A 51,927-nucleotide genomic window follows, 5' to 3' on the forward strand; every position below is an offset into this window, starting at 1 on the left:
CCCATTGATAGCTTGACCGTTGCTTTATCGCTAAAGTAGTCTTTTTTGAAATCGAATTCCATCTTGTTGTCTCTATGCTTAAAAATATGGACAGGAGTATAATACCAATCACTTCTTAAATGTAATTGATATATTAGCAATCACACCATTAATACCAATCATAGTAAGTAACTGATCTATTTTACTTGTTAAAACACCTTATTTTTTCGTTGTAAGTTTCGTATAGGGAACAACCATTTACATCAACTTACGCCTCAAACTAAGCCATTTTTCCGGCGCAAAATTTAGATCAGTTATTTAATACAATTGGTATAATTAATATCTAACGTGATTGATATAATTAACTCTCGAAAATTAAAAAGCCCAATGTTAGTGATAACATTGGGCTTTTTGTTAGCTATTTAATAACTTAATCAGTTATTTAGTTATTTAGTTATTTAGTTATTTAGCTATTTAGTATGAATGATGTAGGCTTTTTCATAGTCTGCTCGAATCTCTGAAAGTAGTCTATCCGCTTTACGTTGGCTGCTTAATGGGCCAACTCTTAGGTAATATAGGTCACCTTTTTGCTCAAAGTAGGTCATCACATGATATTTGTGAGTGGCTTTTTGAGTGAGTTGCTCTGCTTTTTCGGGGCTTGAGGTCACCAAGTATTGAATACTGTAATTGCCATCCACTGCTTCACTTTGTTCTTCATAAAGTGTGGAAGTGTCAGTTTCTTCAGGGAAGTGCAGTAGTTTAATCTCAACCTGTCCTGTGCCCGCTTTAATAATATCTAGTTTATCAGCCGCAGCATAAGAAAGGTCGATGATACGACCTTCATGGAAAGGACCACGGTCATTCACACGGACGATGATCTGTTTATTATTTTCTAAGTTAGTGACTTGCACATAACTGGGCAATGGTAAGTTTTTATGTGCCGCACTCATGGAGAACATATTGTAGCGTTCGCCGTTAGAGGTTAGGTGACCATGAAACTTATTACCGTACCAAGAGGCACCACCACGTTGTGTCAATTTGGTAATATCACGCCATACTTCATAATCAACACCACGTACCGTGTAATCTTTATTACCACCACGCGAATAGGGTTCATAACGTGGCACTGCATCTTCAACATTGTCTAGCGGTGGGATCTCTGCAGGAGCATGATCTTGGCTATATTGGTAACGACCATTAGCAGTATCTTGGTTGTTAGTATTGTCCGTTTTTGCTGTTTCATTGCTACTACATGCTGCTAAAAATAGGGCAACAAAACATAAGGTGATCAGGTGTTTTATCATATAACTACCGTTTAATATTAAATCGTTTATGCGTATGGATTGACATTAAAATACCAAATCCTGCAAGTAAAGTTACAATCGAGGTACCCCCAAAGCTCACTATCGGCAATGGGACACCTACAACAGGTAATAAACCACTTACCATGCCTATATTTACAAAAACATAAACAAAGAAGGTCAGTGTGATACTTCCTGCGATCAGTTTAGTGAAAGCATCCTGTGCTTGATTTGCAATGATCAAACCACGTGTTATCAGGAAGATATAAATGCTTAACAGGAGTAGGACACCAACAAATCCAAATTCTTCTGAAAAAACTGAAAAAATAAAATCGGTATGGCGTTCAGGCAAAAATTCCAGTTGTGATTGTGTGCCATGCATCCAACCTTTACCCCACAGTCCACCGGAGCCGATGGCTATTTTCGATTGGATAATATGGTAACCCGCACCTAGAGGATCAGCCTCTGGATTTAATAGCGTTAATACTCGCCCTCGTTGATAATCGAGCATCAAGAAAAACCATAAAATAGGAATAAAAGCTAATACCGCTGCTACGGCTAGGCCGATATATATCCAAGAAACACCCGATAAAAACAACACAAATATCCCTGAAGAGGCTACTAGAATAGAGGTGCCTAAGTCAGGTTGTTTAGCGATTAATAAGGTTGGGATAACCACTATAAGTAATGCAATAAAGGCTTGTCTAAAGCGTGTTGGCATGGTGAACTGACTAATATAATAGGCGACCATTAACGGCATGATCAGCTTCATTACTTCTGAGGGTTGGAACTTAGTAAAGCCTAAGTCTAACCAACGTTGTGCACCTTTACCGGTATGACCAATGACTAATACTGCAATTAATAGTAGCACACTGACCAGGAAGATTGCGGGTGTCCAGCGTTGGTACCATTCAGGCGGTATTTGTGCGATAAAAATCATCGCCGCAAGGGCTATCGCTAAGCGAGTAACCTGACGATATAGCATATCCAAGCCACCCACAGAATATAATACAGTTAAGCTGATGCTCATTAAGGCAAACAGACCCAATAGTAAATAAGGGTCGATATGCAAACGGTAAAAAATGCTTTTTTGAGCTTGAGTACTAACCATATTTACTGATCCGCTGAAGAGGTGGTTGGTATAGGTGACACTTGTTCTTTCTCTTTAAAGTATTCATCAAATAGTGCACGGGCAATAGGGGCCGCGTTGGTACTACCGCCACCGGCATTCTCTAATACTACGGTTGCTACAATTTCAGGTGACTCAAAAGGGGCAAAGGCAATAAACATGGCGTTATCACGATGACGTTCACTGATTTTATCTGCATCATAAACTTCATCTTCTTTAATGTTAATGACCTGTGCAGTACCCGATTTACCAGCCACTGTATAATCTGCATCGCCAAAACTACGGTAAGCGGTACCACGACGTTTACTGGTTACACCTTGCATCGCTTCTAATGCTATCTCCCAGTAGCGTTCACTAGCCAATGTTACTTTCTTACTGGTATCGTATTTAGGTGTCACTGTTTCATCAGCTGAAATAATAGACTGCAAAATATGCGGTTTAATATTATCACCACGACGCGCTAACATAGCAGTTGCTTTAGTTAACTGAATAGGCGTTACTGTCCAGTAACCTTGACCAATACCAATCGAGATAGTGTCACCATCATACCAAGGTTGATTAAAACGAGAGCGTTTCCAATCACGAGATGGCATGATCGCTTTAGTCTCTTCTGCGAGATCTAATCCACTGTATTCACCAAAACCAAATAAACGCATAAAGGGCTCAATACGATCAATACCTAGTTTATAAGAAGTATCGTAGAAGAAAGTATCACAACTTTGCTCGATAGCATGAAATACATCAACTAAACCATGACCCCAACGTTTCCAGTCACGGAAGCGGCGTTTTGAGTTAGGTACTATCCACCAACCTGGATCGTAAACTTGAGTTTCTTCGGTGATCACTTTTTCATCTAAGGCTAATAGTGCCATTTGTGGTTTGATCGTTGAAGCTGGCGGGTAACGACCCTGTGTTGCTCGGTTGATCAATGGACGATCTCGAGATTCTAATAAAGCTTGATATTGTTTTTGACTGATCCCAGTTACAAATAAGTTAGGATCGTAGCTTGGTGCAGAAACAAGGCTTAAGATTGATCCATTTCTTGCATCCATTAAAATAATGCTACCGCGGTTATCACCAAGTAACTCTTGGGCTTTTAGCTGTAAATTAATATCAATATTAAGCTTTATATCTTTACCAGGTGTGGGTGCGGTAAAGCTCAAAGTACGGATAACCTTACCCCAGCTATCTACCTCTACTTGGCGTTGTCCTGGTTGACCATGCAATATATCTTCGTAATATTTCTCAATACCTAGCTTACCAATGTAGTGAGTACCTTGGTATCGTGCTCGTTCACCCTTTGCTTCAATTTTTTCTAAATCGCGGTTATTGATTTTAGCAATGTAACCCAATACATGAGTAAAGGCGTTACCAAACGGATAGTAACGTTTTAAACTCGCTTGGATCGAAAAGCCTTTGAAAAGATGTTGGTTAACCGTAAATAGTGCCACTTCTTCGGGTGTCAGTTGGTCACGTATGGTGATTGCTTTGAAGGAGCGAGAGTAGCGGTTATTTTTATTAAATTTCTCGATTTCGTCATCGGTTAAGGAGAGGAGTTTGGTTAAACGCTTAATATCATTTTTCAAGTCATTGGCTTTATTCGCGATAACTTGCAGACTATATACCGGACGGTTCTCAGCTAAAATAACGCCATTTCGATCATAGATTAAACCTCGGTTTGGTGGGACGGTCTGTACGCTGATTCGGTTGGCATTGGAGCGTGTTTTATAAGTATCAAAGGAGTTTATTTGCAGGTAATACAGGTTGGTAAATAAAATGCCTACGGCAAATAAGATCCCTAAGAAAACCACAATGGTTCTGCGCATGAAGAGGGCAGATTCAGCACTGTGGTTACGGATGCTATTACGTTTTCTTTTCACCATCTACTCTCTGTGGTAAGGGTGATTAATTGTTAGGGTAAATGCGCGGTACAAGCTTTCTGCAACAATAATACGAACCAAGGGATGCGGTAATGTTAATGCAGAAAGTGACCAACGTTGTTCAGATAATTTGATGCATTCAGGCGCTAATCCTTCAGGGCCACCGATTAACAAACTAATGTTACGCCCATCGTGTTGCCATTTGGTCATTTCACTGGCTAATTGCTCTGTGGTCCAAGATTTCCCAGTCACTTCCAGCGTGACAATTTTGTTACCTTTTGGGATCGCTTCTAAGGTTAGTTCACCCTCTTTTTTTAAAATGCGTTTAATGTCTGCATTTTTACCACGTTTACCTGCGTTAATTTCCACTAGCTCAAGTTGCATCTCTTTCGGGAAGCGTCGTGCGTATTCAAGGTAACCTTTTTCAACCCAGTCGGGCATTTTGGTGCCCACTGCAATTAGCTGAATTTTCATTATGCCGTTTCAGTCCATAACTTTTCTAATTGGTAGAATTGACGAGTTTCGTCTTGCATTACATGCACGACAACATTACTCATATCAATCAGTACCCACTCACTGCCTTCAAGGCCTTCAACGCCTAGTGGCACTTCGCCGGCGTTTTTAGCTGCCAATGCAGTTTGCTCTGCAATTGAACGTACATGACGTTTTGAAGTACCCGTACAGATAATTAATGTATCAGTCACATCAGAGATATCAGCCACATCGATGGTTACGATATCTTTTGCTTTCATGTCTTCAAGTTGGTCAATGAGAAATGCTTTTAATTGGTCGTCTTGCAAGGGAATTTCCTTCCGTTTTTATTGATTAAATTGTAATAAGCCGCGGAGTATATCACGCAACTTATAAATTGGTCGCCTTTTGAGGTTAATTTCACATTTTTATTAACTGATAAACCATACAAATTAAATGCATTCCAGGGGAAAGTGTGATCTGTGTCACTTTTTTAAAAGATCCATCACTTGCAATAATATTGGAGTTTATTAGACTGGGTGGTCAAAAGTGGGGAAAAGTGTCGATTTGTGGATCTTTTTCTGAAAAAGTGGATCATTTACCCATCTAAAATGGAATTGAATAATCATGTTGCGTGGTGCAAATGCAATAAATCTTGATACAAAAGGACGTATTGCGATCCCGACTCGGTATCGTGATTGGCTGATGGATAACTGTCAGGGTCAACTTGTGTGCACCATCGATTTTCAATCTCAAAATTGTTTATTACTTTATCCATTACATGAATGGTTATTGATAGAAAATAAACTACGCGGTTTATCCAGTACCAACCCACAGGAAAGACGTATACAACGCTTGATATTAGGGCATGCCAGTGAGTGTGAACTAGATAAAAGTGGACGTACTTTAATCGCACCGACACTACGTCAACACGCAAAATTAGATAAGAAGATAATGTTAGTAGGGCAATTGAATAAATTTGAAATTTGGGATGAGCAAGTGTGGCATCAACAAGTACAGCAAGATCTACAAAGTGATATGTCGTTAGGCATGGAATTAAGTGATTCTCTTAAGGAGTTCTCGTTCTAATGAGTGAGCATATAACCGTATTATTAGATGAAGCTGTGGATGGTTTAGCGATTAAACCTGATGGCATTTATGTTGATGGCACCTTTGGTCGAGGTGGTCACTCTCGTCATATTTTGTCCAAACTAGGCCCTAACGGTCGATTAATTGCGATCGATCGTGATCCACGTGCGATTGCCACTGCCGAAGCATTAAAGTTAGAAGATAGCCGTTTTGATATCGTTCATGGGCCTTTTTCTGGTATTGCTGAATATATTAAAGAGATGGGATTAGCTGGCAAGATTGATGGTGTGTTATTAGATCTTGGTGTGTCATCACCACAATTAGATGATGCAGAGCGTGGATTTAGTTTTATGCGTGACGGCCCATTAGATATGCGTATGGATCCTACATCAGGGATCAGTGCTGCAGATTGGTTAGCAAAAGCAGATGTTGATGATATCGGCTGGGCATTAAAAACCTTTGGTGAAGAGAAGTTTGCTTATCGTATTGCGCGTGCAATTGTTGCTGATCGCGAAGAAACGCCTTTTACACGTACTTTACAGTTAGCACAGTTAATTGAACGTTTATGCCCTAAGCGTGAAAAGAAGAAACACCCCGCGACACGTAGCTTCCAAGGGATTCGCATCTACATTAACAGTGAACTAGAAGAGATTCATAAAGTACTGGATGGTGCTTTAGATATTTTGGCAATTGGTGGGCAACTATCAGTGATCAGTTTCCATTCTCTGGAAGATCGCATTGTAAAACGCTTTATTCGTAAACAAGAAAAAGGCCCTGAGTATCCAGCAGGTTTGCCGTTAACCGATGCACAAATGCAAGTCGGTAAGAACGTTAAATCTGTGGGCAAGGCATTAAAACCCAGTGCTGCAGAAATTCAAGAAAACCCGCGCTCGCGCAGTTCTGTGTTACGTGTTGCTAAAAAACTTAGACAGCCAGAGGCAAACTAAGATGGTGGCATCGCGTGATAACTTATTACTGATTATTTTGGCTGACTTACGTCACAACGCCATCTTGGTCATTCTAGGCATAATGATATTAATCAGTGCGTTATATAACATTTATATTACGCATGAAACACGCGAGTTGGTGACAAAAAAAGAGTATTTGTCACAACAGAAAGACAACTTAATGATTGAATGGCGAAACTTATTGATCGAAGAGCATACGCTTGATGAACATAGTCGGATCCGTTCCGTAGCTGGTGACCAATTATCAATGGCACAGCCAACTAAAAAAAATAGTGTATTAGTGGAAATCCGATGAATAGAAAACGCAGCACATCAAGGCCTAAAGCAGGTCCTCAAACGCGCAAGAAAAAAGTCTATCCAACGTATTCGTCGGGTCGATATCTTTTTGTAGCCGTCACTATATCTTTGATCGCCGTTGCCTTGATCTCTCGCCTTGCTTTTATTCAAATCCTAGAGCCTGAATACCTGACGAATGAAGCTGATAAACGTAGTTTACGTGTCACTAGTTCTGTTGCACACCGTGGCAATATTGAAGATCGTAATGGTGAAGAGTTAGCGATCAGTGTGCCTGCTTATGCCATTTGGGTTGATCCTAAAGAAGTTAAAAAACACTTTGCTTTCACTAAAGATGAGTGGGAAAACAGTGTGGTTGTTAACCCTAAAACTGGCCTAGAGCGTCATACTAAAAAGTTCTTTTATGAATCAAAAAAATGGCCGGCTCTAGCTGAAGTGCTTGATATTAAAATGGAAGACTTAGCAAAGGTATTACAAAAACCTCGTTCTCGTTTTGCTTATCTAAAACGCCAAGTTAATGATCCAGTTGTGCAATATGTAAAACAGTTAAAGTTATCAGGTATTGCTAGCCAACTTGAATCGCATCGTTTTTACCCAACGGGTGAAATTAATGCCAATATTTTAGGGTTAACGGATCTCGATGCACAGGGCATTGAAGGTATTGAAAAAAGTTACAATGATTATCTAGAAGGGCAAACCGGTAAGCGCCGTGTACGTAAAGACCGTTTAGGTAATGTGATCGATGATATTGAAGTCTTAAAAGAGAAAAAGCTAGCGGGTAATTTACAACTAACCATAGATCAACGTATTCAAGCCGTGGCTTACAGTGAATTAAAACGTGCTGTGAAAATGAATAATGCAACCTCTGGATCGATTGTGGTGATCGATATTCACAGCGGTGAAATTTTTGCAATGGCTAACTATCCTTCATTTAACCCTAATGATCGTAATCAATACCAAGCCTATAAATTACGTAATCGTGCCATTACTGATACCTTTGAGCCGGGTTCAACGGTTAAACCACTAGTTGTAGCCAGTGCGTTAATCCATCATAAAACCAATGTTGATGAGGTGATTGATACGTCTCCTGGTTGGATGAACTTAGGTGGTCGTCGAGTACGTGATAGCCATAACTACGGTAAAATGCACCTAGCCAAAATATTGAAAAAATCTAGTAACATTGGAGTAAGTAAACTTGCTTTGCGTTTAAAACCTGAAGAGTTGCAACAAACTTTTGCTGATTTTGGCTTAGGTAATGATACTGGTATTGGTTTAATTGGTGAAAGCGTGGGGCGTTTACCAATTCGTCACCGTTGGTCTGATTTTGAATTGGCGACTATGTCTTTTGGTTATGGGATAACGGCAACCACATTACAATTAGCTAAAGCTTACGGTATTTTAGGTAGCGGTGGTGTGCAATATCCATTGTCTATTATTAAAGGTGCTAAACAACCTGGTGAACAAGTTGTTCCTGAAAATATTGCGCGTGAAGTAGTAGAGATGATGGAAGGCGTTAGTGAAAAGGGCGGTACTGCACCAAAAGCAAAAGTTGATGGCTACCGTATTGCGGGTAAAACAGGTACATCACGTAAAGCGGAAGCAGGTGGTTACGGTGATGATTACGTTGCTGTTTTTGCCGGTTTAGCACCAGCTACTCGCCCACGTTTCTCGATTGCTGTGATGATTAATGAGCCACAAGGCGACCGTTATTACGCAGGTGATGTAGCTGCACCAGTATTCTCTGAAGTAATGAAAAGTACGTTACTGTTAACCCATGTATTACCTGACGGTGGAGATGAGAGTTACACCTACCTGGAGGCTAAATAATGGCCTCGGACAGCGCTCAACCCGATACTAGTTGTCCACTTTCTTGGTTGTTGGCAGACTTACTGCCAAACCAAGTTTCATCACTTTCTGTTAAAATTTCAGGCATGACCTTAGACAGCAGAGCAGTCACTTGCGGTGATCTGTTTGTTGCGGTACAAGGTGCTGTTAGTGATGGTCGTCAATTTATTGATAACGCGATTGCTTCTGGTGCTGCAGCCGTTTTATCTGAAACCTTAATAGAGCATGAAGACGGTAAATTAAGTGTTCAGGGTGATACGCCGGTTATTCACATTTTTCAGCTGCAACAGAAATTAAGCGCGATTGCTATGCGCTTTTATTTTCCCCAGTCAAACTTACACCATGTTACTGCGGTCACTGGTACAAACGGTAAAACGACTATTGCCAGTCTTTTAGCTAATAGTTATATGTTATTGGGTCAACAAAGTGCGCAAATGGGCACGATTGGTAATGGTTTATATAACCAATTACAAGCTAGTTTAAATACGACATTAGATGCTATTTCAGTGTGCCGCGAGTTAGCTAGTTATCAAGCCCAAGGTGCAACGCAAACGATCATGGAAGTTTCTTCTCATGGTTTAGTGCAAGGGCGTATTGCGGCGGTGCCATTTAATACCGCTATTTTCACTAATTTAACCCGTGATCACCTTGATTATCATGGCACTATGCATGCCTATGCAGAAGCCAAACAAACCTTGTTTGATAAATTTCCTTTAAAGCATCGTATTATTAATGCCAATGATGCCGTGGGAAGAGATTGGTTAGCAAAATACCCTGACGCTATTGCTTATGGTTTAAATATTGGTCAAAGCTTCACTAAGCAACATTACTTTAATGTGACTAAAGTAGATTATCTCCCACAAGGGTTAGCCTTTGAGTTTGCCTCAAGTTGGGGGGCAGGTATCATGACTAGCCCTTTTTATGGTGATTTTAATGTATTAAATATGGCAGCGGTAAGTTGTGCATTATTAGCTGATGGTGTGCGCTTAAACGACATCCAAAAAGTGATGGCAGAGTTAACCGTTGTCCCAGGCAGAATGGAGCAGTATTTCTTTGCGAAACAACAGATCACCTTTGTAGTTGATTATGCTCATACACCCGATGCATTAGATAATTCCTTACAAGCATTACAACATCATAAACAACAAGGTCGTATTATTGCGGTATTTGGTTGTGGTGGAGACCGCGATAAAGGTAAACGCCCGCTAATGGCTAGCGTTGCAGAACAAGGTGCTGACTTAGTAGTGATTGTTGATGATAATCCTCGCAGTGAAGAGGCGACTTTAATTGTAGAAGATATTAAAGCAGGGTTAAAAAAACCAGAGAAAGCGCTAGTGATACATGAGCGACAACAAGCGATTCAATACTTATTAGCTAATGCACAACAACACGATATAGTGTTATTAGCGGGTAAAGGTCATGAAGATTATCAGATATTTGGTGATAAAAAAGTGCATTATAGTGATCGAGAAACACTACAAGCATTAGTCAAAGAACAAGCAATACAGGACAACACCAATGATTGAACTTACTGTCGAACAGTTATGTGAAGCAACTCAGGGCCGTTTAAGAAAAGGTTATCATAGCGCCGCTAAATGCGCTTGTGTTTCTATTAACAGTGTCAGTACAGATACTCGTACTATTCAACAAGGCGATCTATTCATTGCCTTAAAAGGTCCATCATTTGATGCCCACCAACTATTAGCCAGTGCTCTTGAACAGGGCGCAGCTGTTTTATTGGTAGAGGAAGCGAGTGACCTTGCTATCTCATTCAATAATGTCGTAATTGAAGTAGCAGATACACGTATTGCATTAGGATTATTAGGGCGTTACGTCAGAGAGCAAATCAGCAACCTGAAATGCGCTGCTATTACTGGCAGTAATGGTAAAACAACCTGTAAAGAGTTACTAAGCGCCATCTTAACTGTACATTGCGACAATCAAAATGCCGTATTAGCAACGGCGGGCAATTTTAATAATGACATTGGTTTACCTTTAACCCTACTAAGATTGGCACAGCAACATCAATTTGCTGTGGTGGAATTAGGTGCAAACCATATTGGTGAGATTGCTTATACGTCAGCGTTGGCAAAACCCGATGTGGCTTTAGTTAATAATATTATGCCAGCACATTTAGAGGGCTTTGGTTCTCTTGAAGGAGTGGCCACCGCAAAATCAGAGATTTGGTCAAACTTAAATGCAACGGGGACGGCGGTTGTGAATCTTGATGCTAAATTTGCAGAGACGTTCATTACTCGATTAACTGAACAAAAACAGCGTTATATTTGCTTTTCAAAAGAGCCTAAAAACCAGGCCGCAGATGTGTTTGCTACCGACATTAGCAGTAACCCATTAGGGCAAGCGCAATTCACATTGAACATTAATTCAGCAAGCTGCTCAGAATACGTAAATAATCTGCAAAATATTGATGTGCAGTTGAACCTTCCAGGCTTACATAATGTCAGTAATGCATTGGCGGCAAGTAGTATGGCGTTAGCCCTAGGTTGCTCGTTATTAAGCATTAAAAAAGGGTTAGAAACGTTACAGCAAGTGGCTGGCCGTGTTAATTGTTCTGTATTGTCTGAACAGTTGACTGTGATTGACGATACTTACAATGCCAACTCTGCATCAGTGAATGCAGGTATTGATCTATTAGCGCAATATCAAGGCCAACGCCTGTTAATTTGTGGTGATATGGGCGAATTGGGTGATTATGCTGAACAAGAGCACGCTGCAATTGGTGAGTATGCTCAACAAAAAGGCATTGAGAAATTATTTACGGTTGGACATTTGAGTCAACTAGCAACAAATGCGTATAATGCGGCCTCTCAAAACGCAGAGGCGGAACACTTCTCAGACAAACAACAACTTGAATTAGCACTTGATGCTTTTTTAAGTGGTCAAAAATCGAAAGTAGTGGTGCTTGTTAAAGGCTCGCGCAGTGCAAGGATGGAAGAGATCGTGGCTTTCATTAAAGGGAAATTTAGTGCGTAAGCTTCATCATCAGCTATTAAGCTGCTTTACAAAATAGGATTTTAAAAAATGGTCGTCTGGTTAGCAGAGTTACTTTCGAGTCATTATACTTTTTTCAATGTTTTAACATACTTATCCGTGAGAATGGTGTTAGCTGTGTTAACCGCATTGGCATTTTCATTGTGGGCCGGGCCTAAATTAATTCGTTACTTACAAAGCCAGCAAATAGGCCAGATTGTACGTGACGATGGCCCTGAATCTCATTTTAGTAAAGCCGGTACACCGACTATGGGTGGTTTGTTAATTCTTGCCGCTATCGTGTTAAGTACACTGTTATGGGCAAGACTAGATAATCTTTATGTATGGGTGGTGATGTTTACGACCATCTCATTTGGTGCCATTGGTTTTATGGATGACTACTTAAAGGTTGTACGTAAACACCCAGATGGTTTGATTGCGCGTTGGAAGTACCTCTGGCAATCGGTTACTGCGTTAGTGTTAGGAGTCGTGTTATACCTGACTGCACAGGGCGATGCGCAATTAACTTTAGTGGTTCCTTTCTTTAAAGAATATATGCCTTACTTGGGCCTATTGTTTATTCCTTTAGTGTATTTCACCGTAGTAGGTAGTAGTAATGCCGTTAATCTAACAGATGGTTTGGATGGTTTGGCTATCATGCCAACAGTAATGGTTGCTGCTGCATTTGCATTAGTGGCTTACTTAACCAGCCATATTAACTATTCACACTATCTATTCATTCCTTATATCCCACAAGCCAGTGAGTTAGTGATTATTTGCGGAACGATTGTTGGAGCTGGGTTAGGTTTCCTATGGTTTAACACCTATCCTGCACAAGTATTTATGGGCGATGTAGGCTCATTAGCATTGGGCGCTATTCTGGGTGTGGTTGCTGTTCTGGTAAGACAAGAGTTTTTATTGGTGATTATGGGCGGTATTTTTGTATTGGAAACCGTATCCGTTATTTTGCAAGTAGGCTCTTATAAAATGCGTAAGCAACGTATCTTCAGAATGGCACCCATCCATCACCATTATGAGAAAAAAGGCTGGCCTGAACCACGTGTTATTGTACGTTTTTGGATTATCACAATTGTATTAGTCTTAGTCGGACTAGTGACATTGAAGGTACGTTAATATGACAAGTAAGCGAGTTGCTATTATTGGTTTAGGTGTGACAGGTTTATCTTGTGTGACTTTTTTCAATAATAAAGGGATTAATGTTACTGTCTTTGATACTCGCTCTGCTCCTCCTGGTAAAGATAGCTTAGATATTAATACTGAGTTAGTGATTGGTCCTTTATCTGCAACACGCTTATCAAGCTATGATCTATTAGTGGTTAGCCCAGGGATTGCTATTGCAACCCCTGCAATTGCTACAGCGATAGAAGCGGGTGCAGAAGTGGTTGGTGATATTGAGTTATTTGCTCGCGAGTTAGCAACGCCCGCTTATCAAGATGCAAAGTTAGTCACTATTACCGGCTCTAATGGTAAAAGTACGGTAACCACATTATTAGGTGAAATGGCTGCCCATGCTGGCGTTAAAGTCGGCGTTGGCGGCAACATCGGTGTACCTGCATTAGATCTATTATCCCCTGATAAACAATTGTATGTACTAGAACTTTCAAGTTTCCAATTAGAAACCACTTCATCTTTAAATGCTGATGTTTCAACTATTTTAAATATCAGTGAAGATCATTTAGATCGCTATCCAAGCTATCAAGCTTATATCGATGCAAAACACAAAATATATACACAAAGTAAAGTGTGCTTAATCAATCGCGATGACCCACTTACTTTTACTTTGCAACAACCACAACTTAGCTTTGGTGTTGACCATTCAGAGTTCGGATTGATAGCGCAGCAGGGCGAACCTTTTTTAGCGCAAAACCAACAGCCATTATTGCCTTGCAGTGCAATTAAATTAAGTGGTAAACATAACTGGATGAATGCGTTAGCTGCGCTTGCTTTAGGGCAACAGGTTGATCTTCCTATGAAGGCAATGCTGGCTGCATTACAAACTTACAAAGGCTTAAGTCATCGATGTGAATTTGTTGCTGAACATCAAGGTGTGCGTTGGATTAATGATTCTAAAGCCACCAATATAGGCGCGACGCAAGCAGCCTTGTTAGGTTTATCGGAAACTATTACCGGCAAAGTACATGTTATTTTAGGTGGTGATGGTAAAGGGGCTGATTTTACTGAGTTAGCTCCTGTGTTAACGGAAATTAAGGGACAAATTGTCTGCTTTGGTCAAGATGCGGCACTGATTGCTGCACAGCATCCATCGGCAATTATCGTTGCTGATTTGATGCAAGCGGTGAATCATATTGAGCAACATGCGACTACTGGCGACCTGGCTATTTTAACACCTGCCTGTGCGAGTTTAGATATGTACAAAAACTTCATGGCGCGTGGTAATCATTTTATTCAGTTAGTGAATCAATTAACGGAGGCGTCACTCTGATGTTCCGTGCGATAGCAGCGAGATTAGGTAATCTATATCAATCTTTAACCGTGGAGTCAGAAACTCACCCACGTGCCTATGATCGTTCATTTCTGGTGTTGGTTTTTACCTTGATGGGGATTGGCTTAGTGATTGTTGCATCAGCCTCTATGCCTGAAGGGATTGCATTATCTGCAGACCCATTTCGTTTTTTAAAGCGCCACCTGATCTACATTATTCTCTGTTTGTTTATCTTAGCGGCAGTGGTCTCTATTCCCATTGATCATTGGCATAAATATACCCCGGTTATTTTGTTACTTTCTGGTTTAGGGTTATTAGCTGTACTGGTGATTGGTACTGAAGTTAATGGTTCATTGCGTTGGTTACGTTTAGGGCCATTAAATATCCAGCCCTCTGAATTCGGGAAACTCTCGGTTGTTCTGTTTATTTCCAGCTACCTAATGCGTCGTCAAAAGGAAGTAATTGATACCATCAAAGGTTTTATCAAGCCATTAGTGGTATTAGCGATCCTGGCTATGTTGTTACTGTTACAGCCTGACTTAGGCTCAACCGTAGTAATTGTAGTGATCATGATGGGCATGCTTTTTATCGCTAATGCACGCATGATCTCCTTCGTGGGGATTGCTGTTGCGTTATTGTCGGTGATTATTTTGCTGATTGTGACCTCTCCTTACCGTATGGCAAGGGTCTTTGGTTTCTTAGACCCATGGTCAGACCCATTTGGCCGAAGCTATCAGTTAACGCAATCATTAATGGCCTTTGGCCGGGGTGGTTGGTTTGGCGAAGGCTTAGGTAACTCAGTACAAAAATTGGAATACTTACCTGAAGCGCATACCGATTTCATTATGGCTATCTTAGCCGAAGAATTAGGTTTTATTGGTGTAAGCATCGTTATTATTTTAGAGTTTGTATTGGTTTATAAAGCCTTTTCTATTGGTAAAAGGGCGCTGGAAAAGAACCTGATATTTTCGGGGTATGTTGCTATCGGTATCGCTATTTGGTTTGCTTTTCAAACAGCCGTTAATATCGGCGCGGCTTCAGGTATTGCACCAACTAAAGGGCTAACATTGCCGTTGATCAGTTATGGTGGCTCCAGTTTGATCACTATCGCGATAGCGGTTGGTCTGGTATTAAGAATCGATTTTGAAACGCGCATTCACTCTGCACAGGCGCGTATTACTAAAAAAAATAAGAAAAAGCCAAGTGTTGCTAAACAAGCAAACGAAGCTGTGGTGGAAAATAATGAATAAAACAAAAACGCTATTAGTGATGGCTGGCGGCACTGGCGGGCATGTTTTTCCTGGTTTGGCTGTGGCGAATAAGTTAAAAGAGGAAGGGTGGCAAGTAAGCTGGTTAGGCACTGCTGCCAGAATGGAAGCTAGACTGGTTCCTGAGCACGGTTATGAAATCGACTTTATTGATGTAGTAGGTGTGCGAGGTAATGGAATTAAGCGTCTATTAGCAGCGCCATTTCAAGTGATAAAATCTATTTTCCAAGCACGTAAAGTATTAAAAAAACGTAACGTAGACTTAGTGTTAGGTATGGGGGGATTTGCCAGTGGACCCGGTGGTATTGCAGCTTGGACAATGGGAATTCCGGTTGTGCTGCATGAACAAAACGCAACAGCGGGTTTAACTAATCGCATTCTTTCCTATTTTTCTAAAAAAGTGTTAATGGGCTTTAGCGGTGCATTTTCTGGTGAAAAGGCTGTTTTAGTAGGGAATCCAATTAGAAAAGATCTATTAGACTTGCCTGAAAAAGTTTTTTCGACTCCAGAGCAAGCTTTAAAAGTATTAGTGATTGGTGGAAGTTTAGGCGCTCGAGTTTTAAATGAAACAGTTCCCGATGCATTGCTGAACTTCGATGCTCGGCAGGTGTCTGTTTTACATCAAACTGGCAAAGGTTTTTCAGAGTCGGTAACTGAGAGTTACCAACAAACTCAGGTTGATTACCAAGTACAAGAGTTTATTAGCGACATGGCTTCTGCCTATCAATGGGCAGACTTGATTATATGTCGAGCAGGTGCATTAACCGTAGCTGAAGTTGCGGTGGTAGGGCTACCTGCTATCTTTGTTCCTCTACCTCATGCTGTGGATGATCACCAAACCAAAAACGCACAAAGTTTAGTAAGTGCTGATGCCGCGATATTAATTGCGCAAAAAGAGTTGGATGCGAATAAATTAAGTGAATGTTTGATGACATTAAGTCAAAATAGGCTGTTACTTAATGAAATGAGTCAAAATTGTAAAAATATAGCTATTAGAGAGGCAACGCAGCAAGTGACTGATGTTTGTCTGTCTTTAGTATCAAAATAAAGTAGAAGTGAATCCCGATGATAAAAATTGAACTAGCAGAAATTCGTACCATGATCCCAGAAATGCGTCGTGTAAAACAGATTCATTTTGTTGGTATTGGTGGTGCGGGTATGGGCGGTATTGCCGAAGTATTAGCCTATGAAGGTTATAAAATCACTGGTTCTGATATCGCTGAAAACACTGTGGTTAAACGTCTGCGTTCATTAGGTGTTGAGGTCTTTATTGGCCACGCACAAGAAAATATTTACGGCGCTTCTGTGGTTGTTGTTTCTACCGCTATTAATCCTGAAAACCCAGAATTGTTAGCTGCTAAACAAGCGCGTATTCCAGTGGTGCGTCGTGCAGAGATGCTTGCTGAGTTAATGCGTTACCGTCATGGTGTGGCTGTTGCCGGTACCCATGGTAAAACAACTACTACCAGTTTGATTGCGAGTATTTACCGTGAAGCTGATTTAGATCCGACCTTTGTTATTGGTGGTTTGTTAAATAGCGCGGGTACTAATGCTAAATTAGGACAAAGCCGTTACTTAATTGCCGAAGCTGATGAAAGTGATGCATCTTTCTTGCACTTACAGCCAATGGTGTCTGTAGTGACTAACATCGAAGCGGATCATATGGATACTTATCAAGGTGACTTTGAAGTATTAAAAGATACCTTTGTCCAATTTATTCAAAACTTACCGTTTTACGGTACGGCAGTGGTTTGCTTAGACGATAAAGTAGTAGAGGAGCTGATCCCTCGTTTTGCACGTCAATGTGTCACTTATGGGTTTAGCGAACAAGCTGATGTGCGTATTTCTGGTTTTAAGCAAACAGTTAATCGCAGTGAGTTTATCGTGCACAGAGCAAATCGCCCTGATTTAACTATCCATCTTAATTTACCGGGTAAACATAATGCCTTAAATGCAGCTGCTGCGATTGCAGTGGCGATGGAAGATGACATTGATGATTCAGCAATTTTAGCTGCTTTAGAGAGCTTTGAAGGTATTGGTCGTCGCTTTGAACAATACGGTGAATTCGAAACAGGTCGTGGTAAAGCGATGTTAGCTGATGATTACGGTCATCACCCAACAGAGGTACAGGCGACAATTAATGCAGCACGTGAAGGCTGGCCTGAAAAACGTTTAGTGATGGCTTATCAGCCGCACCGTTACACACGTACACGCGATCTATATGAAGATTTTGCTCATGTGTTATCACAGGTAGATCAATTATTGTTACTAGATGTTTATGCCGCTGGCGAAACACCTATTGCTGGTGCAGATAGCCGCTCTTTATGTCGTACTATTCGTCAACAAAGTGGTAAAGAGCCTATTTTTGTCCCTTCACCAGCTGCGTTACCTAGTGCGTTAGCAAAAGTCTTACAAGATGGAGACTTAGTGCTGACTCAAGGTGCTGGTAATATCGGAGCAGTAGTTAAAACGCTAGCTGAGTTCAAGCTAGATATTGAAAAAATGCAACAAGCGAGCGCAAATTAATGACAACAGAATTTGGTAAAGTAGCGGTTTTATTTGGTGGCAATAGCGCAGAGCGTGAAGTGTCATTAAGTTCAGGTAATGCAGTATTAAGTGCATTACTGCGTCAAGGTGTCGATGCACATGCTGTTGATCCTAAACATGATGACTTATCACAAATCAAAACCTTAGGTTTTGACCGTGCTTTTATCGTGTTGCATGGCCGTGGTGGCGAAGATGGCACAATCCAAGGTTTCCTTGAAACATTAGAGATACCTTACACTGGTAGTGATGTTTCTAGCTCTGCGATTGGTATGGATAAAGCCAAAACTAAACAAATTTGGCAAAGTTGCCAGTTACCAACTGCACCGTATCAAATTATTATCAAAGAAAACTTTGAAGCAGCGCAGGCTGCAGATATACTTAGCAGTCTATCTGGTACTGTGATAGTGAAACCTGTACATGAAGGATCAAGCATCGGTATGGCTAAAGCAGAAACGGCTGAACAGTTGGTCGCTGCATTAGAAGACGCCTTCAAATACGATACAAAAGTATTATTAGAGTCTTGGATCACTGGTGATGAATTCACCGTGTCTATGCTCAATGGTAAAGCTTTACCTGCGATCACCATGAAAACGTCTCATACCTTTTATGATTACCAAGCTAAGTATCAGTCTACTGATACCCAATACTTGTGTCCTTGTGGGCTAGATGAGCAGCAGTTAAATGAATTAAACCAGCTAGCGGAAGAAGCTTTTATGGCGGTCGGTTGTAGCGGTTGGGGACGTGTTGATTTTATGCGTGATGAACAACATAACTGGTACTTGTTAGAGGTGAATACTGTACCTGGTATGACGGAAACTAGCCTAGTGCCAAAAGCCTCAAAACAGGCTGGTATTAGTTTTGATCAACTTGTATTACGTATTTTAGAGCAAACCTTATAATTTATGTGGCTGAAGCTAAAAAAAATCACCATCAGTAAATGGATTAGCTTCTTTATTTTTTTACTGTTGATTTATACCTTGCAAGATGGATTTTTTAAGTTAAAGCATTGGTTAACAGACGAAAAATCTTTACCGTTGACGGCATTAATTTTGACGGGTGAGCGTCATCATGTGACGGAAGATGTGGTAAGAAGTGTGTTAGCAAAACAGCATGATAAGTTGAATTTCTTCACCTTAAAGATTGCTGAAATACAAAAACAGTTAGAAGAGAAACCATGGGTTTATTCAGCATCGATTCGTAAACATTGGCCGGATACCTTAAAAATCCATATTGTTGAGCAAGCTATTGCAGCTTCTTGGAATGAAAAATCATTGCTAAATCGCTTTGGCGAAATTATTGATGTTAACCCTGATCCAGATGATCAATACATCGCTTTATCCGGCGAAGATGATCAAGCTGAAGTGGTTTTAACTACGTATTTGCAATTAAAGCAACTCTTGCAACCTAGTCATTATCGTATTGCCGGTTTGTCTAGTGATAAACGTAATGCGACACAGCTAGTATTAAAAAATGGGATCAGTTTAAAGTTAGGTAAAGAGCAGAAGCTTGAGCGTATTCAGATATTTTTAAAGGCTTTCCCGAGGATTGCTGAAAATTATGATATTAACACCATCGATTACGTTGACTTGCGTTACGACACTGGGTTAGCAATCGGTTGGAAAGAAGCTGAAAAAGAGCAGAAAAAATAGAAATTAAGTGATGTTGAATTACTCAACATAATGGCTTAGTAAAATAGGTTGATTTTTCCCTAAAAATGACTGTCTCATTGTGAGTAGAATTTAAAATAGTGAAATTAATCATATATTTACTATAATTAGTATTACAATAAAGTTAATTATTCTCTTATACGAGAGAAAGTGGTGATGAACGAATGGAAAGTAATTACACAGTTGGTTTAGACATCGGTAGCCATAAAGTCGTTGTCTTGATTGGTGAGTTATTAGCAAACGATGCAATTAATATTGTTGGTGTGGGCTCTGCTCCTTCAAAAGGTGTAGATAAAGGCTCCGTCACTAATCTAGATTTAGTGGTTGAATCTATCACAACTGCATTAAAACAAGCTGAAGATATGGCCGACTGTCGTGTTTCATCGGTGAACTTATCTGTGTCTGGTTCGCATATCGAATCGATTAATGAAACCGGAACCTGGGCGATAGAAGCACATGAAGTCACTTCTTATGATGTAGAGAGTGTCTTACATAATGCTCGTTCAGTGAAAATACGTGATGAGCAACGTTTATTACATGTTATTCCTCAAGAGTATTCCATTGATGCTCAAGGTCGAATTAACAATCCAATCGGTTTGTCGGGTGTAAAATTAAAAGCAAATGTACATTTAATCACCTGTCATAACGATCTAGTTAAAAATTTAGAAAAAGCAGTTGAACGATGTGGATTAGTTATTGACCAACTAACATCATCAGGCGTAGCGTCAAGTGCAGCGATTTTGAGTGAAGATGAAAAAGAGCTTGGCGTATGCATGATCGATATGGGAAGTGGTACAATGGATTTGTCGATCTATATCGCTGGCGCTTTACAACATAGCATGGTGTTAGATTATGCTGGTAATTCAGTCACTAATGACATCGCCATTGCCTTTAGTTCTCCGCCGACTTCGGCAGAAGAAGTAAAAGTAAAATATGGCTGTTTAGATAGGTCGTTAGTGAATAGTGATGAAATAATTGAACTACCGAGTGTAGGTGGTCGAGCAGCACGTAGTTTACAGCGTTCTATTTTAGTTGATGTCATTGAGCCACGTTACAGTGAATTATTGATGTTAGTAAAAAACGAAATCTACAAGCTGAACGATAAATTTGCACGCGAAGGGTTAAACCAACAGCTTGCTGCTGGTGTTGTTATTACCGGTGGTGCTGCACAAATTGAAGGTTTAGTTGACGTTGCTGAAGAAGTATTTGGTAACATTCAAGTCAGAATTGGTAAGCCAGAGCATATTAAAGGTTTAGCAGATGATGTAAACTCTCCAGCTTACTCAACAGCTGTTGGTTTATTACGTCATAAAAATAATGAATTTGCTGACGAAGATGAAGCCGAAACTGAGAATCGTTTTACAAGTATTTTTAGCAAAGTTAAAAATTGGATTAAAAAAGAATATTAGTTATCAAGTTTCATGGATTGGGTGGTAACAAACGATGTCACAAGAAGTTAATAGAGTGGAAGAGAATCAAATGTTTGAAATAATCGATGATGAAGATCATTCAGCACAGGCCATAATCAAAGTTATTGGCATCGGTGGTGGTGGTGGTAATGCGATCAATTATATGATCGAAAAAGGCCTAACAGGTGCCGAATTTATTGCAATGAACACGGATGCACAGGCATTACGCTCATCAAAAGCAGATATTCGCTTACAATTAGGTTCAAATATAACCAATGGTTTAGGTGCTGGTGCTAACCCGGAAATCGGGTACAAATCAGCGCTAGAAGATAAAGAGCGTATCCGAGAGATCGTGACTGGCGCCGATGTTGTATTTATCGCTGCAGGTATGGGCGGTGGTACAGGTACGGGTGCTTGTCCTGTGGTTGCTGAAATAGCAAAAGAAGAGGGCGCATTAACCATTGGTGTTGTGTCAAAACCTTCTATGTTTGAAGGCCGTAAGCGTATGAACTACGCAACACAAGGTATTGCTCGTTTATCTGAAAACATTGACTCATTATTAATTATCCCGAACGATAAATTACAGAAGTCATTACCACGAGGTATCTCTTTCCTAGACGCATTAAGTGCGGCTAATGGAGTACTTTATGATGCAGTTTCTGGTTTCTCGTCTATTATTAATAATGAAGAAAGTACTATTAATATCGATTTCGCGGACGTACGTACCGTGATGACTGAAGCAGGAACAACTGCAGTAATGGGTATTGGTGTGTCTGCTGGTGAGAACCGTGCAGAAGAAGCCGTTGAAGAGGCTATCTCTTGTCCATTACTGGAAGATGTTGATCTATCTGATGCGCGTGGCGTATTAGTACACATTGTAGCTGGTATTGATTTCAGTTGGGATGAGTACCACACAGTGGGTGATGCATTGAAACAATTTGCTTCTGAGGACTCTCAGAACATTATTGGTGTAACAGTTGATCCAACGCTAGAAACTGGTGAATTACACGTTACTGTGATTGTGACGGGTATTGGTGAACGTAAGTCAGAGCTGAATGTAGTTAAAAATCCAACATTAAATAGTAAAAAAGATGTTAATGAGACTACAGAAAAAACAGTTGCTGCCGATAATACTAGTGTACAAGCAGAAGAACAAGCGTTAGCTAAAGCAACTGAAGAAGCGGCTCAGGCGGAACCTGAAATTGTTGAGCCAATTGCTGAAGTTAAAGATAAAAGCAGTGCTGAGAGTTATTTAGATATTCCAGCGTTTTTAAGACGTCAAGCGGATAACTAATTTTACCTTGGAAATATTACAGTTTGTGATATAAGTCGCAAACTGCTATAATTCGCAGCAGAAATTATCGTAGTGGAGATCATTCTTATGATTAAACAAAGAACATTGAAAAAAAGTGTTAAATCAACGGGCGTTGGTTTACATTCAGGGAATAAAGTAACTATTGAGCTGCACCCTGCACCTGCTAACTCAGGTATTGTTTATCGTCGAATAGATCTCGACCCTGTAGTTAGCTTTAAAGCCCATGCTCAAGCTGTGCAAGAGACATTATTATGTACTTGTCTAGTGAATGAGCAAGGTGAAAAAATTTCAACTGTAGAGCATTTATCTGCAGCGCTAGCTGGCTTAGGTATCGATAATGTGATTATTGATGTGGATGCACCTGAGATTCCAATTATGGATGGCAGTGCAAGCCCGTTTATCTTCCTACTGCAATCTGCAGGTATTGAAGAGTTAAATGTTGCTAAGAAATTTATCCGAGTTAAAAAGACGATTCGTGTTGAAGATGAAGAAGAAGGTAAGTGGGCTGAACTACACCCTTCTAATAACGGCTTTAGCTTAGACTTTAAAATTGACTTTGATCACCCTGTTTTCGAAGGTCAAAACCAACATGTTGAAATGCAATTCTCTGGTGACCTGTTTGTTAAAGAGATCAGCCGTGCACGTACATTTGGTTTTATGAAAAGTGTTGAGTACCTTCAATCTAACAACCTAGCATTAGGCGCAAGCTTAGATAACGCCATTGGTTTAGATGAGTTCCGCGTACTAAACCCTGAAGGTTTACGTTACGAAGATGAGTTTGTAAAACATAAAGTATTGGATGCTATTGGCGACCTTTACTTATCTGGTTTTACTATTCTTGGTCACTTAAAAGCTTACAAAACAGGTCATGCTTTAAATAACAAACTGCTGTGTGCGTTATTAGCGGATCAAGAAGCATTTGAAATGGTTACGTTTGAAGAGCCTGTGAGCGAGTCTCCAGTGCAATACATCGAACCAGCATTTGTTCCTGCATAAATACGATTGAGTTGGCCGATAAGCCAACTCATGGAAAACCACCTTGTTAGTAATAACAAGGTGGTTTTTTTTTGCCTGAAAGATATTTAATACCAATCATACTAAGTGATTTTTCCTACGCAAAATTTAGATCACTTATTTAATGAATGGAGTGAATGGAGAGACACAGCTTATTACTTTTTATCGTCAGAAAAGGTCGCTAAAGATTGCAATGCTTTTTTAAGTTGCGGGTCAGCATTTTCAGCTAACGCCAGGAATGCTTCTGAAATCCCTTTACTCATTTTTTCAGCACGCTTTTTAACCGGCTTGGCTTTTTTGATTTGAGTTGGAGATGCTTTTGCTAGTTGTGGGTTCACTTTCACTTTAATATTTCTAACCGAGGAGTGATGTTGGCGTAATTCACTCAACAGGTCACTTCGTACAAATTGTAAGCGCTGCACCCAAAGTGCGCTGGGACTTTCTATTAACAAGCTCCCATTTTCAATATTTCCTACCCGACAACCACTGATATTGTGTTGTTTTAAAAACCTTTGTAGTACTATATCTAATTTAGTTATTAATGATGTGCTTTGTTGGAAGTTATTTTTATCCAATAACAACGAGATTGGTTTAGGTTGTTTTTTATTTCTTGTCATAACAGCCATCAAAAGTGAATTAGGTTTATGAGTATAACGGTTATTTATAATAGGAAGGAGTCTAAACACAGCTTTTCTATAACAAAATCTACATTTATTTTTGTCTGCATTACCTTTGTGGCAGTATTGATGACCAGTGCATGGTTACTACAGTCACACTATCATCAGCAATTTATACAATATAAAATCAACACCTTACATGAAAAAAATGAAATCAAACAACAATACTTAGAATCCATCACTTCGCAAACTAACCAACAATTACAAATGCTAGCCCAAAAGGTCAGTGAGTTACAAGCGCAAAGTAATCGCTTAAACAGTTTAGGTGAGCGGATCATCGATAAATCCAATCTGCCAAAAGCAGAATTTGAATTAGAAAATACAGAAGAGCAGGAGACTGAAGAAACGCCAGTCACTAAAACAGAAGACACCAGTGCATATCTTGCGATTGATCATCCTGAGCTCTCTCCATTGGTAAATCAAGTCTCAATGTTGGAACAACAATATAAAAATAATGAAAATTTGTTTCAACAACTTGAAATTACCTTCAACAATCTCCATCTTATTGATGAGCTATTCATTTCTGGTCGTCCAGTACCTTATAAAGGGTCTTGGATCTCCTCTTCATTTGGAACGCGAACAGACCCATTTACTGGACGTTTAAGACGTCATAAAGGGGTCGATATTGCAGGTTATACAGGTATGCCAATTATGGCAACCGCCGCCGGTGTGGTAACTATCTCTGAAGCAAGAAGTGGTTACGGTTATTTAGTTGAGATTAATCATGGAAGTGGTTTTATGACTCGATACGCACATGCTTCTGATATCGTCGTTTCTGTCGGTGATGTTGTTGATAAAGGGCAGCAAGTTGCGGTAATGGGAACCACTGGGCGCTCAACGGGCCCACATGTACATTATGAAGTACTCAAAAATGGCCAACAAATAGATCCAAATTATTATATACAAAGAATATCAAGTTAAATGACAATTTTTTCCGATTTTATACAATGAGAAAAGCAAAATGATCACATCGATAATAACAAAAATAATAGGCAGTCGAAATGACCGTTATCTGAAGAACCTGCGCAAAGTTGTTAATGAAATTAATAAACTTGAGCCAGAGATAAAGGCACTGTCAGAAGAAGAGTTAAAAGCAAAAACAGCTTATTTCAAAGAGCGTCTTGCTAATGGTGAAACCATTGAAGACATTCTTGTTGAAGCATTTGCTGTTGTTCGAAGTGCATCTGAGCGTGTATTTGGTATGCGTCACTTCGATGTTCAGTTAATTGGTGGCATCGTATTAAACGAAAATAAAATCGCAGAAATGCGTACAGGTGAAGGTAAAACATTAACTGCAACCTTACCTGCGTATTTAAATGCTTTAACAGGTAAAGGTGTTCACGTTATTACTGTGAATGATTACCTAGCGCGTCGTGATGCCGAATGGAATGCACAACTTTTTGAATACTTAGGTTTAACCGTTGGTATTAACTTGTCTGGTATGTCTGGCGAAGAGAAACGTGCCGCTTATGCAGCTGATGTGACTTATGGTACAAACAATGAGTTTGGTTTTGATTACCTACGTGACAACATGGCCTTTGAAGCGTCACAACGTGTAATGCGTGGCCTGAACTTCGCTATTGTCGATGAGGTTGACTCCATCTTAATCGATGAAGCAAGAACACCTTTAATTATCTCTGGTCCAACGGACGGCGATGCAACGCTGTACACTAAATTAAACAGTATTATTCCTTTATTAAGCAAACAAGATAAAGAAGATACTGAAGAATACGTAGGTGAAGGTGACTTCACGGTTGACGAGAAAAGCAAACAAGTATTGCTAACGGAACGTGGCCAAGAAAAAGTAGAGCGTATTTTACAGGAGCGTGGACTATTAGAAGAAGATACTTCTCTATACGCCGCTTCTAGCATCAGTTTATTACACCATGTGAACGCAGCTTTACGTGCTCATACCTTGTTTGAAAAAGATGTTGAATACATTGTGACTGCTGAAGGCGAAGTGGTTATCGTTGATGAGCACACTGGTCGTACAATGCCAGGTCGCCGTTGGTCTGAAGGTTTACACCAAGCGGTAGAAGCAAAAGAAGGTGTACAGATTCAGAATGAAAACCAAACATTAGCGTCAATCACTTTCCAAAACTACTTCCGTCTTTATGAAAAACTAGGCGGTATGACAGGTACAGCAGATACTGAAGCTTTTGAATTTCAATCTATCTATGGTTTAGAAACCATCGTAATCCCAACTAACCGTCCAATGGCACGTAAAGATGGCGGTGATTTGGTTTACCTGACGGAGATTGAAAAATACCAAGCGATTATTGAAGATATCAAAACGCGTTTAGAACGTCGTCAGCCGGTATTGGTAGGTACGGTTTCTATCGAGAGTTCTGAATTGCTATCAAGCTTAATGGAAAAAGCTAAAATTAAGCACAGTGTGTTAAATGCTAAATTCCATGAAAAAGAAGCAGACATCATCGCGCAAGCAGGTGCACTTGGTTCAGTAACAATTGCGACGAACATGGCGGGTCGTGGTACGGATATCGTACTAGGCGGAAACTTACAAAATCGTCTTGAGAAATTAGGTAACCTATCTGAACAGCAAATCGAAGCTGAAACAGCTAAATGGAAAGCTGAACAAGCTGAAGTATTAGCGGCAGGTGGTTTATACATTATTGGTACTGAGCGTCATGAATCTCGTCGTATCGATAACCAGTTACGCGGTCGTGCGGGTCGTCAAGGTGACGCCGGTGAGAGTCGTTTCTACCTATCAATGGAAGATTCATTGATGCGTATATTTGCCTCTGAAAAAGTATCTAATATGATGAAAAAATTAGGTATGGAAAATGGAGAAGCGATTGAACATCCATGGGTGACTCGTGCTATTGAAAATGCACAGCGTAAAGTAGAAGGTCGTAACTTCGATATGCGAAAATCATTACTGGACTTCGATGATGTTGCCAATGACCAACGTAAAGTGGTTTACCAGCAGCGTAACGGTGTGATGGACAGTGAAACAATCACTGAAAACATCGAGCAGTTCTGGGATGATGTATTCAATGCTTGTATCGATGAATATGTACCCCAGCAATCGTTAACTGAGCAATGGGATCTTGAAGGGTTAGAAAAACGCTTAAAACAAGATTACTTAATTGAGCTACCGGTTCAACAATGGTTAGTTGATGATGCAAACTTACAAGAAGAAACGATTCGTGAACAAGTGGTGACACACGCACGTAATGTTTACCAAGACAAAAAAGAGCAAGTCGGTGAGTCAATCATTGCTGGTTTTGAAAAATCTGTGATGTTGCAAACTATCGATATGCTATGGAAAGAACACCTAGCTGCGATGGATCATCTACGTCAAGGTATCCATCTACGTGGTTACGCTCAAAAAGATCCTAAACAAGAATACAAACGTGAGTCTTACGAGTTATTCATTGCCATGCTTGAAAACTTAAAAACAGATGTTGTTGGTATCTTGTCTAAAGTACAAATTCAAAGCCGTGAAGAAGCACAAGCAATTGAAGAGCAACGTCGTGAAGCGGAAGCAAAAGCGAATATTCAATATCAACACGCGCAAGTAAACAGTGATGGCGAAGAAGAAAAGCCAGAAGCTGCTGAGACGGATGATACGTTTGTACGTCAAGACAAGAAAGTAGGCCGTAATGACCCTTGTCCTTGTGGTTCAGGTAAAAAATATAAGCAATGTCACGGTAAACTAAGCTAGGGTTTATTTTTACTCGCTAAGTTTCTTAAGTGATAAATAAAAAAGGTGGTACTTCATTGAAGACCACCTTTTTTAATGTGATTGATACAGGAGAATAATCAATGCCTCAACAAACCATTAGTATTGCCATTGTGCAAAATAAACAAAAAGAGTTGTTAATCAGCCGACGTCAAAAAAGCCAACATTTAGCAGGTAAATGGGAGTTCCCTGGCGGCAAGGTAGAGCAGGGTGAAGCCCTTGATACCGCTATGTGTCGAGAGCTAAAAGAAGAGGTGGGTTTAACAGCTACTGAATACTCATTATTTGAGTCTCTTAACTTTGATTATGATGATCTTACATTAACCCTACACTTTTATTTGGTTACCGACTTTACTGGTGAAGCAAGTGAACTAGAAGGACAACAAATAAAGTGGATTCAGCCTGCTGATTTAGTCGATTATGATTTCCCTAAGGCTAATATTACGGTCATTAATAAATTGCTCTAACTCGCATGAAAGAAGCAAACCGAGGAATGTTATTGCGTGTTTTACCTGTGTAACGATAAGTAATAACTTTGCCTATCGGTGGCGGGTTTTGACGTTCTTTATCGCTAAATCCTGTACCAATTTTAAAACGAATACCATCTTCTGTTTCGACCAGTAAAGCACCCAACATACCTTGATATTTGCCTTTACCGGGAAAGTGACCAACCACTGTCGCTTCAGCATCTTCAAAGCGTTTTAACTTCATTAAGTCTCGACTACGAAGGTGCTGATACAGGGCATCTTGATGATGTAACATTAATCCCTCTCCACCGGCATTAACCACTTTGTCTAATAAGTTGAATAAAGCCTCACTGTCAGTGAGTTTGTCTTGAGGGATCATTTTAAAATATGGGTTATTTGTTGAAGTGACTAGCTGTTCCATTGCTGTCACTCGCTCACTAAAAGGCTGAGGGCTAGTCGGTAGGTCAAAAATCATAAACTTAACCTGTTGCCAGCGTTGATTGTGCTTATCTTGAGTGCGCACAATGCTAGAGGCTTGTTCAAAGGTTTGTCTGGCTATCCATAGTTCACCATCAACAGCTTGCCTTGGGAAATTCGCGATAAACCAATCCGGCGCTGTAAAGGTATTCCCCTGTTTAGAGAGGAGTTGTTGTCCATCCCAATAGGCACGAATACCATCGAGTTTTTCACTAACAAAATAGTCGCTCACTATAATATCTTGGCGATATGAGGTGGCCAGTTGAATTGCAGGTGCGTTGAGGTTTTTGGCAGACAGTGAATAAGGTGTAGAAATACTCAATACAATCAAGGTTTGGCAGACAGATAGCAAAACAGATTTCACAAAACATCTGTTTAATAACTTACTCGCAAACTTGTGGTATAACGTTGTCATGAAACCTCCAACACTTAGCCCTTAACGGCGTGAACTAAGTGTAGAAAGGTTTTTAGATATTGGTATTATTCTTGTACAAAACGCATTGATAAATCGACTGCTTGTACATGTTTCGTGAGCGCGCCTACAGAAATGTAATCAACACCTGTTTCAGCGTAGCTAAGAATAGTTGAGTTATCGACGTTGCCTGATACTTCTAGATCTGCTTGCACAGGGTTACTTTTGTTAATGGCAACCGCTTCTAACATCATTGGAATGGTAAAGTTATCTAACATCACACGTTGTGCACCTGCATCTAAGGCCTGTTTTAACTCATCGATGCTTTCTACTTCAACTTCTACCCAACGTTCAGGGTGTTGTTGGTTAGCCGTTGCAATGGCTTGTTTAATACCTCCGCACGCCATAATATGATTTTCTTTAATCAAAAAGGCATCGTACAAACCGATTCGGTGATTAAAACCACCGCCACATGTAACCGCGTATTTAGAGGCATTACGTAAGCCAGGTAAGGTTTTACGTGTGTCTAATAGTTTACAATCAGTGCTCGCAATTAAATCTGAGTAGTACTTAGTGATGGTGGCGATACCTGAAAGTGTTTGAATAAAGTTTAAGGCAGTACGTTCACCGGTTAATAGGATGCGAGCAGGGCCCTCAAGTGTAAATAACGGGCTATTAGGGGCAACCAAATCTCCATCTTTTACATGCCAAGTGATAGTGGTGCAATCACCTAGTTGTTTAAATACTTCGTCTGTCCATGCTTTACCACAAAAGACAGCTTGCTCACGGGTGATCACCGTTGCTCTAGCATGTTTATCTTCGGGAATTAAATTAGCGGTAATATCGCCTTCAGCGGCCGATAAGCCATTTAAATCTTCATGTAGGGCTAGGCTTACACTTTGTGCAACTTCTTGTTCAATCATGGTAAATTTCCAGACAAGGGTAAAAAAGTGAAATATTACCCTAATGAATATTGAATACCAATGATCTAAGTGGTTATGATCTATAAAATAAAGCAATTCAAGCAAGAGTGTAAAATATGCGAGTGATTATTGGGTTAACAGGTGGAATTGGCAGTGGTAAATCAACGGTTGCTAAGGAATTTAAAGCATTAGATATAGATATTGTGGATGCTGACCTTGTGGCAAGAGAAGTAGTTGCAGCTGGTCAACCCGCATTAGCAGAGATTGAACTTTATTTTGGTCAACAAGTCATAAATGAGAATGGCGGACTGAATCGAGCGATGCTGAGACAAATTATCTTCTCATCAGAGCAGAAAAAAAAATGGTTAAATGATCTATTACATCCTCTTATTAGAGAAGCTATATTAGCTCAGCTCGCACAAGCAGAGAGCCAATATGTGATATTAGAAGCACCGTTGTTGCTAGAAAATAAATTAACACAATACACTGACTTTACGTTGGTAGTTGATGTACCTGAAACCTTGCAAATTGAACGTGCTATGCAGCGCGACAACAACTCAAGGTCACAAATACAAGCGATTATAGATGCACAAATTAGTCGACCAGAAAGACAAAAGCAGGCTGATTATATTATCGATAATAGCAAACCCGATCTTGTTGCACTTAAGGAACAAGTTAAAATGCTACATTTACAGTTTTTATCCATACAAAAGTAAGGTTTTTGATTGTTTAGTGCTAGCTCCTTATGTAACCTTACTTTTTTATAAAAATGAATAGACAGTCTTATGATCTCTTTTGAATATCCCCTGACAGAAAAAAGCCGTAGTTATTTACGTTTTGAATCGCTTTTCCTACAAATTAATCAAAGCATCTCTCTGAATAACGATAATGATGCCATTACCTATTTCAAATCATTATTTGAGTTAATTGAATTAAGTGATCGCAGTGATATTCGCCATGATTTAATTAAAGACCTACGAGCATTATCTGAAGAGATGCAATCTTGGTTAAGCAGTGATCAAGCCGATACAGAGGCAATTAAAGCGTTAATGGTAGAGATTAGCGAATTAATTAGTGCATTATTGGTGATGTCTAAACAACTTAAGTTCTTTAAAGAGAGCCGCTTTTTAACCTCGCTTAAACAGCGTTTCTTTATTCCTGGTGGTTGCTGTAGTTTTGATTTACCGCAGTTTCACTTTTGGTGTGCACAACCGATGGAACTGAAAAGAGCGGATACTAAAAATTGGTATGAATACTTTCAAGTACTAGAGCGTGCTTTGTTTCTATTTTTGAAAATTAAACGTCATCAAGGTATTAAATCAGTACAAAAAGCAAATAATGGCTTCTTCCAAGGGGAAGTTGAGCATGCTTTATTTATTATCTTAAATGTTGATCCTAGTTTGCAGGTTTACCCTATGGTATCTGGCCACAAACATCGTTATTCTGTGCGCTTTATGAATGCAGATGCGGAAAATAGCCAAGCTGAACATATAGAATTTGAACAAATATTTTGTTAATGGTGAGGAATAAAGATGAAGGTTAATTGTCCAACATGTAAAAAAGAAGTGGTTTGGGATAAAACCAGCATGTATCGCCCATTTTGTTGTAAACGCTGCCAGCTTATCGATTTAGGTGAATGGGCTGATGAAGAAAAGCGTATTAAAGGCGAGTCAGTTAGCCCTGAAAATATGCCACAAAATAAAACGATTTATTTCGAAGAAGATTAAACTAATTTTAGAAAAGACAAATGAAAATAAAAGGGTACAGGATGTTATTACAAGATTTTTTAAACAAGCTAAGCAATACACCAGAGCAAGTTGAATTTGCAGATACGATGGCGGTGATTGAAGAAAATTATGAATTCAAAGCAACGGCTTTTAATAATGGTCAGCAAAAAAATGCTGAAGGTGAAAATGCTGGCTCATGTAAGATATTTTCATTTGCACAGTTAAATAAATTATCAGAAGCACAAACATTAGCGTGTTTTGGTACTTATTACCGTGATGATGTATTAGCACATCCAGATGCTCAAGATCACCAAAACATTCGTCAGTTTATGATTAATGGTTGGGCTGGTATCGACTTTGCTGGTACTGCATTAACTGCTAAATAGTAAATAATTAGATTAAATTAAGAGAAAAGGGGCTGTTAGCCCCTTTTCTATTCTTGTTAATAAGTTTACTAAACCTAGCCGCCCGATAATTTTACCTGATAGCCTTTTTTCTCTAACACGCTTTTAATAATGTCACGTTGATCCGTTTGAATCTCGATAACAAAATCCTTCACTGTGCCACCACAACCGGTTTTCTTTTTAATCTCTTTTGCTAATGCTTTGATTTCTGGCTCATCAAGTTGTAACCCTTTAATTAAGGTTACGCCTTTGCCTTTACGACCTTTTGTTTCTCGGTGTAAACGGATAATGCCATCACCTTCTGGCGCAGTTGCTTTCTCTTTGGTTTTTTCTACTTTTCCACCATCGGTAGAGTAGACTAAATTTAATTCACTAAAATCCATGATATTTCCTACTTAGTAAGTTCTTATTTAAGTTTATACCTGTTCCTATTAAAGATGTAAAACCCAACTCGTTATTCATAAAACCCTTGTAAATAGGGCGACTAAATTGATCTAAAACAACAGACTCTTTATTACCTAGTCAAGCGTGTCGAATTGCATTGTTAATGATAATAGTTTGTATTAATTTCCTATTTAAAGCATCTCAATGAATAAAATTGATAGGGGTTACCATGAAATTATCTGAGTTAAAAACAGGACAAACGGCCAGTATTGTTAATATTAATACGCTGGATCCGGTAATGCGTAAAAAATTACTCAACTTAGGTTTTTTACCACGTGCAAAAGTACAATTATTGCGTACTGCACCATTAGGTGACCCTTTAGCCATTCGATGTGCAAATAGCTCGATTGCAGTACGTAAAAGCATTGCACAACAAATTATAGTGGAGTACTAACATGCCTCTAAATATAGCTACTATCGGTAACCCTAACTCAGGTAAAACCACTTTATTCAACGCATTGACTGGCAGTCATCAACGAGTAGGGAATTGGAGTGGGGTGACAGTTGAAAAGAAAACCGGGCATTTTAAGATTAATGACAAAAGCATAAAAATTATTGACTTACCGGGTATCTATAATCTAGATATCGACCAACAAGGTAGTTCAATAGATGAACGTGTTGCCTTTGATTACATCATGGATAGCCAGCCAGATATGGTATTGAATATTATTGATGCCAGTTGTTTAGAAAGAAGTTTATATTTAACCATGCAGTTATTAGAGCTAGGTCTACCAGTGGTTGTAGTGTTAAATAAAATAGATGTGGCAGATAAACAACATAAGGTGATTAATCATAAGCAGCTAAGTGAACAACTAGGTTGTCCAGTCATCGCTATTTCGGCTCATAATCAACAGGCTGTTACTAAGTTAACACAAACTATAGGCAAGCTAGAACTTACTGCGTTAATACCTAATTTATCATTAGATTATGGCGATCAGTTAGAAGCCGTATTGTCGAAAATTGAATACTATTTCGATATGGAAAGTCATCTTAATAAAAAAGCCTTGGCCATTAAATGTATAGAAGGTGATGCATCGATTATTGATCAGTTACCGATATCAACCCGTTTGAAAATACAAAACCTCAGCAACCAAATTTCATTTGATATCGATTTACAGGTAGCCGATACACGTTACACCTATATCTATCAATTGACTCAATTAGCGGTGCGCAGCAAAGGCTGCTTAAGTAAAAGCTTAACCGATAAAATAGACGCAGTTGCATTGAATCGTTATTTGGGATTGCCACTATTTTTATTAGTGATGTACTTGATGTTTATGTTTGCTATCAATATTGGTAGTGCGTTTATTGATTTTTTTGATATTGCTTCTGGGGCTTTGTTTGTTGATCAAACAGCGCAATGGTTGACTGCAGTAAGCGCACCAGATTGGTTAATTAATGTGTTAGCTTATGGTGTGGGCGGTGGTATTCAAACGGTGATGACCTTTATCCCTGTTATTGCCTGTTTGTATCTGTTCTTAGCCGTACTTGAGAGCTCAGGTTATTTGGCCAGAGCAGCCTTTGTGATTGACCGCTTAATGCAAGTGATTGGCTTACCCGGTAAATCCTTTGTACCTATGATTGTTGGTTTCGGTTGTACTGTGCCTGCTGTTATGGCCGCAAGAACCCTAGAAAAAGAGCGCGAACGTTTGTTAACGGTGGTGATGTCACCCTTTATGTCCTGTGGTGCACGTTTACCTGTATATGCCTTATTTGCTAGCGCATTCTTTCCAGAGCAAGGTCAAAATATCGTATTTCTACTGTATCTGATTGGTATTTTAGTCGCAGTATTAACCGGCTTTATTTTAAGTAGAACGATTTTACCAGGCAAAAGTGAAAACATGATATTGGAAATTCCTGATTACGAATTACCAACAATAAAAAATACGGGAATTAAAACTTGGCAGAAATTGAAAGGGTTTGTGTTTGGTGCAGGACAAACTATCGTCTTAGTGGTGACACTGTTAAATGTGGTTAACTCAGTGGGTATAGATGGTAGTTTCGGTCATCAGGACAGTGAAGGGTCAGTATTAAGTAAAGCTGCTCAAATTATTACTCCCGTACTTTCTCCTTTAGGCATTACCGATCAAAATTGGCCTGCAACCGTAGGTATTGTCACTGGGATATTTGCGAAAGAAGCTGTAGTAGGCACGTTAAATAGCCTATACGCCAATGAAGTCAGCGAAGATGAAGAGGCATTAAGTTTATCAGAAAAGCTCATTGCTGCAGTGGACACTATTCCTGAAAATTTAATGGGCATTGATGTTAGTGATCCATTAGGTATACATGTTGGAGAGTTAGAAGATTTAACCCTTGCTGCCGAAGAACAAGGGGTTGATTTAACCATTTACACTAATATACAGCAGGCTTTTGTTAGCCAGCAGGCTGCTTTTGCTTATCTACTGTTTATCTTACTTTATGCACCTTGTGCTGCGGCGATGGGGGCAATAGTCAGAGAGGTAGGGATTAATTGGGCACGCTTTGTAGCAGTCTGGTCAACTGGTATTGCTTATCTTATTGCTGTGGTTTATTACCAAATGGCTACCTTTGCTGAGCATCCTGTAATGAGTTTAACCTATTTGTCATTGGTTACCTTATTGGTTGCTGGTGCTATCTATGTACTGAAAAACAAAGGTAATCTGTTAATACAATCTAGTCATGACGACCAACATAAATGGGCGAGAGTATGATCTTAAAACGTTTATCTAATTATATTGAAACGCATCAATATGTGGCAGAAAGCCGTTTACTTAGTACTTTTCATATTAGTCGAGAAGGGGTAGCGCCAATGTTAGCGGTATTAATGCAACGCGGACATATTAAAAAGATAGTCAATACTCGGGGCGATAGGCTATCTGCTCAGATTTTTTATAGCTGGCAAAAAGACAAAATGATCCCATTAGTTAGCGTTGTGTGAAAAGTGTTGTTTATTTTTCAAACAAATTAAACCGTAAAATTTCAAATAATGCTTATGCAACAAGTACCTGATGACAGAAATGCATCAGGTATTTTTTTAGTTAAAATTTGTGACTAGCATCGGGTATTCAAAATATGTACAATCCCCCTCCGAATTTATACCAGAATTAGTCTAGTTGAGGCATCGCATGAGTCAGAAAAAAGTAAACCTATTAGATCTAAACCGTCAAGGTTTACGCGATTTTTTCACTGAAATGGGTGAAAAACCGTTTCGTACAGAACAAGTAATGAAATGGATCTACCATTTTGGTTGTGATGATTTCGATCAAATGACCAACATTAATAAAGCATTGCGTGAAAAATTAAAGCAACGTGCTGAAATTGTTGCACCGGAAGTAAAAGTTGAACAACGCAGTGAAGATGGCACCATAAAATGGGCAATGACACTGGGTGATCAAGAAGTAGAAACAGTTTACATTCCTGAAAAAGACCGCGCGACCCTATGTGTATCTTCCCAGGTAGGTTGTGCATTAGCTTGTGATTTCTGTTCAACGGCGCAACAAGGTTTCAACCGTAACTTAAGCGTGTCTGAGATTATTGGTCAGGTATGGCGTGCAGCTAAAATCATCGGTGTAATGGGTGAAAGTGGCCAACGTCCAATTACTAACGTCGTAATGATGGGAATGGGTGAGCCATTATTAAACCTAAACAATGTAATTCCAGCCATGGAATTAATGTTGGATGACTTAGGTTATGCACTGTCTAAACGTCGTGTGACTCTATCGACATCGGGTGTTGTTCCTGCATTGGATATCTTAGGTGATCGTATTGATGTGGCACTCGCTATCTCATTACATGCGCCAAATGATAAATTGCGCTCTAAAATGATGCCAATTAACGACAAATACGATATTGCTGACTTCTTAGCGGGCGTTAAACGTTACGTTGCAAAATCAAATGCAAACCGCGGTAAAGTTACTGTTGAGTACTTATTACTTGACCACGTTAATGATTCAACAGATCAAGCTCATGAACTTGCACACCTGTTAAAAGATACCCCGTGTAAGATTAACTTGATTCCGTTTAATCCGTTCCCGGGTAACGATTACACTAAACCAAGTAACAGCCGTGTAGACCGTTTTAATAAAGTATTGATGGAATACGGCTATACAGTGATTGTGCGTAAAACCCGTGGTGATGATATTGATGCGGCTTGTGGGCAGTTAGTAGGGGATGTAATCGATCGTACTAAACGTACTATGAACAAACGTAAACACGGTGCAAGCATCGATGTGCAAGAAAGTTAATCCACTTTAAAATCAGATGGTTCTTGGGTAAATAGATCAAAATCCAAGAACCATTAAAAAAAACATGCATCCAGCTTCAAGTTACTTCACAATAGGGTAACTTGAAATAATTTTCCGGCACGACTATTAGCGCTAGAGGAATGTATGCGACTTATCTTTATAATTTTATCATCTATCTTTTTCATCTCAGCTTGTGTATCAAGTGAAACTGTCACTACCTTAAACAACCCCAAAGGCCAAAAAATGGCATTTGATCCTAAAGGGGCTGCTGATACACGTATTAAACTTGCCTTAGTCTACATTGAAAATGAACAGATGCAGCAAGCTAAAGAAAACCTCGACAAAGCATTATCTTATCAACCTGACAGTGCAAAAGTGCATCGTATTTTTGCTTACTATTATGAAAAGGTGCAAGAGAATGAAAAAGCTGAAAAATTCTACAAAGAAGCTATCTCTTTAGACGATAGCGATGGTGATACCTACCATAACTACGGTACCTTTTTATGTGGTCAAGCACGTTATGATGAAGCTGATGCCGCTTTCTTAAAAGCCATTTCTGTCCCTAAATACACTCGTGTTGCACGCTCTTATGCGAATGCGGCTATTTGCTCTGAGAAAGCCGGTGCCAATGAAAAAGCCATTTTTTATTATAAGTATGCCCTAGCGCATAGTCCTAAAAGCAATGAGATTAATTTATCTTTAGCAAAAATCAACATTACAGAAAAAAATTATAAAGAAGCGATATTAAACCTATTTTCTTTCCAAAAAGCATCGGATGCTACTGCTGAAAGTCTATGGCAATGGATTCGTTTGAGTTATGCTACTGGGAAAGAAAATAGTTTAGAGCGATATTCTAATCAGCTATTAACGCAATTTCCCGACTCTCAACAAGCGTTAGACTATTTAACTAATAAGCATCACAACCTTTCAAACTAAGTTGATAATGGAACCTGTATGACTCTTGATAACGCTTTAAAAGAACAACGTGTCGCCGCTAATTTATCCGTTGAAGATATCGCATTAAAACTCAACTTAAAAGTAACAGTGATTAACGATATTGAAAATGACTTAGAGCAAGTGATTGAAGAGAAGCGTTATCCAGTTATCTATCTACGTGGCTATTTAGCCAATTACGCCAAAGCGGTGCAATTACCAGAGATAGAGTCCTATGCTGAATATCAACAACTGAGCACACCTTCAAAGCACAATAACACTTTAAGTAACCCTTATTTATTAAGTAAAAAGAAAACATCATCGAACAAGTTTGGCTGGTTTATTTTTCTGTTGTTTGTTGCCGGTATTGCTACAGTGGTAACACAGTGGGAGTCGATTAGCACAGCGCTTTACAAAGAATCTTCAGTGGATACTGAAAACATTCACATGCGTTTACCTGAGCCAGAAAGCACTCACTTAATTGTACCACTCAATGAACAAAGCCTGCCTGTAGCCGAAACCCCAGAGCAAGTCACTGAGATACAAGCTACTGATACAGAACAAGTTACTGAAAATCAGGACGTTGTGGCTGAATAAGCCTAAGTTAGCACTTGCAGGTGTTTGCTGATTTCATTTAAAATCACCTTATTAGCGTTGAATTTCAGTAAAAAGTTATTTCATTCTTATTTAGAAGTGAACTTTACTGGTTTCAACGAATCAATTTAATGTAAAATAACTGAGTGATTCAGAAGCAGTACTTAAGCGGTGTTTTGATTTGCTTAATGTAATGATATTCAAGAGGTGAGTGTACCTTGGTTTATATGATTATTATCCAGCGACCCCTTAGATCTGCTCCTTCGTTAACGTTACATTTGTCATAAAATAGATCATATTAGCTTCTATGATTACTATTCGACCTTTAACTTTTTAAGAGTAAATATAATGAGCCATACCTCTTCGATTAAACGCCGCGACTGTAAACAGATCATGGTGGGCAATGTCCCTGTGGGTGGCGGTGCACCTGTTACCGTGCAGTCTATGACTAATACACTAACCACAGATGTTGAAGCAACTGTGGCGCAAATTAAACGCCTAGAAGCGGTAGGTGCGGACATGGTGCGAGTGTCTATTCCAACAATGAACGCAGCTGAAGCATTTAGAGAAATTAAAAAGCAATCTAATATTCCATTGATTGCGGATATCCATTTCGATTACCGTATCGCGTTAAAAGTCGCTGAGTACGGCGTTGATTGTTTGCGTATTAACCCTGGTAACATTGGTAACGAACAACGTATTCGTAGTGTGGTGGATTGTGCAAGAGACAATAATATCCCAATTCGAATTGGTGTTAATGGCGGTTCATTAGAGGCTGATATTCAAGAAAAATATGGTGAACCAACAGCGCAAGCCTTGGTGGATTCAGCGCTACGCCATGTAGATATCTTAGACCGTTTGAACTTTGACCAATTTAAAGTGAGTGTAAAAGCTTCTGATGCTTTATTAGCCGTAGAGTCATACCAACTATTAGCACAGCAGATTGTGCAACCTTTGCATCTTGGTATTACTGAAGCGGGTGGTTTACGAAGTGGTAGTGTTAAGTCTGCAGTGGGTCTAGGCATGTTATTATCGCAAGGTATCGGTGATACATTACGTGTTTCCTTAGCGGCTGACCCAGTGGAAGAGATCAAAGTCGGTTTTGATATCCTTAAATCATTACGTATTCGTAGCCGTGGTATTAATTTTATCGCTTGCCCAACTTGTTCACGTCAAGAGTTTGATGTGATTGCAACGGTTAATGCGTTAGAAGAACGTTTAGAAGACGTGGTGATGCCAATGGATGTATCTATTATCGGTTGTGTTGTAAATGGACCTGGTGAAGCATTAGTGTCTGACTTGGGTATTACTGGCGGTAAAAACAAAAGTGGTTTTTACGAAGATGGTACACGGCAACGTGAGCGTTTTGATAACGAAAAAGTAATCGATCAAATGGAAGCAAGAATTCGTGCACGTATTAGTCGTAGTGATGAAAGCAACATTATTATTAAAAGCTAATCTAAGCGCACTAAATAAATTAAACACTTAACTACTTAATATAAAATAAATATTAGGATTGAGTTTAATATAGATGATGAAGCCCAAATGTTTTGAACATTTGGGCTTTTTATTAGACTTTAAACGAGCAAAGCCGAGTTGTATTGTTCCATCTCACCGTAAACTTCCCTATAATGACTCTCAATTTTATTGAGAATACATCTTAAATGTATTTTTATTCATCGACAGAATTCGGAAATCATTGTGGCAAAGAAGATACAAGCTATTCGTGGTATGAATGATACCCTTCCTGAACAAACCCCAGTTTGGCAGAAACTAGAATCCTTAATTAGACAAACCGTGAGCAGTTACGGTTACTCAGAAATTCGCATGCCAATCGTTGAAAGTACTCATCTTTTCAAACGTTCTATCGGTGAAGTAACTGATATCGTTGAAAAAGAGATGTACACCTTTGATGATCGTAATGGTGATAGCTTAACCCTTCGCCCAGAAGGTACAGCATCATGTGTTCGTGCCGGTAATGAGCATGGTTTGTTATACAACCAAGAACGCAGAATGTGGTACATCGGTCCTATGTTCCGCCATGAACGTCCACAAAAAGGTCGTTACCGTCAGTTCCACCAAGTGGGTATTGAAACCTTTGGTATGGCAACACCAGATATCGATGCAGAAGTGATTTTATTATCTGCTCGTTTATGGAAAGCATTAGGCATTGAACAGCATGTAGAGTTACAACTTAACTCATTAGGCAGCAATGAAGAGCGTAATGCCTACAAAGAAAAATTAGTGGAATTCCTGCAAGCGCATGAAGACCAATTAGATGAAGATAGCAAGCGTCGTATGCTAACTAACCCGTTACGTGTGTTAGACAGCAAAAACGAAGGCGTACAAGCATTATTAGAGAATGCACCGAAACTATCGGACTATTTTGGTGACGAAACAGCTGAGCATTTTGCAAAAGTACAAGCCTATCTAGATGCTGCGGGCATCAAGTATGTGATCAACGAGCGCATTGTACGTGGCCTAGATTACTACAACCGCACGGTATTTGAGTGGGTGACATCAAGTTTAGGGTCACAAGGTACTATTTGTGCTGGTGGTCGTTACGATGGTTTAGTAGAGCAACTGGGTGGTAAAGCAACACCGGCTGTTGGTTTTGCAATGGGCCTTGAGCGTATCATCTTAATGTTAGAAACATTAGAGCTTAACGGTGACGTAAAAGGTGATGTTGATATCTACAGTATTTTAGTGGGTGAAAACACTGACGTTGCTGGTTTTAAAGTAGCAGAGCTAGTACGTGACCACTTACCAGAATTAAAAATGATGCATCATTGTGGCGCAGGTAACTTTAAAAAACAGATGAAACGTGCAGATAAAAGCGGTGCGTCAGTAGCATTGATTATCGGTGAAAGTGAATTAGAAGATGGCACTGTAACCATCAAAGACTTGCAAGGTAATTCAGAACAACAAACCGTTGCAATTGATAGCTTAGTGCAGGTGTTACCTAGTTACTTTGCGTAAATTATTCATCAATAAATAGAATCAGTAAGGAATACACGTGGTTGATATTATCGAAGGTTACGAAACAGAAGAACAGCAAGTTGATGCCATTAAAAAATGGTGGAATGACAACGGGACTATGCTTATCGTGGGTGCAGTGATCGGCTTAGCGGGTTTATGGGGATGGCGTTACTATGGTGAAAGCGTTACTGCTAGCCAAGAAAAAGCATCAACTGAATTTGCACAAGTGTCTGCTAAATTTAATGCGCAAGGTGACGCTCAGGATAGCACTGAACTGAAACAGTTTGTGGCGGCTAACGAAGGTAATAACTACGCAACATTAGGCGCATTATTATTAGCAAAAGAAGCGGTAGATGCAGGTGATTTTGAGCTAGCTAAAACCCAGTTATCTGACCTATTAGCAAGTAATGAAGTAGAATCATTAACGCCAATCATCGCATTACGTTTAGCACGTGTTAGCGCTGAATTAGGTGAATATGATGATGCGTTAAGCACTTTAAACAGTGTGGAAGGTGATGCTTTCTTAGTAAAAATAAATCAAGTTAAAGGTGATATCTACCTTAAACAAGGCGATACAGACGCAGCGCGTGATGCTTATCAAGCGGCTGTTGATGCAAGTGAAGGTCGTATTGACCCTGTATTGCAACTACAACTTAATGATTTAGCTGTGCAACAAAATGCAACTGCACCGAAATTAGATGACGCACAATAAACTGAGATAATATCATGATTAAATGGGTCAAAAATGCCACCGTCATTGCTACTAGTGCAGTTGTATTAAGTGGTTGTTCTATCTTTAGTGGTGACGAAGATGTCGTGGAAATGGCTGAGTTACCAGTCTTTGAAGCAACCTATGAACCACAGATAGCTTGGTCTAGAAGCATTGGTGATGGCGTGGATAAATACTATTCACAACTACAACCTGCTGTTGATAATAATGCGGTTTATGTGGCGGCACGAGATGGTGACGTTGCTGCTTTTTCTGCGGAAAAAGGCGAAAAGTTGTGGTCTATCGATTTAGAAGATCACCAAACTAATGACTTTAATCGTTCAGCGCGTATTTCAGGCGGTATCGGCTTAGGCTATGATACGCTTTACTTAGGCACTGAAAATGCACAAGTGTTTGCTCTTGATAAACAGAATGGTGACATTAAGTGGGTGAGTGAACTCAATGGTGAAGTGATTGCACAACCTGTTTATGACAGTGGTTTAGTTGTGATCCATACTTCACGTGGTGAGCTGGTTGCTTTAGACAGTGAAACAGGCGAGCAACGTTGGTCATTGCCAAATGCACAACCGCGATTAACCTTACGTAGTAGTGCTACACCAAGTATTGCACAAGGTGGTATCATCTACGGTCGTGCCGATGGTTATGTATCAGCTGCACTATTAGAAAATGGTCAACCACTGTGGCAACTACCTGCGGCGAGAGCTTACGGTGCAACAGAGTTAGACCGTTTAGCCGATGCAGATATGAAACCTGTGATTGTTAATGGTACAGTTTACGCGCTTGCGTTTAATGGTAATCTAGTGGCTATCGACCTATTAAAAGGTGAGCAGTTATGGGCTAAGCCTTACTCTGGTTACAATGATATTAGTGTGGCAGGGCGTGATATCTACTTAACCGATTACCGTGGTTATGTTTTTTCAATCAACCGCAGTGATGGCACACAAAATTGGTCGAATAAACAGCTTGCTTACCGTAACTTAACAGGTGTAACTGTTGCTAATGACTTTATTGTTGTTGGTGATGCAGAAGGTTATTTACATTGGATTGACCGTGAAACAGGTCAATTTGTAGCACAACAAGAGTTGGATTCCGATGGGCTATATATTGAGCCAGTGGCAACCTCAACTCATCTTTATTTACAAACACGCAGTGGTGATTTAATTGCCATTGAAAAACCGATCTTAAATGTAGAATAATTTCATCGGTTTTTACGCTATACTGTAGCCCCATGCTGTGCATGGGGCTTTTTTAGTTTTATAGGATTTCAAAATATATGTTACCAGTCATCGCTTTAGTAGGTCGCCCTAATGTAGGTAAATCTACGCTTTTCAATCGTTTAACTCGCACCCGAGATGCGCTAGTTGCCGATTTCCCTGGCTTAACGCGTGACCGTAAATATGGTCAGGCGAAAGTCGAAGAACTTGAATTTATCGTGATTGATACCGGTGGTATTCAAGGTGATGAAGAGGGAATCGATGCATTAATGGCGGAGCAATCATTAATTGCAGTCGAAGAAGCAGATGCGGTTTTATTCTTAGTAGATGCACGTGCTGGTTTAACCGTTGCTGATGAAGCAATTGCGGCACACCTACGTAAGCAAAACAAAAAAGTCATGGTTGTGGCAAATAAAACCGATGGTATTGATGCTGACTCTATGTGTGGTGAATTCTATGCATTAGCCTTAGGTGATATTTTCCAAATTGCTGCAGCACACGGTAAAGGTGTGCGTCAGATGATTGATGCGGCACTAGAAGAGTTCCAAGAAGAAAACCCAGTAACTGATGAAGTTGATGAGTACGAATTCGCATTAGAACATGATGATGAAGACGAAGATAAAATTGCACAAGAGCAAGAGCGTCTTGCAAATTTACCAATTAAACTCGCATTAATCGGTCGCCCAAATGTAGGTAAATCAACACTAACTAACCGTATTTTGGGTGAAGAGCGTGTATTAGTTTATGATATGCCAGGCACAACACGTGACAGTGTTTATATCCCAATGGAACGTGATGGTCGTGAATATGTACTGATCGATACAGCCGGTGTTCGTAAGCGTAAAAAAGTAAATGAGACAGTAGAAAAATTCTCTGTGATCAAAACCCTAAAAGCCATTGAAGACTCAAACGTTGTATTGTTAATTATCGATGCACGTGATGGTATTTCAGACCAAGATTTGAGTTTACTAGGTTACACATTAAACTCAGGTCGTTCATTAGTCATTGCAGTGAACAAATGGGATGGCATGACAGAGTACGATAAAGAGCGTGTTAAAACGGAATTAGATCGTCGTTTAGGCTTCATTGACTTCGCTAAAATTCACTTTATTTCTGCGTTACATGGAACAGGTGTTGGTCACTTATTCGAGTCAGTAGAAGAAGCTTACATGTCTTCAACTAAACGTATCTCTACTGCAATGTTAACGCGTATTATGGGTATGGCAACCGACGACCATGAGCCACCAATGGTGGGGGCGCGTCGTGTTAAATTACGTTACGCACATGCGGGTGGTTATAATCCACCATTGATCGTTATTCACGGTAACCAAGTGAAGAAACTGGCTGATTCATACAAACGTTACTTAATGAACTACTTCCGTCGTACATTAGGCATCATGGGCACACCAATTCGTATCGAATTTAGAGAAGGTAGTAACCCGTTTGAAGGCCGTCGTAACAAACTAACGCCGCATCAAATGTACAAACGTCAACGTATGATGCGTCATCATAATAAGAAGTAATGAGATGCAACTGCTTTGTCCTAACTGTCAGTCCGAATTAACCCGCAGTGGTGAGTCAAAACGCCACTGTCAAGCATGCCATAGCGACTTTATACTTAATATTGAGTGCAATGAGTGCGGAGAAGCATTACAGCGTTTAAAAGCCTGTGGTGCGGTTAATTTTTGGTGTGATCATTGTCATGAGTTGAAGAGTAAATCTTCTGCAAATTATAGGCTGGTTGAAGCTTAATAGTCTACGTTGAATAAATGACTGTCAGCTATAAAAAAGGAGTGTTAATACACTCCTTTTTTCGTTTGTTAGGTCTGGTTTTAGTTACTGAGAGGATATTTAGCGCTATTTAGCTGGGATTATCTCAAATACTCTTACTACCTGTTTTACGCCGTCAATATTACTGGTTATTTCAGTCGCAAAGTCAGACATCTCTTTAGTTACTTGCCCAATCAAAAATACTTCTGCGTTCTCTGTCACCACTTTAATTTTTAATGGATTTATTTTATCGTGACCGGTTAGTTGGCTTTTCACCTTAGTGGTTAACCAAGTGTCCTGTGTTTGTTGCACAATGCTGATCGGTTGATTAACACGTAATTGGTTATATACACCCGCCACACCATCAATATTATTTAATAGGCTTTCAATCTGATTACTGTGTTCTTGAGAGTCAATCTGACCAATTAATAACAGGTAACTATTATTCGCCACGATATTAATACGAATCTCTCTACTATAAGCATCTGAAGCAACAATGGCATCAATAGCAGCTTCCGATAAATCATCATCTTTCACTAACTGTGCAATACTACGTTCATCACTGCTTACTGCCACTGCTGTCCCTGCAGCCACAATCAAACCACCTGCACAACCTTGTAAAGCCAGTGTAGAAAGTAAAAGTGTAACGATAAAAAATGGTGTTCTCATTGTCTGTCCTAGTATTGAGGGAATAATTGCTGGTCTATTAAATCACTTAAACAATTCACCACCAACATGTGAATCTCTTCGATACGCGCACCTTTATCACTAGGAGCGCGAATTTCAATATCATCAGGACCTAATAGGCCGGCGATTTCACCACCATCAACACCTGTCATAGCAATGATCTGGATATTTTTACTTAATGCCGTTTCAACCGCTTTGACCATATTGCGGCTATTACCACCGTGACTGATGGTGATCAACACATCACCCGGTTGTGCTAAGGCTGAAATTTGACGCGCATAGATTTGATCAAAGTGACTGTCGCTGGCAATTGCAGACACTAAAGATGAGTCTGAAGTGATCGCAATTGCTGGCAAAGCAGGGCGGTCTGTTTCATATTTATTTAGTAAATGTGAGGCGAAGATTTGCGCTAAACCAGCAGCGCCACCATTACCACAGATAAGCAGTTTGTGGCCGTTGATTAAACAATCTTTTAATAAAACAGCAGCAGCTTCAATCTGCTCTGGTAAGGCTTCTGCGGCAACGATTTTAGTTTGAATGCTCTCTGCAAAGTGAGCGTGGATTTTTTCATTAACCATGTGATTTATTACTCTTGAAATGCATCTTGTATCCATTGCGGTTGTGTTGCTGACTCGCTAATTGCAATCACATCAAAGCGACAATAGGGCTCTTGATCAAGCTGAGATAAATAGTGCTTAGCGGTCTTTATTAATTTTCGCTGTTTTTGCGCTGTAATGGAAGCGGTTGCTCCACCAAAATCCTGATTTTTTCGATAACGTACTTCAATAAATACCAATGTTTCTTGATCTGACATAATCAAATCGATTTCACCAAAGCGACAATAAAAGTTTTGGCAAATTAACTGCAAGCCCTGTTTTTGTAAAAAATCCAGAGCTTGCCGTTCCGCTTGAACGCCGCGGGTATTACTGGCTTGAAAGAGGCGAGGTAACTTCAACTAAATTACCATCCTCATAAGTAGCCCAGGTTAACTTGCTCTCAACGGTATTGTTTGCATCTAAGGTTAATTCACCCACTAGACCAGGGAATTTATAACCTTCAATGACCTGTAACGGTTTTAATTGCTCAATTAAGTTATAGCTATCATACCCTAAGGCAAATAAACGTAACGTACTTAAACGCTGTTTTGGCCAGATTGCTTGAATCTTCTCATTCATCTGAGTTTCATCATTAATTAAAAAGTTCACATCAGAGAAAGTGAGCCCGTTTAACTCTTTATCCTGCGTATTAGTGATATCCGCTGAATGACTGCGCGAACTTGCATAAAGTGGAATGGTCTCAGCAAAAGGGCTAATAGTGACTGCTAAGAAAGGTTTAATAAAGATTAACTCGCGACGTTTACTAATAATGTAAATGGCATCAATATCACGGCGACTTCTTACTTCTGCTTCTAGTTTTCTGCCCAACATACCTTGCATCTGGCTAATGCGTTCTTTACTTTGGTCAGTGTGCAATGCACTTGCTAAGAATTTCCCATAATCAGAATCTTTAGAGAAGTAGTGGCTTTCAGCAGGGTAGCTTTCAACACTTTCATCAGTAGCTTGTTGTGCTTCCGATAATGACTTCCAACGCGCCTCAAACGCGGCTGCAGTTCGGCGACCAAAATTAGAATTGGGCGCTATCAGTAAGGGTTTTTTATGCTTGTTTTGGAAGATAACCTCAGCTGCTTGCTCCGCTTCACCCTCTGGTGATAGTGGGAATGCATAGTGAATTGATGAAGTACGTTGATCAGCAGGAAAGCCGTTCAACGCCAACACAGGAATATCTTTCACTAAAGGTAATAGTGCTTCTACATTAGGTTTTAATAACGGGCCAATAACAAAACCAATGTGTTGGCTATGTAATTGATCTGCAATCTCTTGCATGGTCATTGTATTAGTATCAAGGAACAACATATGTGGTGGTGTTGCAATATAGTCGCTGTCAGCTCTTGTACTGATACCTTGTACATCGCCTGCACTGTTCACTAAACTTGTATCATAACCAGCAACTTGCTGTTCGCGCTCACGTTTTTTGTTATCAGCCTGATTGTAAAAAGCATAACTAATACCGTATTGGATAGCTTGAGCAGGTTTTTTGAAACGACCTGTTAAAGGTAACAATACCGCAATCTTAGTTGGCTGATATGGAGTCGCTTCTGGAATATTTTGTAATTGCGATGGCATGTAATCAATCACAGGGTGATCTGGGTACAGTAGTTTCCATGCTTCTACACCACGTAATAATTGGTTAGTACGTAGTTGATAACGATGGTAGATACTTGCTAAAGCATACCAACCTTGTTCAAACATCTGTTGCTCTGTTAATGGTGTCGCTCCAGTGTTTGTTGATTGTTGTGCATTTATTTGTGCTTCAATGGCTGCTAATTCACTATCAAAGCTGTTGTTTGTCGTGGCATCTGAAACAGGTGCTGAACTGCTTTGGCGGCTATTAGCAGGTGTATTGTTAAACTGATTCAAGACACTTGGGTCAAGCATATTTAATTCAGAAAGCAGTAAATCATTGTATTGTTGTTTTTGCTTAGCCCCGGTTAATAAAGGTGTTAATTGGAACAGGGTATCAACCGCTGCTTGATGCTGCTTATTACGCACATGCAATTCTGTTTTTAACTGCAGGTAATGTAGGTTAGCAGGGTCAGAAATCACACTCGCATCAATACGTTTAAGCGATTTCATCGCATCATCTAGCTGGTTTTGCGCATATTGATTATCGGCTATCAATAATAGAAGATGATTTTTTTGCTGTGCATTGAGTGTTTTATTTTGTAAATATTCAATCACTGAGTCAGCTAACACATATTTACTTTCTTTGGTTAAGGCTTGTACCGCCGCTAACTGCCATTCAGTATTTTGTGGTTCCTTCACTTCCTCTGCTTTTTGTAGCAGGTATTCCGCTGTTTCATAGAACTCCGTGAACAGGCCAGGCGCACCTTGTTTATCTTGCCCGACACTTGTACAAGCTGAAACAAGCAAAATGCTTAAAGCAACAAGATAGAAATGTATAATACGTTTAGATAAATTTGCAGTGGTCAAATTATTGTCCTTTTTAATCAAACTAATTCAAGATCAGTTTTCAGATAGGTATCAAGATGCCTATAGTGTAATATTGCCGACTTAGTTAAACAATCCTTAACACTTATTAGAGTCGAATATGTCTGAAAATAATCAATTAAATAACGAAGTAAGCGCAAAGTTGTACATTGTCGCCACTCCTTTGGGCAATATCGGTGATATTACCTATCGTGCCGTTGAAATCTTAAAAAACGTTGATTTAATTGCTGCCGAAGATACTCGCCACAGTGGTAAACTGCTGAGTTACTACCAAATCAGCAAACCTACTTTCCCATTACACGACCACAATGAACGCCAACGCGGTAGTGTATTGATTGAAAAAATAAAAGCAGGTCAATCTGTTGCATTAATTTCTGACGCTGGTACTCCATTAATCAGCGACCCTGGTTATCATTTAGTCAATGAATGCCGAGAAGCGGGGGTTGATGTTGTACCTGTGCCTGGCGCATGTGCTGCAATTACTGCACTTTCAGCCGCTGGCTTACCTTCTGACCGCTTTTCTTTCGAAGGGTTCTTACCCGTCAAAGAAAAAGCAAAAACAGAGAAATTAACCGCACTCTCTGAAGAAACGCAAACCATGATTTTTTACGAATCTCCTCGCCGTATGCAGGATACCGTAAAACATATAATAAATATCATGGGAGAAGACCGAAAATTAGTGGTTGCGCGTGAATTAACCAAAATGTTTGAATCTTATTATGTGCTACCCGCCGGTGAAATGTTGGAGTGGTTAGCATCGGATAGTAACCATTGTCGTGGCGAATTTGTGTTAATGGTCGCAGGCGCGACTAACGATCAAGGGGCGCTGTCAGTCGAGGCAATTAACACTCTGACATTATTGAAAAAAGAGTTACCGTTAAAAAAAGCAGCCGCTATCACTGCTGAAATTCATCACCTTAAGAAAAATGACTTATATAAATGGGGTTTAGAGAACCTCTAACCCTTGTTATCTGTATAAGTTTCCGTATAATCCGCCGCGGAGTTGGCTAGATCGTCGCCGCTTTAATGGGTTGGTAACTTGTTATCAATGTTATTAGAGGGGAGGAAAGTCCGGGCTTCAAAGGGCAGGGTGCCAGGTAACGCCTGGGTAGCGCGAGCTAACGACAAGTGCAGCAGAGAGGAGACCGCCTGCTAATTTATTAGTAGGTAAGGGTGAAAGGGTGCGGTAAGAGCGCACCGGCTAATGGGTAATCATTAGTGCAAGGTAAACTCCACCCGAAGCAAGACCAAATAGGCTTCCTGAGGTATGGCCCATACTGGAAGCGGGTAGGTTGCTTGAGCCTGTGAGCGATTGCAGGCCTAGACGAATGACGATTCACGACAGAACCCGGCTTATCGGCCAACTCCAACCATTCAGCCCCTAGTTTATGAAAATAAACTAGGGGCTTTCTCGTTTCTGGAGCAGGGTGGAAAGGTACAAGGTACAAGGTACAAGGTACAAGAGGACAAAGTACAAGGTAATGTTACTGGGCTAGATAAAGAGTTAAGTAATAAACTCACTTTGGTTTGGTGCTTGAGACGGTTTTTTATACAGAGAAGTCAATATTCCATATTACCGTTATTAATTTGGACTTTTTCCATCCATTCTCATGATGAAGATTTGACAAAATAACTTAATTGATTGATTTTATGATTGGTAAAGGTATTGTTATGTTAATTTTAGCAAATTAACATATTCTGTATTTCCACCGGAAATATGGAATTTTTCGGTTTACTAAACTGTTATAGCTACGGAGTAAATATGGCACTTCCGTTCCCCAGAAAAGATATTACAAAGCTATTAATCTCTACTCCATCTCATTTTGTTGGGCACTATGAAAATGAAGTTTTTAGAGCTGTAGTGGCCAATGAAAATTTAGGAGTGAAATCGGCGAGAATAGATGAAAGGACATACAAGCAGTACATAGAGGTGACAGTAGAAACTCCAGAGTATAAAAATGATACTGTAGTCATTCCTGATTATAGCCAAATTGGAGAGAACTTTTGTATTGCAATGTCAGTACTTTTTGGAAAAGCATTTGATTCACATGGGCTTTTGCAACAGCATGGCTGGGCTTACCTCCCAGATCTCAATTCAAATCACAAGATACACAACAAAAACCTTACTATAAACAGTTCTGAACCTAGAGTTGATTATGAAATAAAATTAGATCTTGAGAATATAAAATTAATAGAAAATGTATTGTTTCAACATGATGAGGATACTGTTGATGCCCAGTCGACATTTTGGTATGCAGGGCGTTTCTATCTTCAATCTCTTCGTATAGTTGAAGAAAATCCAGAACTTGCATTTCTCAGCTTAATCACTGCTGGTGAAATATTAGCTTCATATTTCAAATACAGCGTTGATGAGCTCCTGGATAGTAATAGTAAAGAACTACTAGAGAGGTTGAAAAGTCTAGGTGAGGACGGCGAGCAACTTCATAAGCAAGTTAGTAAAAAATTAATGGGTATTTCAGAAGCATTCTGTAAATTTTTAATCGATTGTTTGGATGATGAATTTTTTGAGAGAACTGAGTCTAAACATGATTTTTCAAAGTTAACTAAATCTGATATCAAACAACGATTGAAAGCTGCTTATAATTTACGAAGTAAATATGTGCACGCAGGAAAAACTCCTTCAGGCTGGATGTCAGTTGATTATTTGAATAACAATGAAGAAGTACACCACGGAAACCCCGTGTTGGAAGATAAAGAGATGAAAAAAGCTATTAAGCGTTCCCCTACATTTATTGGTATGGAAAGGATTATTAGATATTCACTACTTAAATTTGTAATGAAAACAAATGTGATCCCCGATATATAGCTATAACAAGGCACTTAAACGGAGCTTGATGCTC

Annotated in this window: 50 protein-coding genes and 1 other RNA gene; 38 read left to right on the forward strand and 13 right to left on the reverse strand. The window is 39.6% G+C overall.

What is annotated here, in order from left to right; genetic code table 11:
• Positions 1–449 precede the first annotated feature (449 nt).
• Genes DS885_RS11205 through rsfS form a run of 5 tightly spaced genes read right to left on the reverse strand, consistent with a single transcriptional unit; the run spans position 450 to position 5,089 of the window.
• Positions 450–1,283: a septal ring lytic transglycosylase RlpA family protein gene (locus DS885_RS11205; RefSeq protein ID WP_113819521.1), complete on the reverse strand. Its 834-nt coding sequence runs from the start codon at positions 1,281–1,283 to the stop codon at positions 450–452.
• 4 nt (positions 1,284–1,287) lie between these two features.
• The gene (gene rodA / locus DS885_RS11210; protein ID WP_113819522.1) at positions 1,288–2,391 is read right to left on the reverse strand and encodes a rod shape-determining protein RodA; all 1,104 of its coding nucleotides are present in this window, start codon (positions 2,389–2,391) and stop codon (positions 1,288–1,290) included.
• Positions 2,392–2,393: 2 nt separating this feature from the next.
• The gene (gene mrdA, locus DS885_RS11215) at positions 2,394–4,289 is read right to left on the reverse strand and encodes a penicillin-binding protein 2 (RefSeq protein ID WP_113819568.1); all 1,896 of its coding nucleotides are present in this window, start codon (positions 4,287–4,289) and stop codon (positions 2,394–2,396) included.
• Between the two features lie 3 nt (positions 4,290–4,292).
• Positions 4,293–4,763 (reverse strand): 23S rRNA (pseudouridine(1915)-N(3))-methyltransferase RlmH, encoded by a 471-nt coding sequence (gene rlmH, locus DS885_RS11220; RefSeq protein WP_113819523.1) that lies wholly within the window; start codon positions 4,761–4,763, stop codon positions 4,293–4,295.
• Positions 4,763–5,089, reverse strand: a complete 327-nt coding sequence (gene rsfS, locus DS885_RS11225) for a ribosome silencing factor (RefSeq protein WP_113819524.1) — start codon at positions 5,087–5,089, stop codon at positions 4,763–4,765. The genes rlmH and rsfS overlap by 1 nt, the downstream gene beginning before the upstream one ends.
• Before the next feature lie 298 nt (positions 5,090–5,387).
• On the opposite strand from rsfS, the gene mraZ reads away from it, so the two are divergent.
• From mraZ to lpxC, 16 genes are all read left to right on the forward strand, one after another.
• Entirely contained in the window at positions 5,388–5,849 is a 462-nt protein-coding gene (gene mraZ / locus DS885_RS11230) for a division/cell wall cluster transcriptional repressor MraZ (protein WP_113819525.1), read from the forward strand.
• On the forward strand, positions 5,849–6,796 hold the full coding sequence (gene rsmH / locus DS885_RS11235; RefSeq protein WP_113819526.1) for a 16S rRNA (cytosine(1402)-N(4))-methyltransferase RsmH: 948 nt from the start codon (positions 5,849–5,851) through the stop codon (positions 6,794–6,796). Before mraZ ends, rsmH begins: the two co-directional genes overlap by 1 nt.
• A gap of 1 nt (position 6,797) precedes the next feature.
• Entirely contained in the window at positions 6,798–7,112 is a 315-nt protein-coding gene (ftsL, locus tag DS885_RS11240; protein WP_113819527.1) for a cell division protein FtsL, read from the forward strand.
• Positions 7,109–8,938 (forward strand): peptidoglycan D,D-transpeptidase FtsI family protein, encoded by a 1,830-nt coding sequence (locus DS885_RS11245; RefSeq protein WP_113819528.1) that lies wholly within the window; start codon positions 7,109–7,111, stop codon positions 8,936–8,938. Before ftsL ends, DS885_RS11245 begins: the two co-directional genes overlap by 4 nt.
• Complete coding sequence (gene murE, locus DS885_RS11250) at positions 8,938–10,482, forward strand: UDP-N-acetylmuramoyl-L-alanyl-D-glutamate--2,6-diaminopimelate ligase (protein WP_113819529.1); 1,545 nt, start codon at positions 8,938–8,940, stop codon at positions 10,480–10,482. Before DS885_RS11245 ends, murE begins: the two co-directional genes overlap by 1 nt.
• The gene (locus DS885_RS11255; RefSeq protein ID WP_113819530.1) at positions 10,475–11,950 is read left to right on the forward strand and encodes a UDP-N-acetylmuramoyl-tripeptide--D-alanyl-D-alanine ligase; all 1,476 of its coding nucleotides are present in this window, start codon (positions 10,475–10,477) and stop codon (positions 11,948–11,950) included. Before murE ends, DS885_RS11255 begins: the two co-directional genes overlap by 8 nt.
• Positions 11,951–11,998: 48 nt before the next feature.
• A complete protein-coding gene (gene mraY / locus DS885_RS11260; RefSeq protein WP_113819531.1) occupies positions 11,999–13,081 on the forward strand; it encodes a phospho-N-acetylmuramoyl-pentapeptide-transferase in 1,083 nt (360 codons plus the stop codon).
• A 1-nt stretch (position 13,082) separates the two neighbouring features.
• Positions 13,083–14,411 carry a UDP-N-acetylmuramoyl-L-alanine--D-glutamate ligase gene (murD, locus tag DS885_RS11265; protein WP_113819532.1) on the forward strand — a complete coding sequence of 443 codons (1,329 nt, stop codon included), beginning with the start codon at positions 13,083–13,085 and terminating at the stop codon, positions 14,409–14,411.
• Positions 14,411–15,661, forward strand: a complete 1,251-nt coding sequence (gene ftsW, locus DS885_RS11270; protein ID WP_113819533.1) for a putative lipid II flippase FtsW — start codon at positions 14,411–14,413, stop codon at positions 15,659–15,661. The genes murD and ftsW overlap by 1 nt, the downstream gene beginning before the upstream one ends.
• Positions 15,654–16,727 carry an undecaprenyldiphospho-muramoylpentapeptide beta-N-acetylglucosaminyltransferase gene (gene murG / locus DS885_RS11275; protein WP_113819534.1) on the forward strand — a complete coding sequence of 358 codons (1,074 nt, stop codon included), beginning with the start codon at positions 15,654–15,656 and terminating at the stop codon, positions 16,725–16,727. The genes ftsW and murG overlap by 8 nt, the downstream gene beginning before the upstream one ends.
• Positions 16,728–16,744: 17 nt before the next feature.
• Positions 16,745–18,205 carry a UDP-N-acetylmuramate--L-alanine ligase gene (murC, locus tag DS885_RS11280; protein ID WP_113819535.1) on the forward strand — a complete coding sequence of 487 codons (1,461 nt, stop codon included), beginning with the start codon at positions 16,745–16,747 and terminating at the stop codon, positions 18,203–18,205.
• Entirely contained in the window at positions 18,205–19,125 is a 921-nt protein-coding gene (locus tag DS885_RS11285; protein ID WP_113819536.1) for a D-alanine--D-alanine ligase, read from the forward strand. Before murC ends, DS885_RS11285 begins: the two co-directional genes overlap by 1 nt.
• A 3-nt stretch (positions 19,126–19,128) precedes the next feature.
• Positions 19,129–19,875, forward strand: a complete 747-nt coding sequence (locus DS885_RS11290) for a cell division protein FtsQ/DivIB (protein WP_113819537.1) — start codon at positions 19,129–19,131, stop codon at positions 19,873–19,875.
• 182 nt (positions 19,876–20,057) lie between these two features.
• Positions 20,058–21,302: a cell division protein FtsA gene (gene ftsA / locus DS885_RS11295; RefSeq protein ID WP_113819538.1), complete on the forward strand. Its 1,245-nt coding sequence runs from the start codon at positions 20,058–20,060 to the stop codon at positions 21,300–21,302.
• A gap of 34 nt (positions 21,303–21,336) precedes the next feature.
• Positions 21,337–22,596 carry a cell division protein FtsZ gene (ftsZ, locus tag DS885_RS11300; RefSeq protein ID WP_220149695.1) on the forward strand — a complete coding sequence of 420 codons (1,260 nt, stop codon included), beginning with the start codon at positions 21,337–21,339 and terminating at the stop codon, positions 22,594–22,596.
• Between the two features lie 87 nt (positions 22,597–22,683).
• Complete coding sequence (gene lpxC / locus DS885_RS11305) at positions 22,684–23,613, forward strand: UDP-3-O-acyl-N-acetylglucosamine deacetylase (protein ID WP_113819539.1); 930 nt, start codon at positions 22,684–22,686, stop codon at positions 23,611–23,613.
• Positions 23,614–23,786: 173 nt separating this feature from the next.
• Here the strand turns inward: lpxC and DS885_RS11310 are convergent, their stop codons facing one another.
• On the reverse strand, positions 23,787–24,248 hold the full coding sequence (locus DS885_RS11310; RefSeq protein ID WP_113819540.1) for a DciA family protein: 462 nt from the start codon (positions 24,246–24,248) through the stop codon (positions 23,787–23,789).
• 27 nt (positions 24,249–24,275) lie between these two features.
• Between DS885_RS11310 and DS885_RS11315 the strand changes: the two genes are divergently transcribed.
• The 3 genes from DS885_RS11315 to mutT all read left to right on the forward strand — a co-directional run bounded on the left by DS885_RS11315 (position 24,276) and on the right by mutT (position 28,481).
• Entirely contained in the window at positions 24,276–25,229 is a 954-nt protein-coding gene (locus tag DS885_RS11315) for a M23 family metallopeptidase (RefSeq protein WP_113819541.1), read from the forward strand.
• A gap of 40 nt (positions 25,230–25,269) precedes the next feature.
• Entirely contained in the window at positions 25,270–27,996 is a 2,727-nt protein-coding gene (gene secA / locus DS885_RS11320; protein ID WP_113819542.1) for a preprotein translocase subunit SecA, read from the forward strand.
• A 101-nt stretch (positions 27,997–28,097) separates the two neighbouring features.
• Entirely contained in the window at positions 28,098–28,481 is a 384-nt protein-coding gene (gene mutT / locus DS885_RS11325; RefSeq protein WP_113819543.1) for an 8-oxo-dGTP diphosphatase MutT, read from the forward strand.
• On the opposite strand, the gene DS885_RS11330 is transcribed toward mutT, so the two are convergent.
• Both DS885_RS11330 and nadC read right to left on the reverse strand, forming a co-directional pair.
• Positions 28,465–29,373 carry a DNA ligase gene (locus DS885_RS11330; RefSeq protein ID WP_113819544.1) on the reverse strand — a complete coding sequence of 303 codons (909 nt, stop codon included), beginning with the start codon at positions 29,371–29,373 and terminating at the stop codon, positions 28,465–28,467. The two genes, mutT and DS885_RS11330, sit on opposite strands and share 17 nt — an antisense overlap.
• Before the next feature lie 65 nt (positions 29,374–29,438).
• Entirely contained in the window at positions 29,439–30,293 is an 855-nt protein-coding gene (nadC, locus tag DS885_RS11335) for a carboxylating nicotinate-nucleotide diphosphorylase (protein ID WP_113819545.1), read from the reverse strand.
• Between the two features lie 116 nt (positions 30,294–30,409).
• Between nadC and coaE the strand changes: the two genes are divergently transcribed.
• From coaE to DS885_RS11355, 4 genes are all read left to right on the forward strand, one after another.
• Positions 30,410–31,009 (forward strand): dephospho-CoA kinase, encoded by a 600-nt coding sequence (coaE, locus tag DS885_RS11340; RefSeq protein ID WP_113819546.1) that lies wholly within the window; start codon positions 30,410–30,412, stop codon positions 31,007–31,009.
• A gap of 69 nt (positions 31,010–31,078) precedes the next feature.
• A complete protein-coding gene (gene zapD, locus DS885_RS11345) occupies positions 31,079–31,810 on the forward strand; it encodes a cell division protein ZapD (RefSeq protein WP_113819547.1) in 732 nt (243 codons plus the stop codon).
• 15 nt (positions 31,811–31,825) lie between these two features.
• Positions 31,826–32,020, forward strand: coding sequence for a DNA gyrase inhibitor YacG (gene yacG / locus DS885_RS11350; protein WP_113819548.1), 195 nt, complete (start codon positions 31,826–31,828; stop codon positions 32,018–32,020).
• Between the two features lie 41 nt (positions 32,021–32,061).
• Positions 32,062–32,406 carry a HopJ type III effector protein gene (locus DS885_RS11355; RefSeq protein WP_113819549.1) on the forward strand — a complete coding sequence of 115 codons (345 nt, stop codon included), beginning with the start codon at positions 32,062–32,064 and terminating at the stop codon, positions 32,404–32,406.
• 74 nt (positions 32,407–32,480) lie between these two features.
• Here DS885_RS11355 and yciH read toward each other — a convergent pair whose 3' ends face one another.
• Entirely contained in the window at positions 32,481–32,807 is a 327-nt protein-coding gene (gene yciH, locus DS885_RS11360) for a stress response translation initiation inhibitor YciH (protein WP_113819550.1), read from the reverse strand.
• Positions 32,808–33,037: 230 nt separating this feature from the next.
• On the opposite strand from yciH, the gene DS885_RS11365 reads away from it, so the two are divergent.
• From DS885_RS11365 to DS885_RS11420, 12 genes are all read left to right on the forward strand, one after another.
• Complete coding sequence (locus DS885_RS11365; RefSeq protein WP_113819551.1) at positions 33,038–33,262, forward strand: FeoA family protein; 225 nt, start codon at positions 33,038–33,040, stop codon at positions 33,260–33,262.
• Position 33,263: 1 nt separating this feature from the next.
• Positions 33,264–35,558, forward strand: coding sequence for a Fe(2+) transporter permease subunit FeoB (feoB, locus tag DS885_RS11370; protein ID WP_113819552.1), 2,295 nt, complete (start codon positions 33,264–33,266; stop codon positions 35,556–35,558).
• Positions 35,555–35,785, forward strand: a complete 231-nt coding sequence (locus tag DS885_RS11375; protein ID WP_181817759.1) for a FeoC-like transcriptional regulator — start codon at positions 35,555–35,557, stop codon at positions 35,783–35,785. Before feoB ends, DS885_RS11375 begins: the two co-directional genes overlap by 4 nt.
• A gap of 187 nt (positions 35,786–35,972) precedes the next feature.
• Positions 35,973–37,091, forward strand: a complete 1,119-nt coding sequence (locus DS885_RS11380; protein ID WP_113819554.1) for a bifunctional tRNA (adenosine(37)-C2)-methyltransferase TrmG/ribosomal RNA large subunit methyltransferase RlmN — start codon at positions 35,973–35,975, stop codon at positions 37,089–37,091.
• 144 nt (positions 37,092–37,235) lie between these two features.
• Positions 37,236–38,027 (forward strand): type IV pilus biogenesis/stability protein PilW, encoded by a 792-nt coding sequence (gene pilW / locus DS885_RS11385; protein WP_113819555.1) that lies wholly within the window; start codon positions 37,236–37,238, stop codon positions 38,025–38,027.
• Between the two features lie 18 nt (positions 38,028–38,045).
• The gene (locus DS885_RS11390; protein ID WP_113819556.1) at positions 38,046–38,621 is read left to right on the forward strand and encodes a helix-turn-helix domain-containing protein; all 576 of its coding nucleotides are present in this window, start codon (positions 38,046–38,048) and stop codon (positions 38,619–38,621) included.
• A gap of 345 nt (positions 38,622–38,966) precedes the next feature.
• Positions 38,967–40,076 (forward strand): flavodoxin-dependent (E)-4-hydroxy-3-methylbut-2-enyl-diphosphate synthase, encoded by a 1,110-nt coding sequence (gene ispG / locus DS885_RS11395; RefSeq protein WP_113819557.1) that lies wholly within the window; start codon positions 38,967–38,969, stop codon positions 40,074–40,076.
• A 243-nt stretch (positions 40,077–40,319) separates the two neighbouring features.
• Complete coding sequence (hisS, locus tag DS885_RS11400; RefSeq protein WP_113819558.1) at positions 40,320–41,597, forward strand: histidine--tRNA ligase; 1,278 nt, start codon at positions 40,320–40,322, stop codon at positions 41,595–41,597.
• 37 nt (positions 41,598–41,634) lie between these two features.
• Positions 41,635–42,309, forward strand: coding sequence for a YfgM family protein (locus tag DS885_RS11405; protein WP_181817760.1), 675 nt, complete (start codon positions 41,635–41,637; stop codon positions 42,307–42,309).
• A gap of 14 nt (positions 42,310–42,323) precedes the next feature.
• Positions 42,324–43,523 (forward strand): outer membrane protein assembly factor BamB, encoded by a 1,200-nt coding sequence (gene bamB / locus DS885_RS11410; protein WP_113819559.1) that lies wholly within the window; start codon positions 42,324–42,326, stop codon positions 43,521–43,523.
• A gap of 77 nt (positions 43,524–43,600) precedes the next feature.
• Positions 43,601–45,064, forward strand: a complete 1,464-nt coding sequence (gene der / locus DS885_RS11415) for a ribosome biogenesis GTPase Der (protein WP_113819560.1) — start codon at positions 43,601–43,603, stop codon at positions 45,062–45,064.
• A gap of 4 nt (positions 45,065–45,068) precedes the next feature.
• Positions 45,069–45,293, forward strand: coding sequence for a zinc ribbon domain-containing protein (locus DS885_RS11420; protein ID WP_113819561.1), 225 nt, complete (start codon positions 45,069–45,071; stop codon positions 45,291–45,293).
• Positions 45,294–45,398: 105 nt separating this feature from the next.
• On the opposite strand, the gene DS885_RS11425 is transcribed toward DS885_RS11420, so the two are convergent.
• From DS885_RS11425 to DS885_RS11440, 4 genes are read right to left on the reverse strand one after another with little or no spacing between them, the layout of a single operon-like run.
• Positions 45,399–45,980 (reverse strand): BON domain-containing protein, encoded by a 582-nt coding sequence (locus DS885_RS11425; RefSeq protein ID WP_113819562.1) that lies wholly within the window; start codon positions 45,978–45,980, stop codon positions 45,399–45,401.
• An 8-nt stretch (positions 45,981–45,988) separates the two neighbouring features.
• Positions 45,989–46,576: a D-sedoheptulose-7-phosphate isomerase gene (locus DS885_RS11430; protein ID WP_113819563.1), complete on the reverse strand. Its 588-nt coding sequence runs from the start codon at positions 46,574–46,576 to the stop codon at positions 45,989–45,991.
• A gap of 8 nt (positions 46,577–46,584) precedes the next feature.
• Complete coding sequence (locus DS885_RS11435) at positions 46,585–46,953, reverse strand: YraN family protein (protein WP_113819564.1); 369 nt, start codon at positions 46,951–46,953, stop codon at positions 46,585–46,587.
• Entirely contained in the window at positions 46,922–49,048 is a 2,127-nt protein-coding gene (locus DS885_RS11440) for a penicillin-binding protein activator (RefSeq protein WP_147232353.1), read from the reverse strand. The genes DS885_RS11435 and DS885_RS11440 overlap by 32 nt, the downstream gene beginning before the upstream one ends.
• 118 nt (positions 49,049–49,166) lie before the next feature.
• Here DS885_RS11440 and rsmI point away from each other — a divergent pair, with 118 nt between their 5' ends.
• The 3 genes from rsmI (at position 49,167) to DS885_RS11455 (ending at position 51,893) form a co-directional block, all read left to right on the forward strand.
• The gene (gene rsmI, locus DS885_RS11445) at positions 49,167–50,027 is read left to right on the forward strand and encodes a 16S rRNA (cytidine(1402)-2'-O)-methyltransferase (RefSeq protein ID WP_113819566.1); all 861 of its coding nucleotides are present in this window, start codon (positions 49,167–49,169) and stop codon (positions 50,025–50,027) included.
• Between the two features lie 38 nt (positions 50,028–50,065).
• An RNA gene (rnpB, locus tag DS885_RS11450) (RNase P RNA component class A) lies at positions 50,066–50,438 on the forward strand.
• 390 nt (positions 50,439–50,828) lie between these two features.
• Positions 50,829–51,893, forward strand: a complete 1,065-nt coding sequence (locus tag DS885_RS11455) for a HEPN domain-containing protein (RefSeq protein ID WP_113819567.1) — start codon at positions 50,829–50,831, stop codon at positions 51,891–51,893.
• The last annotated feature ends 34 nt before the right edge of the window (positions 51,894–51,927 follow it).

Origin of the sequence: Psychromonas sp. B3M02 (assembly GCF_003318165.1) — a bacterium.
Lineage (GTDB): Bacteria > Pseudomonadota > Gammaproteobacteria > Enterobacterales > Psychromonadaceae > Psychromonas.

Bases quoted from the DNA above. Each gene is read 5' to 3' on its own strand.
- rsmI (WP_113819566.1), top strand. From the start codon at position 49,167: ATGTCTGAAAATAATCAATTAAATAACGAAGTAAGCGCAAAGTTGTAC.
- ftsA (WP_113819538.1), top strand. From the start codon at position 20,058: ATGGAAAGTAATTACACAGTTGGTTTAGACATCGGTAGCCATAAAGTC.
- DS885_RS11375 (WP_181817759.1), top strand. From the start codon at position 35,555: ATGATCTTAAAACGTTTATCTAATTATATTGAAACGCATCAATATGTG.
- murG (WP_113819534.1), top strand. From the start codon at position 15,654: ATGAATAAAACAAAAACGCTATTAGTGATGGCTGGCGGCACTGGCGGG.
- rodA (WP_113819522.1), bottom strand. From the start codon at position 2,391: ATGGTTAGTACTCAAGCTCAAAAAAGCATTTTTTACCGTTTGCATATC.
- mutT (WP_113819543.1), top strand. From the start codon at position 28,098: ATGCCTCAACAAACCATTAGTATTGCCATTGTGCAAAATAAACAAAAA.
- coaE (WP_113819546.1), top strand. From the start codon at position 30,410: ATGCGAGTGATTATTGGGTTAACAGGTGGAATTGGCAGTGGTAAATCA.
- der (WP_113819560.1), top strand. From the start codon at position 43,601: ATGTTACCAGTCATCGCTTTAGTAGGTCGCCCTAATGTAGGTAAATCT.
- DS885_RS11205 (WP_113819521.1), bottom strand. From the start codon at position 1,283: ATGATAAAACACCTGATCACCTTATGTTTTGTTGCCCTATTTTTAGCA.
- DS885_RS11330 (WP_113819544.1), bottom strand. From the start codon at position 29,373: ATGACAACGTTATACCACAAGTTTGCGAGTAAGTTATTAAACAGATGT.
- murC (WP_113819535.1), top strand. From the start codon at position 16,745: ATGATAAAAATTGAACTAGCAGAAATTCGTACCATGATCCCAGAAATG.
- rsmH (WP_113819526.1), top strand. From the start codon at position 5,849: ATGAGTGAGCATATAACCGTATTATTAGATGAAGCTGTGGATGGTTTA.
- DS885_RS11430 (WP_113819563.1), bottom strand. From the start codon at position 46,576: ATGGTTAATGAAAAAATCCACGCTCACTTTGCAGAGAGCATTCAAACT.
- lpxC (WP_113819539.1), top strand. From the start codon at position 22,684: ATGATTAAACAAAGAACATTGAAAAAAAGTGTTAAATCAACGGGCGTT.
- yciH (WP_113819550.1), bottom strand. From the start codon at position 32,807: ATGGATTTTAGTGAATTAAATTTAGTCTACTCTACCGATGGTGGAAAA.
- pilW (WP_113819555.1), top strand. From the start codon at position 37,236: ATGCGACTTATCTTTATAATTTTATCATCTATCTTTTTCATCTCAGCT.
- zapD (WP_113819547.1), top strand. From the start codon at position 31,079: ATGATCTCTTTTGAATATCCCCTGACAGAAAAAAGCCGTAGTTATTTA.
- ftsZ (WP_220149695.1), top strand. From the start codon at position 21,337: ATGTCACAAGAAGTTAATAGAGTGGAAGAGAATCAAATGTTTGAAATA.
- mraZ (WP_113819525.1), top strand. From the start codon at position 5,388: ATGTTGCGTGGTGCAAATGCAATAAATCTTGATACAAAAGGACGTATT.
- DS885_RS11455 (WP_113819567.1), top strand. From the start codon at position 50,829: ATGGCACTTCCGTTCCCCAGAAAAGATATTACAAAGCTATTAATCTCT.
- DS885_RS11390 (WP_113819556.1), top strand. From the start codon at position 38,046: ATGACTCTTGATAACGCTTTAAAAGAACAACGTGTCGCCGCTAATTTA.
- rlmH (WP_113819523.1), bottom strand. From the start codon at position 4,763: ATGAAAATTCAGCTAATTGCAGTGGGCACCAAAATGCCCGACTGGGTT.
- DS885_RS11255 (WP_113819530.1), top strand. From the start codon at position 10,475: ATGATTGAACTTACTGTCGAACAGTTATGTGAAGCAACTCAGGGCCGT.
- ftsL (WP_113819527.1), top strand. From the start codon at position 6,798: ATGGTGGCATCGCGTGATAACTTATTACTGATTATTTTGGCTGACTTA.
- DS885_RS11420 (WP_113819561.1), top strand. From the start codon at position 45,069: ATGCAACTGCTTTGTCCTAACTGTCAGTCCGAATTAACCCGCAGTGGT.
- secA (WP_113819542.1), top strand. From the start codon at position 25,270: ATGATCACATCGATAATAACAAAAATAATAGGCAGTCGAAATGACCGT.
- yacG (WP_113819548.1), top strand. From the start codon at position 31,826: ATGAAGGTTAATTGTCCAACATGTAAAAAAGAAGTGGTTTGGGATAAA.
- DS885_RS11355 (WP_113819549.1), top strand. From the start codon at position 32,062: ATGTTATTACAAGATTTTTTAAACAAGCTAAGCAATACACCAGAGCAA.
- feoB (WP_113819552.1), top strand. From the start codon at position 33,264: ATGCCTCTAAATATAGCTACTATCGGTAACCCTAACTCAGGTAAAACC.
- DS885_RS11285 (WP_113819536.1), top strand. From the start codon at position 18,205: ATGACAACAGAATTTGGTAAAGTAGCGGTTTTATTTGGTGGCAATAGC.
- murE (WP_113819529.1), top strand. From the start codon at position 8,938: ATGGCCTCGGACAGCGCTCAACCCGATACTAGTTGTCCACTTTCTTGG.
- DS885_RS11310 (WP_113819540.1), bottom strand. From the start codon at position 24,248: ATGACAAGAAATAAAAAACAACCTAAACCAATCTCGTTGTTATTGGAT.
- DS885_RS11315 (WP_113819541.1), top strand. From the start codon at position 24,276: ATGAGTATAACGGTTATTTATAATAGGAAGGAGTCTAAACACAGCTTT.
- ispG (WP_113819557.1), top strand. From the start codon at position 38,967: ATGAGCCATACCTCTTCGATTAAACGCCGCGACTGTAAACAGATCATG.
- murD (WP_113819532.1), top strand. From the start codon at position 13,083: ATGACAAGTAAGCGAGTTGCTATTATTGGTTTAGGTGTGACAGGTTTA.
- nadC (WP_113819545.1), bottom strand. From the start codon at position 30,293: ATGATTGAACAAGAAGTTGCACAAAGTGTAAGCCTAGCCCTACATGAA.
- DS885_RS11365 (WP_113819551.1), top strand. From the start codon at position 33,038: ATGAAATTATCTGAGTTAAAAACAGGACAAACGGCCAGTATTGTTAAT.
- bamB (WP_113819559.1), top strand. From the start codon at position 42,324: ATGATTAAATGGGTCAAAAATGCCACCGTCATTGCTACTAGTGCAGTT.
- DS885_RS11290 (WP_113819537.1), top strand. From the start codon at position 19,129: ATGTGGCTGAAGCTAAAAAAAATCACCATCAGTAAATGGATTAGCTTC.
- DS885_RS11245 (WP_113819528.1), top strand. From the start codon at position 7,109: ATGAATAGAAAACGCAGCACATCAAGGCCTAAAGCAGGTCCTCAAACG.
- ftsW (WP_113819533.1), top strand. From the start codon at position 14,411: ATGTTCCGTGCGATAGCAGCGAGATTAGGTAATCTATATCAATCTTTA.
- mraY (WP_113819531.1), top strand. From the start codon at position 11,999: ATGGTCGTCTGGTTAGCAGAGTTACTTTCGAGTCATTATACTTTTTTC.
- DS885_RS11380 (WP_113819554.1), top strand. From the start codon at position 35,973: ATGAGTCAGAAAAAAGTAAACCTATTAGATCTAAACCGTCAAGGTTTA.
- DS885_RS11425 (WP_113819562.1), bottom strand. From the start codon at position 45,980: ATGAGAACACCATTTTTTATCGTTACACTTTTACTTTCTACACTGGCT.